Origin of the sequence: Streptomyces agglomeratus (genome assembly GCF_001746415.1) — a bacterium.
Taxonomy (GTDB): domain Bacteria; phylum Actinomycetota; class Actinomycetes; order Streptomycetales; family Streptomycetaceae; genus Streptomyces; species Streptomyces agglomeratus.
The window spans coordinates 5,925,657-5,982,852 of the sequence record NZ_MEHJ01000001.1 but is presented as its reverse complement, the minus strand read 5'-3'; the positions used below and the strand labels follow the sequence as shown (position 1 = coordinate 5,982,852).

At 70.9% G+C, this 57,196-nt stretch carries 48 protein-coding genes and 1 pseudogene (2 of these 49 only partly in view); 19 read left to right on the top strand and 30 right to left on the bottom strand.

What is annotated here, in order from left to right:
* From secG to AS594_RS26010, 11 genes are all read right to left on the bottom strand, one after another.
* Positions 1-175, bottom strand: the 5' portion of a protein-coding gene (gene secG / locus AS594_RS26060; RefSeq protein WP_069929293.1) for a preprotein translocase subunit SecG. Its footprint begins 56 nt before the window's first position; only the first 175 of its 231 coding nucleotides appear in the window; it begins with the start codon at positions 173-175; its stop codon lies beyond the left edge, outside the window.
* A 122-nt stretch (positions 176-297) separates the two neighbouring features.
* Complete coding sequence (gene tpiA / locus AS594_RS26055; protein WP_069929292.1) at positions 298-1,086, bottom strand: triose-phosphate isomerase; 789 nt, start codon at positions 1,084-1,086, stop codon at positions 298-300.
* A gap of 6 nt (positions 1,087-1,092) precedes the next feature.
* Positions 1,093-2,304: a phosphoglycerate kinase gene (locus AS594_RS26050; protein ID WP_069929291.1), complete on the bottom strand. Its 1,212-nt coding sequence runs from the start codon at positions 2,302-2,304 to the stop codon at positions 1,093-1,095.
* A 105-nt stretch (positions 2,305-2,409) separates the two neighbouring features.
* A complete protein-coding gene (gene gap / locus AS594_RS26045) occupies positions 2,410-3,414 on the bottom strand; it encodes a type I glyceraldehyde-3-phosphate dehydrogenase (RefSeq protein ID WP_069929290.1) in 1,005 nt (334 codons plus the stop codon).
* 223 nt (positions 3,415-3,637) lie between these two features.
* Complete coding sequence (locus AS594_RS26040) at positions 3,638-6,598, bottom strand: M14 family metallopeptidase (RefSeq protein WP_069929289.1); 2,961 nt, start codon at positions 6,596-6,598, stop codon at positions 3,638-3,640.
* A 157-nt stretch (positions 6,599-6,755) separates the two neighbouring features.
* On the bottom strand, positions 6,756-7,745 hold the full coding sequence (whiA, locus tag AS594_RS26035; protein WP_028813910.1) for a DNA-binding protein WhiA: 990 nt from the start codon (positions 7,743-7,745) through the stop codon (positions 6,756-6,758).
* The gene (locus tag AS594_RS26030; protein WP_069929288.1) at positions 7,736-8,770 is read right to left on the bottom strand and encodes a gluconeogenesis factor YvcK family protein; all 1,035 of its coding nucleotides are present in this window, start codon (positions 8,768-8,770) and stop codon (positions 7,736-7,738) included. Before AS594_RS26030 ends, whiA begins: the two co-directional genes overlap by 10 nt.
* Positions 8,767-9,747 carry an RNase adapter RapZ gene (rapZ, locus tag AS594_RS26025; protein WP_069929287.1) on the bottom strand — a complete coding sequence of 327 codons (981 nt, stop codon included), beginning with the start codon at positions 9,745-9,747 and terminating at the stop codon, positions 8,767-8,769. The genes AS594_RS26030 and rapZ overlap by 4 nt, the downstream gene beginning before the upstream one ends.
* Positions 9,744-11,804, bottom strand: a complete 2,061-nt coding sequence (gene uvrC / locus AS594_RS26020) for an excinuclease ABC subunit UvrC (protein ID WP_069929286.1) — start codon at positions 11,802-11,804, stop codon at positions 9,744-9,746. Before uvrC ends, rapZ begins: the two co-directional genes overlap by 4 nt.
* 127 nt (positions 11,805-11,931) lie before the next feature.
* Entirely contained in the window at positions 11,932-12,768 is an 837-nt protein-coding gene (locus AS594_RS26015) for a hypothetical protein (RefSeq protein ID WP_069929285.1), read from the bottom strand.
* A 5-nt stretch (positions 12,769-12,773) separates the two neighbouring features.
* Positions 12,774-13,442, bottom strand: coding sequence for a papain-like cysteine protease family protein (locus tag AS594_RS26010; protein WP_069929284.1), 669 nt, complete (start codon positions 13,440-13,442; stop codon positions 12,774-12,776).
* 226 nt (positions 13,443-13,668) lie between these two features.
* Here AS594_RS26010 and AS594_RS26005 point away from each other — a divergent pair, with 226 nt between their 5' ends.
* A complete protein-coding gene (locus AS594_RS26005) occupies positions 13,669-14,724 on the top strand; it encodes a hypothetical protein (protein WP_240509093.1) in 1,056 nt (351 codons plus the stop codon).
* A 24-nt stretch (positions 14,725-14,748) separates the two neighbouring features.
* Here the strand turns inward: AS594_RS26005 and AS594_RS26000 are convergent, their stop codons facing one another.
* Positions 14,749-15,213 (bottom strand): Rieske (2Fe-2S) protein, encoded by a 465-nt coding sequence (locus tag AS594_RS26000; RefSeq protein WP_069929283.1) that lies wholly within the window; start codon positions 15,211-15,213, stop codon positions 14,749-14,751.
* 118 nt (positions 15,214-15,331) lie between these two features.
* On the opposite strand from AS594_RS26000, the gene AS594_RS25995 reads away from it, so the two are divergent.
* The gene (locus AS594_RS25995) at positions 15,332-16,246 is read left to right on the top strand and encodes a carbohydrate kinase family protein (RefSeq protein WP_069929282.1); all 915 of its coding nucleotides are present in this window, start codon (positions 15,332-15,334) and stop codon (positions 16,244-16,246) included.
* 249 nt (positions 16,247-16,495) lie between these two features.
* Here the strand turns inward: AS594_RS25995 and uvrA are convergent, their stop codons facing one another.
* Complete coding sequence (gene uvrA, locus AS594_RS25990; protein WP_069930791.1) at positions 16,496-19,510, bottom strand: excinuclease ABC subunit UvrA; 3,015 nt, start codon at positions 19,508-19,510, stop codon at positions 16,496-16,498.
* 187 nt (positions 19,511-19,697) lie between these two features.
* Here uvrA and AS594_RS25985 point away from each other — a divergent pair, with 187 nt between their 5' ends.
* From AS594_RS25985 to AS594_RS25975, 3 genes and pseudogenes are all read left to right on the top strand, one after another.
* A complete protein-coding gene (locus AS594_RS25985; RefSeq protein WP_069932165.1) occupies positions 19,698-20,384 on the top strand; it encodes a maleylpyruvate isomerase family mycothiol-dependent enzyme in 687 nt (228 codons plus the stop codon).
* A 9-nt stretch (positions 20,385-20,393) separates the two neighbouring features.
* Positions 20,394-21,050, top strand: coding sequence for an MBL fold metallo-hydrolase (locus AS594_RS25980; RefSeq protein WP_069929280.1), 657 nt, complete (start codon positions 20,394-20,396; stop codon positions 21,048-21,050).
* 103 nt (positions 21,051-21,153) lie between these two features.
* Positions 21,154-22,430: pseudogene (locus tag AS594_RS25975) on the top strand (MFS transporter).
* Between the two features lie 78 nt (positions 22,431-22,508).
* On the opposite strand, the gene AS594_RS25970 reads toward AS594_RS25975, so the two are convergent.
* The 5 genes from AS594_RS25970 to AS594_RS25950 all read right to left on the bottom strand — a co-directional run bounded on the left by AS594_RS25970 (position 22,509) and on the right by AS594_RS25950 (position 29,665).
* Positions 22,509-23,516, bottom strand: coding sequence for a TerC family protein (locus AS594_RS25970; RefSeq protein WP_069932166.1), 1,008 nt, complete (start codon positions 23,514-23,516; stop codon positions 22,509-22,511).
* 255 nt (positions 23,517-23,771) lie between these two features.
* The gene (locus AS594_RS25965) at positions 23,772-25,754 is read right to left on the bottom strand and encodes a TerD family protein (protein ID WP_069935426.1); all 1,983 of its coding nucleotides are present in this window, start codon (positions 25,752-25,754) and stop codon (positions 23,772-23,774) included.
* Between the two features lie 155 nt (positions 25,755-25,909).
* A complete protein-coding gene (locus AS594_RS25960; RefSeq protein ID WP_069930790.1) occupies positions 25,910-26,476 on the bottom strand; it encodes a TerD family protein in 567 nt (188 codons plus the stop codon).
* A gap of 208 nt (positions 26,477-26,684) precedes the next feature.
* Positions 26,685-28,814, bottom strand: a complete 2,130-nt coding sequence (gene uvrB, locus AS594_RS25955; RefSeq protein ID WP_069929276.1) for an excinuclease ABC subunit UvrB — start codon at positions 28,812-28,814, stop codon at positions 26,685-26,687.
* Positions 28,815-28,864: 50 nt separating this feature from the next.
* Positions 28,865-29,665 (bottom strand): MHYT domain-containing protein, encoded by an 801-nt coding sequence (locus tag AS594_RS25950; protein ID WP_069929275.1) that lies wholly within the window; start codon positions 29,663-29,665, stop codon positions 28,865-28,867.
* A 253-nt stretch (positions 29,666-29,918) separates the two neighbouring features.
* On the opposite strand from AS594_RS25950, the gene AS594_RS25945 reads away from it, so the two are divergent.
* From AS594_RS25945 to AS594_RS25935, 4 genes are all read left to right on the top strand, one after another.
* Complete coding sequence (locus AS594_RS25945) at positions 29,919-30,824, top strand: glycerophosphodiester phosphodiesterase (protein WP_069929274.1); 906 nt, start codon at positions 29,919-29,921, stop codon at positions 30,822-30,824.
* A gap of 41 nt (positions 30,825-30,865) precedes the next feature.
* Positions 30,866-31,420, top strand: coding sequence for a methylated-DNA--[protein]-cysteine S-methyltransferase (locus tag AS594_RS25940; RefSeq protein ID WP_069929273.1), 555 nt, complete (start codon positions 30,866-30,868; stop codon positions 31,418-31,420).
* 75 nt (positions 31,421-31,495) lie between these two features.
* Entirely contained in the window at positions 31,496-31,690 is a 195-nt protein-coding gene (locus AS594_RS43985) for a hypothetical protein (protein ID WP_141743748.1), read from the top strand.
* A 47-nt stretch (positions 31,691-31,737) separates the two neighbouring features.
* Positions 31,738-33,036 (top strand): MFS transporter, encoded by a 1,299-nt coding sequence (locus tag AS594_RS25935; protein WP_240509284.1) that lies wholly within the window; start codon positions 31,738-31,740, stop codon positions 33,034-33,036.
* Here AS594_RS25935 and AS594_RS25930 read toward each other — a convergent pair.
* Positions 33,026-33,388, bottom strand: a complete 363-nt coding sequence (locus AS594_RS25930; protein WP_069932170.1) for a cupin domain-containing protein — start codon at positions 33,386-33,388, stop codon at positions 33,026-33,028. The two genes, AS594_RS25935 and AS594_RS25930, sit on opposite strands and share 11 nt — an antisense overlap.
* 120 nt (positions 33,389-33,508) lie before the next feature.
* On the opposite strand from AS594_RS25930, the gene AS594_RS25925 reads away from it, so the two are divergent.
* Complete coding sequence (locus tag AS594_RS25925) at positions 33,509-34,978, top strand: WGR domain-containing protein (RefSeq protein ID WP_069929271.1); 1,470 nt, start codon at positions 33,509-33,511, stop codon at positions 34,976-34,978.
* A 118-nt stretch (positions 34,979-35,096) separates the two neighbouring features.
* Here the strand turns inward: AS594_RS25925 and AS594_RS25920 are convergent, their stop codons facing one another.
* Complete coding sequence (locus tag AS594_RS25920) at positions 35,097-35,522, bottom strand: VOC family protein (protein ID WP_069935425.1); 426 nt, start codon at positions 35,520-35,522, stop codon at positions 35,097-35,099.
* An 89-nt stretch (positions 35,523-35,611) separates the two neighbouring features.
* On the opposite strand from AS594_RS25920, the gene AS594_RS25915 reads away from it, so the two are divergent.
* Both AS594_RS25915 and AS594_RS25910 read left to right on the top strand, forming a co-directional pair.
* A complete protein-coding gene (locus AS594_RS25915) occupies positions 35,612-36,526 on the top strand; it encodes a pseudouridine-5'-phosphate glycosidase (RefSeq protein WP_069932172.1) in 915 nt (304 codons plus the stop codon).
* The gene (locus AS594_RS25910; protein ID WP_079148753.1) at positions 36,523-37,476 is read left to right on the top strand and encodes a carbohydrate kinase family protein; all 954 of its coding nucleotides are present in this window, start codon (positions 36,523-36,525) and stop codon (positions 37,474-37,476) included. Before AS594_RS25915 ends, AS594_RS25910 begins: the two co-directional genes overlap by 4 nt.
* A gap of 114 nt (positions 37,477-37,590) precedes the next feature.
* On the opposite strand, the gene AS594_RS25905 is transcribed toward AS594_RS25910, so the two are convergent.
* The 3 genes from AS594_RS25905 to AS594_RS25895 form a co-directional block, all read right to left on the bottom strand.
* Positions 37,591-38,250, bottom strand: a complete 660-nt coding sequence (locus AS594_RS25905) for a nucleoside/nucleotide kinase family protein (protein WP_069930788.1) — start codon at positions 38,248-38,250, stop codon at positions 37,591-37,593.
* Positions 38,251-38,257: 7 nt separating this feature from the next.
* Entirely contained in the window at positions 38,258-38,473 is a 216-nt protein-coding gene (locus tag AS594_RS25900; RefSeq protein WP_069932174.1) for a hypothetical protein, read from the bottom strand.
* Between the two features lie 62 nt (positions 38,474-38,535).
* On the bottom strand, positions 38,536-39,009 hold the full coding sequence (locus tag AS594_RS25895) for a cupin domain-containing protein (RefSeq protein ID WP_069929266.1): 474 nt from the start codon (positions 39,007-39,009) through the stop codon (positions 38,536-38,538).
* Between the two features lie 422 nt (positions 39,010-39,431).
* Between AS594_RS25895 and AS594_RS25890 the strand changes: the two genes are divergently transcribed.
* Positions 39,432-40,043 (top strand): cysteine peptidase family C39 domain-containing protein, encoded by a 612-nt coding sequence (locus tag AS594_RS25890; protein ID WP_069929265.1) that lies wholly within the window; start codon positions 39,432-39,434, stop codon positions 40,041-40,043.
* 331 nt (positions 40,044-40,374) lie between these two features.
* Here the strand turns inward: AS594_RS25890 and AS594_RS25885 are convergent, their stop codons facing one another.
* Positions 40,375-41,106 carry a DUF7873 family protein gene (locus AS594_RS25885; RefSeq protein WP_069935987.1) on the bottom strand — a complete coding sequence of 244 codons (732 nt, stop codon included), beginning with the start codon at positions 41,104-41,106 and terminating at the stop codon, positions 40,375-40,377.
* Between the two features lie 73 nt (positions 41,107-41,179).
* Here AS594_RS25885 and AS594_RS25880 point away from each other — a divergent pair, with 73 nt between their 5' ends.
* The 3 genes from AS594_RS25880 to AS594_RS25870 all read left to right on the top strand — a co-directional run bounded on the left by AS594_RS25880 (position 41,180) and on the right by AS594_RS25870 (position 44,590).
* Positions 41,180-41,638 (top strand): hypothetical protein, encoded by a 459-nt coding sequence (locus AS594_RS25880; RefSeq protein WP_069929264.1) that lies wholly within the window; start codon positions 41,180-41,182, stop codon positions 41,636-41,638.
* Positions 41,639-41,658: 20 nt separating this feature from the next.
* Positions 41,659-42,318 (top strand): DUF2293 domain-containing protein, encoded by a 660-nt coding sequence (locus AS594_RS25875; protein ID WP_069929263.1) that lies wholly within the window; start codon positions 41,659-41,661, stop codon positions 42,316-42,318.
* A 211-nt stretch (positions 42,319-42,529) separates the two neighbouring features.
* Positions 42,530-44,590: a TerD family protein gene (locus tag AS594_RS25870; protein WP_069929262.1), complete on the top strand. Its 2,061-nt coding sequence runs from the start codon at positions 42,530-42,532 to the stop codon at positions 44,588-44,590.
* A 118-nt stretch (positions 44,591-44,708) separates the two neighbouring features.
* Here AS594_RS25870 and AS594_RS25865 read toward each other — a convergent pair whose 3' ends face one another.
* Positions 44,709-45,905 carry an SWIM zinc finger family protein gene (locus AS594_RS25865; RefSeq protein WP_069935423.1) on the bottom strand — a complete coding sequence of 399 codons (1,197 nt, stop codon included), beginning with the start codon at positions 45,903-45,905 and terminating at the stop codon, positions 44,709-44,711.
* Positions 45,902-48,850, bottom strand: coding sequence for an SNF2-related protein (locus tag AS594_RS25860; protein ID WP_069935422.1), 2,949 nt, complete (start codon positions 48,848-48,850; stop codon positions 45,902-45,904). The genes AS594_RS25865 and AS594_RS25860 overlap by 4 nt, the downstream gene beginning before the upstream one ends.
* Positions 48,851-49,219: 369 nt before the next feature.
* Here AS594_RS25860 and AS594_RS25855 point away from each other — a divergent pair, with 369 nt between their 5' ends.
* Positions 49,220-49,477 carry a DUF6343 family protein gene (locus AS594_RS25855; protein ID WP_069935986.1) on the top strand — a complete coding sequence of 86 codons (258 nt, stop codon included), beginning with the start codon at positions 49,220-49,222 and terminating at the stop codon, positions 49,475-49,477.
* 119 nt (positions 49,478-49,596) lie between these two features.
* On the opposite strand, the gene AS594_RS25850 is transcribed toward AS594_RS25855, so the two are convergent.
* From AS594_RS25850 to rpsA, 4 genes are all read right to left on the bottom strand, one after another.
* Complete coding sequence (locus AS594_RS25850) at positions 49,597-49,965, bottom strand: tetratricopeptide repeat protein (protein WP_069935421.1); 369 nt, start codon at positions 49,963-49,965, stop codon at positions 49,597-49,599.
* A gap of 136 nt (positions 49,966-50,101) precedes the next feature.
* Positions 50,102-50,710, bottom strand: a complete 609-nt coding sequence (gene coaE / locus AS594_RS25845; RefSeq protein ID WP_069935420.1) for a dephospho-CoA kinase — start codon at positions 50,708-50,710, stop codon at positions 50,102-50,104.
* 33 nt (positions 50,711-50,743) lie between these two features.
* On the bottom strand, positions 50,744-51,625 hold the full coding sequence (locus AS594_RS25840; protein WP_420877901.1) for a PAC2 family protein: 882 nt from the start codon (positions 51,623-51,625) through the stop codon (positions 50,744-50,746).
* 255 nt (positions 51,626-51,880) lie between these two features.
* Positions 51,881-53,395, bottom strand: coding sequence for a 30S ribosomal protein S1 (gene rpsA, locus AS594_RS25835; protein ID WP_028813944.1), 1,515 nt, complete (start codon positions 53,393-53,395; stop codon positions 51,881-51,883).
* A gap of 361 nt (positions 53,396-53,756) precedes the next feature.
* Here rpsA and AS594_RS25830 point away from each other — a divergent pair, with 361 nt between their 5' ends.
* Positions 53,757-54,641 (top strand): class I SAM-dependent methyltransferase, encoded by an 885-nt coding sequence (locus AS594_RS25830; RefSeq protein WP_069935419.1) that lies wholly within the window; start codon positions 53,757-53,759, stop codon positions 54,639-54,641.
* Between the two features lie 4 nt (positions 54,642-54,645).
* Positions 54,646-57,196, top strand: partial view of an ATP-dependent helicase HrpB gene (gene hrpB, locus AS594_RS25825; RefSeq protein ID WP_069935418.1) — the 5' portion only. Its footprint extends 95 nt past the window's final position; only the first 2,551 of its 2,646 coding nucleotides appear in the window; it begins with the start codon at positions 54,646-54,648; its stop codon lies off the right edge, out of view.

Here is a 57,196-nt window from a genome sequence, read left to right as displayed (position 1 = left end):
GACCGATTACCACCGTGATGCGGTCGAGGTTGCGCTCGGCGACCGAGGACCCACCGACGGAGGACTGCATGCCGCCACCGAACATGTCGGAGAGACCGCCGCCCTTCCCCTTGTGCATCAGAACCAGCAGCATCAGCAGCAGGCTGAAGACGATCAGGGCGATCGAGAACCCCATAACCACGGCTGGACCAACTTCCTCGGACTTCGGACTTCGGAGACGGACAACGGGGGCCGGACAGCTGCTGCGCAGCCACCACGGCCCCCGCCAGGGTACGACGGATCGGCCCTACGGCCTACTCACTGGTCGCGGAACCGGACGATCTTGACGAACTCGTCCGCGTCCAGCGCCGCGCCGCCCACCAGGGCCCCGTCGACGTCCGGCTGCGCCATGATCGCGGCGACGTTCCCGGACTTGACCGAGCCGCCGTACTGGATGCGGACCTTGTCGGCCAGCTCCTGCGAGTACAGCTCCGCGAGACGCCCGCGGATCGCCCCGCAGACCTCCTGCGCGTCCTCGGGCGTGGCGACCTCGCCGGTGCCGATGGCCCACACCGGCTCGTACGCGATCACGATGGACTCGGCCTGCTCGGCCGGGATGTCCTTCAGGCCACCGTCGAGCTGAGCGAGGGTGTAAGCGACCTGGTTGCCCGCCTTGCGGATGTCCAGGCCCTCGCCGACGCACAGGATCGGGGTCAGGCCGTGCTTGTACGCGGCCTTGACCTTGGCGTTGCAGAGCTCGTCGCTCTCATTGTGGTACTGCCGGCGCTCGGAGTGCCCGACGGCGACGTACGTGCACTTGAGCTTGGCGAGCATCGCGCCCGAGATCTCACCGGTGTAGGCACCGGACTCGTGCGCGGAGACGTCCTGGGCGCCGTACTTGATCTTGAGCTTGTCGCCGTCCACCAGCGTCTGCACGGACCGCAGGTCCGTGAAGGGGGGCAGGACCGCGACCTCTACGGCGTCGTAGTCCTTGTCGGCGAGCGCGAAGGCGAGCTTCTGGGTGTGCGCGATGGCCTCGAGGTGGTTGAGGTTCATCTTCCAGTTGCCCGCCATCAGCGGGGTGCGCCCTTGGGTAGGAGCAGTCATTGAGGGTCAGTCCTCCAGTGCGGCGAGGCCGGGAAGCGTCTTGCCCTCGAGGTATTCGAGGCTGGCGCCGCCACCGGTCGAGATGTGGCCGAATGCGTTCTCGTCGAAGCCCAGGATGCGGACCGCGGCGGCGGAGTCGCCACCGCCGACCACGGTGAAGGCCGGGCTGTCGACGAGGGCCTGGGCGACCGCTTTGGTGCCCTCGGCGTAGTCGGGGTGCTCGAAGACGCCCATCGGACCGTTCCAGAAGACGGTGGCCGCGTCGGCGAGCTTCGATGCGTACAGCTTGCGGGTCTCGGGACCGATGTCCAGACCCTCCTGGTCGGCCGGGATGGCGTCCGCGGCGACCGTCGTCGGGTTGGCCGGAGCCTTCGTCTTGAGGTCCGGGAACTCCGCGGAGACCAGGACGTCGACGGGGAGCACGAACTCCACGCCCTTCTCCTTGGCGCGCTTCAGGTACTCCAGGACCGTGGGGACCTGGTCCTCCTGGAGCAGCGAGATGCCGACCTCGTGGCCCTGGGCCTTGAGGAAGGTGTACGCCATGCCGCCGCCGACCAGGATGCGGTCGGCCTTCTCCAGCAGGTGGTCGATCACGCCGAGCTTGTCGGAGACCTTGGCACCGCCGAGGACGACGACGTACGGCCGCTCGACTTCCTCGGTGAGCTTCTTCAGGACGCCGACCTCGGTGGCGATGAGGCCGCCGGCGGCGTGCGGCAGGCGGGCCGGGAGGTCGAAGACCGACGCGTGCTTGCGGTGCACGGCGCCGAAGCCGTCGCCGACGTACACGTCGGCGAGCTGGGCCAGCTGGTCCGCGAAGGCGCCGCGCTCGGCGTCGTCCTTCGAGGTCTCACCGGCGTTGAAGCGCAGGTTCTCGATGACGGCGACCTCGCCGTCGGCCAGGCCGGCGACGACGGCCCTGGCGGACTCGCCGACCGTGTCGGTCGCGAAGGCGACGTCGGTCTTGAGGAGTTCACCGAGGCGCGCGGCGGCGGGGGCCAGCGAGAAGGCCGGGTCCGGGGCACCCTTGGGGCGGCCGAGGTGCGACGCGACGACGACCCGGGCACCCGCGGCGGCGAGCTTCTCGATCGTCGGCTGGACGGCGCGGATACGGCCGTCGTCGGTGATGGTGGTGCCTTCGAGCGGCACATTGAGGTCGGCGCGGACGAATACCCGCTTGCCGGCGACCCCTTCGGCGAGAAGTTCGTCGATCGTCTTCATCTGTTTCCTGGACTCCTTGGGACACAAAACACGTGACAAGGCCCGGGCAGCGCCGCGTTGCGCTGCCCGGACCGTGTGCTCACATCGAGGTGCCTGCCGTACGGGTCAGAGCTGGCTGCCGACGAAGACCGTGAGGTCGACGAGGCGGTTGGAGTAGCCCCACTCGTTGTCGTACCAGCCGATGACCTTGACCTGGTTGCCCTCGGCCATGGTCAGCGACGAGTCGAAGGTGCAGGAAGCGGGCTCGTTGACGATGTCGGAGGACACGATCGGGTCGACCGTGTACTCGACGATGCCCTTGAGCTCGCCCTCGGCGGCCTTCTGGAAGGCCGCGTTGATCTCGTCCTTGGTAACCTCGCGCTCCAGCGTGATGACCAGGTCGGTGACCGAGCCGGTCGGGACCGGGACGCGCATCGCGATGCCGTCGAGCTTGCCCTTGAGCTGCGGCAGGACCAGCGCGGTCGCCTTGGCGGCGCCCGTGGTGGTCGGGATGATGTTCTCGGCGGCGGCGCGGGCACGGCGCAGGTCGGAGTGCGGGAAGTCCAGGATGCGCTGATCGTTGGTGTACGCGTGCACCGTGGTCATCAGGCCCTTGACGATGCCGAAGTTCTCGTCGAGAACCTTGGCCATCGGCGCCACACAGTTCGTGGTGCAGGACGCGTTGGAGATGACGTGGTGGTTGGCCGCGTCGTACTTGTCCTGGTTGACGCCCATCACGATGGTGATGTCCTCGCCCTTGGCCGGAGCCGAGATGAGGACCTTCTTCGCGCCACCGGCGAGGTGCTTCTCGGCATCCGCCTTCTTGGTGAAGATGCCGGTGGACTCGATCACGACGTCGACGCCGAGGTCGCCCCAGGGGATGTCCGCCGGGTTGCGCTCGGAGAGCACCTTGATGGTGTGGTCGTCGACGGTGATGGTGTCCGCCGTGTGCGAGACCTCGGCCTTGAGGCGGCCGAGGATGGTGTCGTACTTCAGAAGGTGTGCCGTGGTCGCAGTGTCACCCAGGTCGTTGACAGCCACGATCTCGATGTCCGCACCCTGCTCCAGCAGCGCCCGGAAGTAGTTGCGCCCGATGCGGCCGAAGCCGTTGATGCCTACGCGGATCGTCACGAAACCGATCTCCTCGTTGGTACGCCGGGTTTCGACGCCGGCGAGATGTATGGGATGTCCCCGACCGCTTCCGACCCTACCTCTACGTGGCCCCGCGGGTGACATCGAGCGGGGCCGGAAACGGCCCGGCGGCCCCTACTCCCCAGTAGGGAATACGGACCGCCGGACCCGCCGGTCCCGGCGCCGGGACCTGCGGTGTCAGTCGTGCGGGACGCCGGGCACGTCAGTCGTGCAGGACACCCAGCACCCTGCCGAGCAGCTCCGCCCGCTCGACCGCGCCGGGTACCTGCTCCAGGCCGAAGCCGAGGAGCACGGTGTCGCCGGTCGTGATCGCGCCGTACGGGACGAAGAGCTCTCCCGTGCGGGTCCAGTCGCCCGCCACGGCGGGGCTGCCCGCCGGTGCGCCGGGCACCGTCCAGGTGCCGAGCGACGTCTCGAAGCCCTCCGTCTCCTTCTCCGCGCCGCCCACGACGAGCCGTGCGTCGTCCGCGAAGACACCGCGGCCGCCGGAGCCCGGGTCGGTGATGCTGCTGAGCGAGAGCTCGACCTTCTTGCCCGCGTAGGCGCTCAGGTCGAAGGAGAGCTGCTTCCAGCCGCCGGAGGAGCCGGTGAAGCTGTTCCACGCCCCGGAGGTGCCGGTGGCCTTGCAGGCGTCGGACTCCTGGGTCAGGTAGTGCCTCAGGAACGGGTGACCGCTGAGCAGGTAGCCCTGCTCGCACTCCGCCGGGACGGTGGCGGTGGTGGCGCCGCCCGCCTCCGGCAGCGTCGTCCAGTCCTCGCCGCCGTCGGTGCGGGCCTCCATGACGGCGTGGTCGTAATCGGCCTCGGTGTTCCAGTTCAGGGCGAGGCGCAGCTCCGGTTTGTCGGCGGCGCTCACCGCGGTGAGGTCGAAGGTCCTGGTGAGCCGCTTCCAGTCGTTGTCCTCGTGGGTCGCGGCCGCCATGCCCTGACCGGCGTACGGGGCGTACGGGTTGACGGCGCCGGTGTAGCGGCCCGCCTGCTCACTGGCGAACTGGGGGAACTGCGCGGCCGGCAGCACCGACGACGTGGAGATGTACGCTCCCGGGGCGTCCAGCGGGTTGCCGGGCGCGCCGGCCAGCGGACCGGCCGTACCGGCCAGCGGGCCGAGGCCGCTGAAAGCGGTGGCTCCGGGCGCGCTGCTCCGTCCGTAGGCACCGAGGTAGTACTGGCTGAAGTCGTTCGTCGAGGCGCGGCCCACCACCGCGTTGCCGCCCGTGAGTTCACCGGCCTCCAGGAGTTTGCCGCCCTCGTTGAGGAAGGCGCGCAGGGCGAGCTGGGTGGGGCCGGTGGGGGCCTTCGCGCCGGTGTAGTGGACGACCGTACGGAAGTGGGAGAGCACGCCGAGGGCGTGCGGGGCGCCCTGGGTGGCGACGTCCCACACGGCGGCCCTGTGTCCGGTGGTCGCGAGCGCGTCGACGTAGGTCCGGGTGTGATGTGCGGGGGCCCCTTCCTCGGCGATCACCAGGACGTCCGCCCTGGGGCGGTCGGCGAGGGTGTACGTGAAGTGCTCGCTGGAGACGCGTTCGCCGGCCTTGGTGCGCCCGGTGAACCAGACCTCGACCTTGTCGCCGACGTCGCCGTCCTGGACCTTGGCGCGGTACTCGTCGAAGTGCAGGTTGTCCTCGCCGCCGAAGGTCTCGCCGCCCTTCCAGGGGCGCAGCTTCTGGTCGTGGACGCGGCCGCCGTTGACGCGGTACCTGAGCTCCTTGTCGCGCACCGACTTACGGGCGGTGACGGAGATTTCCTGGTCGGCCCACCGCGCGTACGACGTCGTGAAGGGGTCGACGGTGAAGTCGGGTGCCTCCATGCCGACGGCCGAGGACGGCCGGTCGGGGTGCGCGGCGGTCTCCGCGACGGAGAGCGCGAAGGGGACGTTCTTGGCGAACTCCGCCTGGATCAGCTTCTCGTCGTCGGGGAAGTTGAACCCGGACTGGCAGTCCTCGGGCTTCCACCGGTCGTCGGGGTCGATGTTCGACGCCGTCTGGCAGGTGGTCATCTCGGGGGTGAACATCATCGTGCCGTTGACGTTGGCCGCGTGTCCGTCGGCCTCGCCGTTGGTGGTGTAGAGCTCGGAGGAGACCTGCGGGTAGTACCCGGGAACGGCCGGCTTTTCGGGCGTTCCCGCGAGCGCCTTGTAGAGCACGTCGTCCGGGGTGGGCGTCGCGACCTGCCAGCCGACTCCGTAGAGGATCAGTTCGGCGGCGGAGTGGTAGTTGATGCCGTACTCGAAACCGATGCGCTTCTGGAGGCGGTCCAGCGCCCGGGTCTCGGGCTCGGACATGGGGGAAGCGCCGCGGTACGTGGAGCTTGCGGGGTTGGGCGACGAACCCTCGTTGTCGTAGCCCCACTTGTAGGCGAAGTTGCGGTTGAGGTCGACGCCGTCGCTCGCGGTGTACTTGCCGTCCGCGTCGGTGTCGCGCATGTTCTTGCGCCAGAGGCGGTCGCCGGCCGGGTCGTGGGTCCAGTCGTATCCGTCCGGGTTGGCGGAGAGCACGAACCAGAGCTCGGTGGAGTCCACGATCTTCGTGATGCGGCGGTCCTTGCCGTACCGGTCCAGGTAGTGGTGCATCAGCCGCCGCGTCATCTCCGGGGTGATCCACTCACGGGCGTGCTGGTTGGACAGGTACAGCACGGAGGGCTTGGCGCCGTCCTTGGTCTTCTTCGCGCCCTTGCTGACCTTGAGGGCGAGGATGTCCTTGCCCTGGACGGTCTTGCCGAGGGAGACGACCTTGGTCAGGTCCGGGTGGGCGTGACCGGTCCTGACGATCTCCTCCTGGAGATTGCCCTTGCCGCTGTACGGGCGGTAGACGTCGTCCCCGGCGGCGGCGATACGGGATTCCGTCTTCGCGGAGACCTTGCGCTCGGCGAGGTTCCTGACGCCCTTGGCGGCCAGTTCCCGGGCCTGTGCGTCGGTGAGGAACAGCTCGACGCGCGCCGTGCCCTTCTCGGGTGCGCGTTCGCCCATCTCGTGGGCGTCCTGGCCGGCCGCCAGGAGCAGGGGTATCTGCTCCTTCGTGACGTCCGCGCTGAACACCTTGACGGCGTCGGTGCCTGCCTCGGCTCCGCCCGCGCGCGGCCCCTCGGCCTGGGCGGCAGGTGCCACCGTCGCGCCGCCGATCAGTAACGCGCCCGCTGCGAGGATCGATCTCGCTCTGCGTCTCATGAGCCCCCCTTGCTGTTGCCTGCCACGTAAGTGAACAGACGACAGGCTCATGACAGTCCATGGTCATGTCAATAGCGCCTACAGGGGTACACGAAATCGCCGTCGGTGCCTCCCGGGAGGCACCGACGGCGGAAACGAGTCGCGCGGGTGAGGCGGATCAGCCGACCAGGCCGTCGGCCATCTCCTCGGTGATCGTGGACTCCGTGCCGGGGATGCCGAGGTCCTGGGCCCGCTTGTCGGCCATGGCGAGCAGGCGGCGGATACGGCCCGCCACGGCGTCCTTCGTGAGCGGCGGGTCGGCCAGCGCGCCCAGCTCCTCCAGGGATGCCTGCTTGTGGTCCATGCGCAGCCGTCCGGCGGCGGCGAGGTGCTCGGGCACCTCCTCGCCGAGGATCTCCAGCGCGCGTCCGACCCGGGCACCCGCGGCGACCGCGGCCCGCGCGGAGCGGCGCAGGTTGGCGTCGTCGAAGTTGGCGAGGCGGTTCGCGGTGGCGCGGACCTCGCGGCGCATCCGCCGCTCCTCCCAGGCCAGCACCGACTCGTGCGCGCCGAGGCGGGTCAGCAGCGCGCCAATGGCGTCTCCGTCCCGTACGACGACACGGTCCACGCCGCGCACCTCGCGCGCCTTGGCGCCGATGGAGAGTCTGCGGGCGGCGCCGACGAGGGCGAGGGCGGCCTCGGGGCCCGGACAGGTGACCTCCAGCGAGGACGAACGGCCGGGCTCGGTGAGCGAGCCGTGCGCGAGGAACGCGCCACGCCAGGCGGCCTCGGCGTCACACGTGGCGCCGGAGACGACCTGCGGGGGCAGACCGCGGATGGGGCGGCCGCGGCCGTCGACCAGCCCGGTCTGGCGTGCCAGCTGGTCGCCGCCCGCGACCACCCGTACGAGGTAACGGGAGCCGCGTCGCAGACCGCTCGGCGCCATCACCACCAGCTCGGAGTGGTGCCCGAAAATCTCCAGGATGTCCTTCTTGAGCCTGCGGGCCGCGAAGCTCACGTCCAGCTCCGCCTCGATCACAATCCGGCCGCTCACCAGGTGCAGCCCGCCCGCGAACCGAAGAATCGCCGAGACCTCCGCCTTCCTGCAGCAGGTCCGGGTGACGGGAAGCCGGGAGATTTCGTCCTTCACCGCTGCCGTCATCGCCATGGGCCGATCCTTCCATGCATCCGAAAAATACGGTCGTACGCGGCGGCCAACAGCTCCGGGTCGTGCTTCGGGGAGCCATCGGGCGCGGCGACCGGCGCCAGCTCGACCGCGGCTCCGAGCCGCTTGGCGGCATCGGCGAGGGACTCGCGATCGGGCACGGCAGCCTCGTCGGCCAACACCACGTCCAGGGCGAGTTTAGGGGCGTGTCGTCCCAAAACCTCCAAATGACGCTGCGGAGAGAACCCATCGGTTTCTCCGGGTTGCGGCGCGAGGTTGAGCGACAGGACCCGGCGGGCCTTCGTCTCGACGAGCGCGTCGAGCAGCTCGGGCACCAGGAGGTGCGGAATCACCGAGGAGAACCAGGAGCCGGGACCGAGCACCACCCAGTCCGCGTCGAGCACGGCGGCGACAGCCTCGGGGACGGCCGGCGGGCCCTGCGGGACGAGGTGTACGGACTGCACCTCACCGGGGGTGAGCGCCACGGTGGCCTGGCCGCGGACCGTGTCCACGTCGTCCGGCCGCAGAGGGTCGTGCCCCCGTACGAGCGCCTGGAGCTCCAGGGGCACGGCGGACATGGGCAGCACCCGGCCGTGCGCTCCGAGGAGCCGGCCGACCAGGTCCAGGGCCTGGACGTGGTCCCCGAGCTGCTCCCACAGGGCGACGATCAGCAGATTGCCGACGGCGTGGTCGTGCAGGTCGCCCCGGCTGGAGAAGCGGTGCTGGATGACGCGTGACCAGGTCTGGCCCCAGTCGTCGTCCCCGCACAGCGCCGCGAGCGCCTTGCGCAGGTCACCCGGGGGCAGAACGCCCAGCTCGTCGCGCAGCCGCCCGCTGGAGCCGCCGTCGTCGGCGACCGTGACCACGGCGGTCAGGTCGCCGGTGATGCGCCGCAGCGCCGTGAGCGACGCGGAAAGCCCCATGCCGCCGCCGAGAGCGACCACCTTGGGCTGGGCGCCGCGCTTGCGCTGCGGCCGCGCGGCGTCATTGCCGCGCAGCCGCCGCAGGCGGAAGTTGCGTCCGGTCACTCGCGCCCCATGTCCCGGTGGACGAGGACGGTCTCCACGCCCGCGGAGGACAGCCGGGCGGCCAGCTTCTCCGACATGGCGACACTGCGGTGCTTGCCGCCCGTACAGCCGACGGCGATGGTGACGTAGCGCTTGCCCTCACGGCGGTAACCGGCCGCGATGAGCTGGAGCAGCTCGGTGTACTGGTCGAGGAACTCCTTGGCGCCCGGCTGGTTGAAGACGTACCCGGAGACCTCTTCGTTGAGGCCGGTGAAGGGGCGCAGCTCCGGGACCCAGTGCGGGTTCGGCAGGAAGCGGCAGTCGACGACGAGGTCGGCGTCGACCGGCAGGCCGTACTTGTAGCCGAACGACATGACCGTGGCGCGCAGCTGCGGCTCGTCGTCGCCCGCGAACTGGGCGTCCATCTTGGCGCGCAGCTCGTGGACGTTGAGGCTGGAGGTGTCGATGACCAGGTCGGCGTCGCCGCGCAGCTCGCGCAGGAGGTCGCGCTCGGCCGCGATGCCGTCGGTGATCCGGCCGTCGCCCTGGAGCGGGTGGGGGCGGCGTACGGATTCGAAACGCCGCACGAGGGCGTCGTCGGAGGACTCCAGGAAGACGATCCGCCGGGTGACCTCCTTGGCGTCCAGGTCGGCCAGGGACTCGCGGAGGTTGTCGAAGAAGCGCCGGCCCCGGACGTCGACCACGACGGCGATACGGGCGACGTTGCCCTGCGAGCGGGCGCCGAGCTCCACCATGGTGGGGATCAGCGCGGGCGGCAGGTTGTCGACGACGAACCAGCCGAGGTCTTCGAGGCACTTCGCGGCGGTGCTGCGGCCCGCTCCCGACATGCCCGAGATGATCACCAGCTCGGGGATGGGCTGCTCGGCCGCGTCGCCGTTGTTGCCGTTGTTCCCGCTGAGGCCGTTCTGGCCGGTATCCCCGTTGTCCCCGGTGGTGCCCGTACTCACGTCTGCTCCGTCTCCGTGGTGCTCAGTCATTCCTGCTGCCCCCGATCCGACGGGGAGACCGCGGGCGAGACCGCCGCGGCTTCCGCGGCGTTCGCGGTGTCCTCGTCGTACTCAATGATCTCTCCTGTCGCCGTGTTCACGGCGGGTGCGGCGGGTGCCGCTTGTGCGAGGAACCCGGCGACCGTCTCGGCCGTCTTCCGGCCTATCCCCGGAACCTCGCAGATCTGGTCGATTGTCGCGGACCGGAGCTTCTTCACCGAACCGAAGTGCTTGATCAGGGCATGCTTGCGCGTCTCACCGAGGCCGGGCACCTCGTCCAGCGGGCCCGCCCTGAAGCGCTTGGCGCGCTTGGTGCGCTGGTAGCGGATGGCGAAGTCGTGAGCCGTGTCACGGACGCGCTGGAGCAGATAGAGGCCCTCGCTGGTGCGGGGCAGGACGACCGGGTCGTCCTCGCCGGGCACCCAGACCTCTTCGAGCCGCTTGGCGAGGCCGCAGACGGCGATGTCGTCGATGCCCAGCTCGTCGAGGGCGCGCTGGGCGGCGGCCACCTGGGGCTGTCCGCCGTCGACGACGACGAGCTGCGGCGGGTACGCGAAACGCTTGGGCCTGCCGTCGTCCTCCCCGTTCGGGTCCGGCTCGGCGGACACCTCCGTGGCCCCGTTCTCCTGGATCCACTCCCCCGTCCTCTCCTTCTCCTGGAGATAGCGTCGGAAGCGGCGGGTGAGCACCTCGTGCATGGACCGGACGTCGTCCTGGCCCTCGAAGGTCTTGATCTGGAAGCGGCGGTACTCGCTCTTGCGCGGCAGCCCGTCCTCGAAGACGACCATGGAGGCCACCACGTCGTCGCCCTGGAGGTGGGAGATGTCGAAGCACTCGATGCGCAGTGGGGCGGAGTCCAGGCCGAGCGCCTCCGCGATCTCCTCCAGGGCGCGGGAACGGGTGGTCAGGTCGGACGCGCGCTTGGTCTTGTGCAGGACGAGGGCCTGCTGGGCGTTGCGCTGGACCGTCGCCATGAGGTCCTTCTTGTCGCCGCGCTGCGGGATGCGCAGCGACACGTTCGCCCCGCGCCGCTCCGCGAGCCACTGGGAGACCGCCGGGGCGTCCTCGGGCATGGCCGGGACGAGGACCTCCTTGGGCACCGCGTCGCCCTGCTCCTCGCCGTACAGCTGCTGGAGGGCGTGCTCGACGAGGCCGGCCGTGTCGACGGCCTCGACCTTGTCGGTGACCCAGCCGCGCTGGCCGCGCACCCGTCCGCCGCGTACGTGGAAGATCTGCACGGCGGCTTCCAGCTCGTCCTCGGCGAGAGCGATCAGGTCGGCGTCGGTGGCGTCGTTGAACACCACCGTGTTCTTCTCCAGGGCGCGGCGCAGCGCCCCTATGTCGTCGCGCAGGCGGGCGGCCCTCTCGTACTCCATGTCCTCGGCGGCCTCGTGCATCTGCTGCTCGATGCGCTTGAGGTACTGGCCCGTGCGGCCGGCCATGAAGTCGCAGAACTCCTCGGCCAGTTCCCGGTGCTCGCCGGGCGTGACGCGGCCCACACAGGGGGCGGAGCACTTGCCGATGTAGCCGAGGAGGCAGGGCCGGCCGGTCCTGGCGGCGTTCTTGAAGACGCCGGCCGAGCAGGTGCGTACGGGGAAGACGCGGAGCATCAGGTCGACGGTCTCGCGGATGGCCCAGGCGTGACCGTACGGACCGAAGTAGCGCACGCCCTTCTTCTTGGGGCCGCGCATGACCTGGACCCTCGGGAACTCCTCGTTGAGCGTCACGGCGAGAGACGGATAGCTCTTGTCGTCCCGGTACTTGACGTTGAAGCGGGGGTCGAACTCCTTGATCCAGGAGTACTCCAGCTGGAGCGCCTCCACCTCGGTGGAGACCACCGTCCACTCGACGGACGCGGCCGTGGTGACCATGGTGCGGGTACGCGGGTGGAGATTGGCCAGGTCCTGGAAGTACGAGGACAGGCGCGGGCGCAGGCTCTTCGCCTTCCCGACGTAGATCACCCGGCGGTGCTCGTCGCGGAATTTGTAGACCCCCGGCGAGTCGGGGATCTGTCCCGGCTTGGGGCGGTAGCTGGAGGGGTCTGCCATGCCACACACCCTACTTGCGGGCGGTGACAACGCGGGTGCGGCCGGGGCCCGGACGCGCGGGTGCCGGGACGCCCGGCAGGGGCCCGGTGCGGGGGCGGGGGGCACTCGGCCTCCCGCCCCCGCTTCGCTAGCCGCCCGGAGCCGTGCGGCGGCGCATCCGCAGTGCCGTCGCGGCCAGGGCCAGGGCGGCGAGTCCCCCGGCGCCCGCGGCCACAGGGGCGACGGGCGACGGTTCGGCGGAAGACGCGGCGGCGCCGGAACCGGTGGCTGCCGGCGCCGGCGCACCGTAACCGCCGGCGCCGCCCTTCTTCGCGTACGCCGAGCCGGGGAGCTTGTCGCCGTACGCCTTCCGGACGCGGTCCCGGTAGGCGGCGAGCGTGGTGCCGCCGGCGCCCACCGCGCGTACGGCGTCCTCGTCCAGGGGCAGCACGCGCGCGTGGCGCTGCACGTACCAGGCGTCGATCTGCGGCTCGCGGAAAACGGTGCCTCCCGGGAGCGTGCGGGCGCCCTTCGCGGCGAAGCGCGCCTCGTCGTCGCCTGTGGCGATGTTCACCACCTGCCAGGAGCCGTCCGGGCCGTTCCCGGGAACGGTCCACAGCGACGCCTTCTGCCCGTCCGCGGAGACGGCTGTTCCCGCCAGGTACTCCAGTTCCGCCACCGGAGCGCCCTCGCGGCCCGCCACGAAGTCGGGGGCGAGCGTGTGGACGGGCACGGTGGCGTCGCCGACACGGGGGGCGGCCGCCGCCTCGGTGACGGCTGCCTCACGGGCGAAGAAGCGCGCGAGGGTGGCGCGGACGGCGGGTGCGGCGGCCGCCTTGTGAGCGGCGGCCAGGTGCTCGGCGGAGGGCGCCGCCGGGGCAGGAGGCACCGGGTTCACGTCGGCGCGGGCGAGCGGGGCGAGGCCCAGGAGGAGGGTCGCGGCCGCCGCGGCGACGGCGGCCCTGGTGACATGTGCGGCGGTCATCGCTGTCACGCCCCTGTCCGGTAGAGCGAGTGGGTCCAGGAGAAGGAGTTGTTGTTGACGTACCAGCTGTGGGACGCCCAGTTGTAGCGGTCGCCGGTGGCCCAGGGGTCGCCCCAGTAGACCCAGCTGTTCGCGGTGTCGTAGCCGTAGACGACGTGCATGTGACCGCCACCGCTCTGCCACTGGATGCGGGTCTCTATGGGGCGGTCGGCGTTGATCTCGGTCTGTACGGTCGGGTAGCGGAGCCAGCCGCTCACGTACGTACCGGGGTTGACGCCCGCCCATGCGAGGCCGTTCTGGACGTTCCCGAGAGTGGCCTGGCTGTTGGGGCATTCGGTGCCCTGCTGGCGGCCGAAGGCTGCGTTGCAGAACTGGTTCTGGGTGTGGTTCCTGCCGAACCAGGCGGCGATGGTGTTGCCGCCGGCCGCCCAGCACCAGTTCGTCTTCTGCTGGGCCTGCATCGTGATGTCGAGGCGCTTGGCGGCGAGCACGGCCGACGGCTCGGCGGTGTCGGTGGCAGTGACGGCCGTGGCGGTGGCGGCCGTGGTGGCGTTGCCGGTGGCCGTGGCGGTGGCCGTGGTGGCTGCCATGGCGCTGGTCGTAGTGGCGGGGACGCAGAGCAGGACTGCGGCGGTCACGACGGCCGGGGAGAGCCGTCTCTTTCGGTTGCGCATCGCGTTCCTCCCGAGGCGGGGGGGGGGGTGGAGGAGCGCGTCCGGACGCTGTTGAGGAGCATCAGGGTGTTGTCGCGGGCAGGTCAACACGCTTCAATGCGGGTGACACAGCGCTGTGAACGGTGCGACCCATGAGTGAACATTCCTCGCTCCGCCGACCTGGCCCACCGGCCCCGTCTGCGCGCGCCGCACCGGTCACGCCGTGAACGTTCACTGGAGGTTCCCCATGCCGCAGATCACGCAGCAGGCGGCAGGAGGCCGCTTCCCGACGGGCAGCCGGACGCCAGGAGGCCGGGCGCCAGGCGGCCGGGCGCCGGGAGGCCGGGCCGCGGAAGGCCGGGCGCCCGGCGAACCGGACCCCGGCGCGGCGGCCGATCTGGAGCAGGCTCTGCGCACCGGCCCGTTCCACCTGGCGCTGCGTGCCGCCCTCGCCGCGCGCGGGCTGCCCTTGCAGCGCGTACAGCATCATCTGGCGGGCCGCGGCATCAAGGTCGGTGTCACAAGCCTCAGTTACTGGCAGCAGGGCGCGCGGCGCCCGCAGCGCCCCGAGTCGCTGCGCGCCGTACGCGCGCTGGAAGAGCTGTTGCGGCTGCCCGGTGACGCGCTGATCCGGCTGCTGGGCCCCGGGAGCACGCACATTGAAACCGAGCGCCCCGCCTCGCGCTCGTACCGCGCCCTCGTAGAGCCCTCGGACGCCCTGGAAGCGCTGCTCTCCGAGCTGGAGTTCCCGGCGGACGGGGGGCTGCACACCGTGGGCCATCACGAGCGGGTACGGATCGGAGCGGGCCGGGAACTGATCGGCCGCGATTCGCAGCATGTCGTACGGGCCCACCGCGACGGCATCGACCGGTACCTGGCCATCCACCACGGGGACCCCGGCTGCGACCCCTCCCGGGTGGTGGTGCGGGCGCGGGAGAACTGCCGAACGGGCCGTGTGCGGTGGGACGAGGAATCGGGGGTCCTCGTGGCCGAGCTGCTCTTCGACGCGCGGCTGCGGGCGGGAGAGACGTACCTCTTCGGTTACTCGGTCGAGGACGGCACAGCCGGCCCCAGCAGTGAGTACGTGCGTGGCTTCCGCTTCACCGGCGGCCAGTACGTCCTCCAGGTGCACTTCGACGAACAAGCGCTTCCGGTACGGTGCCGGCGCTTCACACAGACCTCGGCGGGCGCGGCGCGCGGCGCCCGCGGGGACCTCACGCTGAGCGGCCGGCACGGGACGGTGCACCTGGTGGAGCAGGGGGTGCGGGCCGGGATCCTCGGGATCGACTGGGACTGGGAGTGATCCGCGCGGTCGGATCCGCCCGGGTCAGGCGTTCGGGCCCTCGGAAGCCGCGCCGGCGTCCTTGCCTGTGCCCGTACCGGTGATGAGTTCGCCGCCCTCGGCCCTGACCGGGATGGCGGGCAGCGGCACGGTCGCCGGGCCCTGGAGGACCTCACCTGTCGTGACGTCGAAGCGGCTGCCGTGACAGGGGCAGTTGCCTTCGCCCTCCACGATCTTGTCCAGGACACAGCCCGCGTGCGTGCACTGCGCGCTGAAGGCCGTGTACTTCCCCTCGGCCGGGCAGCTCACGATGATCCGCTGCTCCCGGTAGAGCTTGGCGCTCCCGACCGGGACCGCGTCGGCCGTCCCGAGGTTCACGGGCGTGGACGGCAGCGGCTTGGCGTGGCCGAGCTTCGACTCGGTGGAGCAGGCCGCCACCCCCAGTCCGGCCGCGCCGGCGAGGACTGCGCCCTTCAGCACGGTGCGGCGGGGGGCTGACTGGCCGGACATGCGTTCTCCACTGGTCAGGGGATGTGATGTACGTATGACAGACCCGACGATACCGGCGGACATCGGCGGCTCTCGCGGGGGCTGTCCCGGCGGGCGGTGATGGGTTACGTTCGGGCCCGTGATCGTCGTCGCCGGAGAGTCCCTCATCGACCTGGTGCCGCAAGGGACGGGCGCGCTGGCGCCCCTGTCTCCGCGGCCCGGCGGGGGCCCGTACAACACCGCTGTGGCCCTGGGGCGGCTCGGCTCCCGTACGTCGTTCTGTTCCCGGATCTCGGCGGACGGCTTCGGCGAGGCACTGCTCGACGGCTTGCGGACAGCCGGGGTGGACACCTCGCTGGTGCAGCGCGGTACGGAGCCCACGACGCTGGCGGTGGCGACGGTCGGCACCGACGGATCGGCCGGATACGGCTTCTACGCGCAGGGCACGGCGGACCGGCTCTTCGAGCTCCCCGCCTCGGCTCTCCCGGACGGTGTACGGGCCCTGGCGCTCGGGACCTGTTCCCTGGTGCTGGAGCCGGGCGCGAGCGCGTACGAGGCGCTGCTGCGACGTGAGGCGGGGCGCGGGGTCTTCACCCTGCTCGACCCGAACATCCGGGCCGGCCTGATCCCGGATCGGGACGGCTACCGGGCCCGCTTCAGGAGCTGGCTGCCGTACGTCACGCTGCTCAAGGTGTCGCAGGAGGACGCGGCGTGGCTCGGCGGGTCGGTGGAGGAATGGCTGGCGGCCGGTCCCGCGGCGGTGGTGCTGACGCGGGGCGAGGAGGGGATGACCGTACGGACACGGGGCTCCGGGGCCGATGTGGGCGTTCCGGCGGTTCGGGTGGGGGTGGCCGACACGATCGGTGCGGGCGACACGGTGAACGCGGCGCTGCTGCACCGGCTTTCGGAGCACGACGCGCTGTCCGCGCCGGCCGTGGGGGCGCTCGACCCGGCCGCGTGGACAGACATCCTCACCTTCGCGGCCCGTGCGGCCGCGGTCACGTGTTCGCGCCCCGGCGCGGACCCGCCGTACGCGACGGAGCTCGCAGGGTAAAGCGGGCGTGGCCGTATCCGCGTCCGGGCGGTGTCCGCGCCCGGCCCGGATCCGTATCCGCGCCCTGTCCGCATACGTGCCCGGTCCGAATACGTGCCCGGTCCGTCTCTGGTCCGTGGCTGTCTTGGTCCGTGGCCGTGCCTGGTCCGTGGTCGTGCCCGACGGGTGGGGCCCGCCCCGGGCGAGCGGCTCACGCGAGCGGCCCCCCACCCGGAACACGGGTAAGGGGCCGCAGAGCGCACCCACATGTCAGGCCTTGCGGGAGCGCGCCGCCTTCGCCGGAGCGGTCGAGCCCGGAGCCTTCTTCGCCGCCGTGGCCCTGGCGGTCGCGGTCTTCCGCGCCGGGGTGGACTTCGCCGCCGCCACCGCCTTCTTGGCCGGCGCCTTCTTGGCGGCCTTCTTCACCGGCGTCGCGTCGCTCACCCGGTCGCCCAGGATGTCCCGGAGGAACTTGCCCGTGTGGCTCGCCGGGACGGCGGCCACCTGCTCGGGCGTGCCCTCGGCGACGACCAGGCCACCGCCGTTGCCGCCCTCGGGACCCATGTCGATGACCCAGTCGGCCGTCTTGATGACGTCCATGTTGTGCTCGATGACGATCACCGAGTTGCCCTTGTCGACCAGTCCGGACAGCACCTTGATGAGCTTCGAGATGTCCTCGAAGTGCAGGCCCGTGGTCGGCTCGTCCAGGACGTACACCGTGCGCCCCGTGGACCGCTTCTGGAGCTCGGAGGCGAGCTTCACGCGCTGCGCCTCACCACCCGACAGCGTCGGCGCGGACTGACCGAGCCTGACGTACCCGAGGCCCACCTCGGTGAGCGTCCGCAGGTGACGGGCGATCGTCGGGACGGCCTCGAAGAAGTCGAGGGCCTCCTCGATGGGCATGTCCAGCACCTCGGCGATGGACTTGCCCTTGTAGTGCACCTCCAGGGTCTCCCGGTTGTAGCGCGCGCCGTGGCAGACCTCGCACGGGACGTACACGTCCGGCAGGAAGTTCATCTCGATCTTGATGGTGCCGTCGCCCGAGCAGTTCTCGCAGCGGCCGCCCTTGACGTTGAAGGAGAAGCGGCCCGGCAGGTAGCCGCGCACCTTCGCCTCCATCGTCTCCGCGAACAGCTTGCGCACGTTGTCGAAGACACCGGTGTACGTCGCCGGGTTGGACCGGGGTGTACGGCCGATGGGCGACTGGTCGACGTGGACCACCTTGTCGACGAGGTCGTCGCCCTCCACGCGCGTGTGGCGCCCCGGCACCGTACGGGCGCCGTTCAGTTCGCGCGCCAGGTGCGTGTAGAGGATGTCGTTGACCAGCGTCGACTTGCCCGATCCGGAGACGCCGGTGACGGCCGTCAGCACACCGAGCGGGAAGGACACGTCGACGTCGCGCAGGTTGTTCTCGCGGGCGCCGTGGACGGTGAGCTGCCGCGTCGGGTGCGCGGGGCGGCGGATGTCCGGCATCGCGATGGACCGCTTGCCGGCCAGGTACTGGCCGGTGACGGACGCCTTGTTGTCCAGCAGCTCCTTCAGCGAGCCGCTGTGGACGACCTTGCCGCCGTGCTCACCGGCGCCCGGGCCGATGTCGACGATCCAGTCGGCCACCTTGATGGTGTCCTCGTCGTGCTCGACGACGATCAGGGTGTTGCCCATGTCGCGCAGGCGGACCAGGGTCTCGATCAGGCGGTGGTTGTCGCGCTGGTGCAGGCCGATGGACGGCTCGTCCAGGACATACAGCACCCCGACGAGGCCGGAGCCGATCTGGGTGGCGAGCCGAATGCGCTGCGCCTCACCGCCGGACAGCGTGCCGGCCGCCCGGTTGAGCGACAGGTAGTCGAGACCGACGTCGACCAGGAACCTCAGCCGCTCGTTGACCTCCTTGAGCACCCGTTCGGCGATCTTCTTGTCACGGGCGTTCAGCGTCAGCCGGCCCAGGAACTCCGCGCAGTCGCTGATGGACATCGCGGCGACCTCGGCGATGGACTTCTCCATGACCGTGACCGCGAGGACCAGCGGCTTCAGGCGGGTGCCCTCGCAGGTCGGGCAGTGCACCTCGCGCATGTAGCCCTCGAAGCGCTCGCGGCTGGAGTCGCTCTCCGCCTCGGAGTGCCGCCGCTTGACGAACGGCACCGCGCCCTCGAAAGAGGTGGTGTAAGCCCGCTCACGTCCGTACCTGTTCCGGTAGCGGACCTCGATCTGCGTCTTGTGGCCGTGCAGCAGCGCCTTCTTGGCGCGCTGCGGCAGCCCCGCCCAGGGGATGTCCGTACGGAAGCCGAGGGCGTCGGAGAGCGCGCCGACCAGGCGTGCGAAGTAGTCCTTGGTGTGGCCGTGCGACCAGGGGTTGATCGCGCCCTCGTCGAGGGACTTGTCCTCGTCCGGGACGATCAGCTCCGGGTCGACCTCCATGCGCGTGCCGATGCCGGTGCAGTCCGGGCAGGCACCGAAGGGCGAGTTGAAGGAGAAGGACCGGGGCTCCAGCTCCTCGAACGACAGGTCGTCGTACGTGCAGTAGAGGTGCTCGGAGTACATCCGCTCACGGTCGGGGTCGTCCGCGGGCAGGTCGACGAAGTCGAGGATGACCATGCCGCCGGACAGCCCGAGGGCGGTCTCCACCGAGTCGGTGAGCCGGCGCTTGGCGCTGTCCTTCACCGTCAGGCGGTCGATGACCACCTCGATGGTGTGCTTCTCCTGCTTCTTGAGCTTGGGCGGCTCGCTCAGCTGGATGGTCTCGCCGTCCACCCGGGCACGGCTGTAGCCCTTGGTCTGGAGGTCGGCGAAGAGGTCCACGAACTCGCCCTTGCGCTCGCGCACGAGCGGGGACAGGACCTGGAAGCGGCTGCCCTCGGGCAGCTCCAGCACCTTGTCGACGATGGCCTGCGGCGACTGCCGCGCGATCGGCCGGCCGCACTCGGGACAGTGCGGCTTGCCGATGCGGGCGAACAGCAGGCGGAGGTAGTCGTAGACCTCGGTGATCGTGCCGACCGTCGAGCGCGGGTTGCGCGAGGTCGACTTCTGGTCGATGGACACCGCGGGCGACAGGCCCTCGATGAAGTCCACATCGGGCTTGTCCATCTGGCCCAGGAACTGACGGGCGTAGGAGGAGAGCGACTCGACGTACCGGCGCTGCCCCTCGGCGAAGATCGTGTCGAACGCGAGGGAGGACTTGCCCGACCCCGACAGCCCGGTGAACACGATGAGGGAGTCACGCGGGAGGTCGAGCGAGACGTTCTTGAGGTTGTGCTCGCGAGCGCCACGAACGATGAGACGGTCGGCCACGCCGGTCCGCACCTTTCTTGAGAGAGGCAGAGAGGACTGAGCCCCCCGGTTCTCAGACTATGGGGGTAACCACAGCGATGTTGTAAGGATTCCTGATGCCTCTGACGAGCGTATAGCACGTGCATTCGAATTACGGCCTCGCCCGATCGGCTTCACCCGATCGTGTGACAGGACTATCGTCGGCGCCATGAACGATCACGTGCGCGACCTGGCCTCTGTACGCGAAGCGACCGACCGGCTCCTCGCCGCGACCGGCAAACTGGACAACGCCGACGTGACGCAACCGTCACGGCTGCCCGGCTGGACCCGGGGCCACGTACTGGCCCACGTGGCCCGTAACGCGGACGCTCTGGTGAACGTCCTGGCCGGCCGGCCCATGTACGCCAGTGCCGAGGTCCGGGACGCCGACATCGAGCGCGACGCCCCGCGCCCGCTCGCCGTACAGCTGGAGGACGTGCGCGACAGTGCGGCCCGCTTCGACGAAACGGCCGCCGCCCCCGCCGACTGGTCCCGTACGGTCGCCCTGCGCAACGGCGTCACGGACTCCGCGTCCCGCATCCCCTTCCGCCGCCTCGTCGAGGTCGAGCTGCACCACGTCGACCTGGGCATCGGCTACGAGCTGGAGGACCTGCCGGAGGAGTTCACCGGACGCGAGATCGAGTTCCTCGCGGACCGCTTCGCGGGGCACCCCGGCGTACCCGCGATCGCGCTGACGGCCACCGGCGGAGGCCAGTGGCGTACGGGAAGCGCCGAAGGCGTTCCCGTGAACGTCACCGGGACCGCTCCCGACCTTCTGGGGTGGCTCGCGGGGCGGCGTGACGGCGCCGCTCTCGACACCGCCGGCGCCCCGCTGCCCGCACTGCCGCCGCTATAGGCTGACCCCATGACGTACAGCGGAGCGGTCAAGGTCGGCGGTCCTGCGAACGTGCACGAGCTCGCGGACCTGATGATCTCCAAGGTCGCGGTCGGGTCCATGAACAACAACGCGTACCTGCTGCGCTGCCGGGCCACCGGAGAGCAGCTGCTGATCGACGCGGCCGCCGAGCCGCGGACCCTCCTGAGGCTGATCGGTGACGACGGCATCGCGTCCGTCGTCACCACCCACCGCCACGGCGACCACTGGCAGGCCCTCGCCGAGGTCGTCGAGGCGACCGGGGCCCGTACGTACGCGGGCCGGTACGACGCGGAGGGCATCCCGGTCCCGACCGACGTCCTGCTGGACGACGGCGACACGGTCCGCGTCGGGCGCGTCGAGCTCACCGCACGTCACCTGGTGGGTCACACCCCGGGCTCCATCGCCCTCGTCTACGACGACCCGCACGGGCACCCGCACGTCTTCACCGGGGACTGCCTCTTCCCGGGAGGGGTGGGCAACACGTGGGAGGACCCGGAGGCGTTCGCGAGCCTCATCCGTGACGTCGAGGACAAGCTCTTCGGACAACTCCCCGACGAGACCTGGGTCTACCCCGGGCACGGCAACGACACCACCCTGGGGAACGAGCGCCCGCACCTGCCGGAGTGGCGCGAGCGCGGCTGGTAGAGCACGGGGCCCGCGGCAGCCGGTACGACTGCTTCCGCGCGCCCCGTAACCATGGTTCGTGCCGGGTAGTTGTGGCCGCATGCACCAGGAACGACCTCCCTCCATGGCCCGCCTCGCCACCGCGTCGCTCGCCGGAACAGCCATCGAGTTCTACGACTTCTTTGTCTATGGAACGGCCGCCGCGCTCGTTCTCGGGCCTCTCTTCTTCCCGACCTTCTCACCGCTCGCGGGAACGCTCGCGGCGTTCGGCACCTTCGCAGTCGGTTTCATTTCACGACCGCTCGGATCTGTCGTCTTCGGGCACATCGGCGACCGTTACGGACGCCGTCCTGTCCTGTTCGCCTCACTGTTGCTCACGGGAATCGCGACCGTCGCGGTCGGCTGCGTACCGACGTACGGGTCGATCGGAGTGGCCGCGCCCGCACTCCTCCTGGTGCTGCGCTTTCTCCAGGGTCTGGGGCTCGGCGGCGAGTGGGGCGGCGCGGTACTGCTGACCGCCGAGCACGCCCCCGCGAACCGCCGCGGACTGTGGGCGAGTTTCCCCAGATCGGTCCCGCCGTCGGTTTCCTCCTGGCCAACGGCGTCATGCTGGCCCTGTCGGCCTCGCTGACCGACGCGCAGTTCGCGGCCTGGGGGTGGCGTGTGCCGTTCTGGGCGGCCGGGCTGCTGGCAGCGGCCGGACTCCTGCTGCGTACGTCCCTGTCCGAGACCCCGCAGTTCAAGGAGCTCGCCGAGACGGGCGAGCGCGCGGGCGTCCCGCTCGCCGAGGTCGTACGCGACCACTGGCGGCTCGTCCTGCTCACGGCCGGCGCGCTCGCCGTCGGATACGCCGTGTTCTACGCCGTGACGACCTGGTCCCTGTCGTACGCGACCGAGCACCTGGGTGTGAGCCGCACGGTGATGCTCACCTGCATCATGGCCGCCGTGGCGATCAAGGGAGCGGCCACTCCGTTCGCCGCGATGCTCAGTGACCGGTACGGGCGCAAGCCGCTGTGCCTGGCGGGCTGCGCGGCGACAGCGCTGTGGATGTTCCCGATGGTCGCGCTGCTGCACACCGCGGAACCGCTGCTGATGTTCCTGGGCTTCCTCGGGGCGCAGCTGGCCTTCATCACCATGTTCGCGGTGGTCGCCGCGTATCTGCCGGAGCTGTACGAGCCCAGGGTGCGGTGCACGGGCGCGGCCGTCGGCTACAACCTCGCGGGGGTGCTCGGCGGCGCGCTGACCCCCCTCGTCGCGACGGCGGTGGCGGACGGCGAAGGGCCGCCGTGGGGTGTCGGCCTGTATCTCACCGCCATCGCGCTGCTGAGCCTGGGCTGCTTCGCGCTGCTGCCGGAGACCAGGCCGGTGGCCGATCCGGTGGCGGAACCCGCCACTGCCTGACCCCGGGCCGTACACACGGAACCGGCCGGTGCGGGCGGTATCGCTCCGCTCGCACCGGCCGGTGAGTCCGTGACGCGGTCAGGACTCGACGCTCTCCTTGTCGTCGGCCCGGGCAGCGTCTGCCGCCTCGGCCGCCGCGCGCTGTTCCGTCTTCTTGTTCGCGATGAGGCTGGTGATCGTGGTGACGATCAGCACGCCGCAGATGACGGTCAGCGAGAACGGGATGGAGATCTCGGGCACGTGCACCCCGGACTCGTGCAGGGCGTGCAGCACCAGCTTGACGCCGATGAAGCCCAGGATGACCGACAGGCCGTAACTCAGGTGGACCAGCTTCTTGAGCAGTCCGCCGATGAGGAAGTACAGCTGCCGCAGACCCATGAGGGCGAAGGCGTTGGCGGTGAAGACGATGTACGGGTCCTGGGTGAGGCCGAAGATCGCCGGGATCGAGTCGAGCGCGAACAGCACATCGGTGGTGCCGATGGCGAGCATGACGACCATGAGCGGCGTCAGGACGCGCTTGCCGTTGTTCCGGATGAAAAGCTTGGTGCCGTGGTACCTGTCGGCGACACCGAAGCGGCTCTCGATCGACTTGAGGAGACGGTTCTCCTCGAACGCCTCTTCCTCCTCGTCGGCCCGCGCCTCCTGGATGAGCTTCCAGGCGGTGTAGATCAGGAACGCGCCGAAGATGTAGAAGACCCAGGAGAAGTTGGCGATGACCGCGGCACCGGCCGCGATGAAGATCGCACGCAGCACCAGGGCTATGAGCACCCCGACGAGCAGCACGCGCTGCTGGAGGTGGCTCGGTACCGAGAACTTCGCCATGATCAGGACGAAGACGAAGAGGTTGTCGACGCTCAGCGATTTCTCGGTGATGAAGCCGGCGAAGAACTCGCCCGATGCCTGTGCGGTACCGAAGGTCAGCAGTCCCAGGCCGAACAGCACGGCCAGGACGATCCAGACGACCGTCCAGATTCCGGCTTCCTTGATCGACACGTCATGCGGCTTGCGGCCGATGAGGAAGTCGACTGCGATCAGGGCGATCAGACCAAGAATGGTCAGCGCCCAAAGGGTCATTGATACGTCCACTGCGCCTCCGGCAGATAGCTACGGCATCTCACTCAGCGTCGTCGCTGCCGGAGGTCTCTTCCACCCGAGTGCGTATCCGCGCGACTCGGGCCGACGCCCCGGGACCGATGGCGGTCCGTATTGACGGGTACGTCGCAGCCGGGAGTACTCCCCTCCGCTCCTCGAAGGGTACAGGAACACCCAAGAGAAGGTAAAGGGATGGGTAAAGCACTACCAAAAGCACCGGTCAGCGCGTCAGGGACTGACCGCAGTGGCTCAGCGGGGCAGTGCCCGCCGCGCCGCGGCCACCTGCGCGAGCACCTGCCGTACGACCTGGCTGCCCGGCGGCGGCAGCAGCGGCTCGAACGTCCACGTGTGACCGACCCACGGGTCGATCAGGTGGTTGTCGGGCACCGGGGTGACGCGCAGCAGCGACCGCCACAGTGGGTCGAGGACGGGCCCGTACGCGGTCGCGCCCTCGCGGTCCGCGACCATCATCAGGTGGACGCCGACCGACGGGCCCTCGTCCGCCAGGTACCGGAGCTGGGTGACGCCGCGGTCGTCGAAGCCGTGCGGGAAGTCGTTGACGATCAGGAGCTGCTCGGCCGTGTCCAGGTCCGGCGGGAGCGAGTCCACGGCCCCGCCGCGGACGGCCATCTGCACCAGCTCCACCCGCTGGGTGAGCTTGGCCAGCACCGCCGTCACCCCCTGCGCGCCGGCTGCGGCCGGCTCGTCGAGCACTCCGGACTCGGTCAGCGGCGCGAGCGCGGTCGCGCCCGTGCCGGCCGGATCGATGACATGGACGGTGAACTCGCCCGCGGGGTAGACCGCCAGCAGGCGTGCGGCGTGCGCTGCGGCGGTCTCCACGGCGGCCCTGCGGAGCTGGTCGGACTCCATCATCAGCGCGGCGTCGGAGCCGGAACGGCCGCTGTCGATCCACAGACCGCGCTCCAGCGGAAGCCGTATCAGCATGGGGATACGCAGGTCCGGGCGTTCGGGCAGATGCAGGTCGCCGACGCGCAGGGCCATCGGGATCTCCATGGGCACCCGGTAGCCGTGCCAGACCAGGTTGCCCCAGGAGGCGAAGGCGGGTGGCAGGGCGGGCTCGACCACGTCGGCCTCGGCGGCGAGCTGCGTCAGGTCGCGCTCCAGCACCTCGCGGGCCCGGCCGACGAGCTCGTCGTGCTTGGCCTGGGCCGTCGCACGGGCCGTGTCGCCCGCGGTGCCGATCCGGCTGCGCGGGTCGGAGAGGGCCTTGTCGAGCTCCTGGTCCATCCGGGACTCGGCGAAGTCGACCGCGCTGCGGTACGCCGCGACCGTACGGGCCAGGTCCTCGAACATGCCCCACACCTGGTTGTACAGGCGCTCCTCCATGGACCAGCCGGTCGCGTCACCGGCGACGGGCTGCGGGAACCCGCCCGGCGGTGCGGGCGGCGCGGTGGGCGGCGGGGGCGGCGGCGCGGTGGTCCGGCGGCGCGGGTGGGCGTAGTCGATGGGGCCGCCCTGTGCGGCGGGCCCGGTCGCGCCGCTGTCCGGGCCGCCCGGCGCCTGCGGCACGGGCGGAACGGGTGGTGCCGCCGGCGCCGGCGAGGGAGGCGGCGGCGCGTCGCTCTGCGCGTCGCGTCCGCCGTTGGCGGCGTGGGACGTCGTACGCCGCATCCGGTCGTCGTCCCGGCCGCGGGCCGGGGGCGGCGCGACGGAGCGGGCCATTCCGCTGCTGACGGCCGCGTGGATGGCGGCGGCGAGTTCGTGGGCCTCGGCAAGTCCCTGGTCGGCGAGCATGTCCGCGAGGCCGCCCGCGTAGCCCTGCCCGACCGCGCGGACCTTCCAGATGCCCTGCCTGCGGTAGAGCTCCAGGGCGACGACGGCGGACTCGCTGTCCAGGCCGGTCACGGTGTAGTTGGCGACCTCCGAACCGTCGAGTCCGGTGACGGAGACGAAAGGCGCGGCGACAGCGCCGAAGCGGAGTGGACCGCCCACGCCCACGGGCAGGGCGAGCAGGACGCTCACGCGGTGCACGGTTTCGGGCAGCGCCTCGAGGTCCACCGCGAGCCGGTGGTCGGCGGCGGCCTGCTTGGACACTTCGAGGCCGGGGAGCTGGGGCGAACCGGGATGCGCGACCCACTCCGTGCCGCGTACGGTGCCCTGCTCGTCGCCGAGGGTGGCCCCGGCCACGACCGGCTTCCCGGCCGAGACCCGGATCTCCAAACGGGCCTGGGGCAACGGGTGGTTCTGTCCCCGGACCAGCTCGGCCGTCATCGCCTGTCTCCCCCGCGTCGCGTCGTCGACGGCCACAGCGGTGGCCGGTGGTGGCATGTGCGGCATGCCTCGTGGTGTGTGTTGTGGAGTGTGTGCGGCGCAGCTCCCGGCGGCGTGATGCCTCCGGGAGCTGCGCGTACAGCGGCGGTCGCCTGCTAGAGGTGCGGCAGGATCGACGGCATCAGGTCCTGGAAGGTACGGCCGTTGGCAGGGGTGCCGATGGCCGTCATCTGCCAGCCGGCGCCGGCGCGGTGCACCTTGGCCATGATCTGGGCCGTGTACTGGCCGCCGCCGTCGAGCGTGTAACGGGCCATCTCCTGGCCGTTGGTCTCGTCGACGATGCGGCAGAACGCGTTCTGCACTTCCTGGAACGTCTGGCCGGTGAAGGAGTTCACCGTGAAGACGATCTGGTCGATGTGCACCGGGACGCGCTGGAGGTCGACGAGGATCGCCTCGTCGTCCCCGCCCTGACCGGCGCCGCCGACCAGGTTGTCGCCGGTGTGCTTCACCGAGCCGTCGTCGCTGACGAGGTGACGGAAGAAGACGACGTCGACCGGCTGCTTGTCGGCGAACAGGACCGCCGAGGCGTCGAGGTCGACCTCCCGCGTGCGCGAGCCGAACAGACCGCGCCGCGGCGCCGCCTGCCAGCCGAGCCCCATCCGGACGGCGGTCAGCGTGCCGCCGCCCTTCTTCTCCAGGCTGATGGCCTGACCCTTGGTCAGATTGACGCCAGGTCCCCCGGGCGCGCTGCCCTTGGATACATCCACCACGCGCTGTCCCCTCTCTTGCTTACCCCGCGGCCCGCCCATGTGCGTGCGGCTGCCCAGAACCCTACGCAGTCGCGCCCGGGCCGCCACAGTCGCGGCGCACTTTGTGTCGGTCTTGCAACACACCAGGTACCGGGGCGGGTGCCGGGCACCGCACCGGCCGTCAGGCCTGCCCCGCCTCCCTCATCTGCCTCAGTTCCTTCTTCAGCTCACCCACCTCGTCGCGCAGCCGCGCGGCGACCTCGAACTGGAGCTCGGCGGCCGCTCCGCGCATCTGCTCCGTCATCTCCTCGATGAGGGCGGCCAGTTCGGCGGCGGGGCGGTCCGTGAGGACATCGCCCTTCTTGCCCGCCCTGGCGCCCTTGCCCGCCTTGCTGCCGAGTACGGGCACCGGGGCCTTGGCGCCCTTGCCCTCCTTCGCCTGCCTGAAGCCGGTGCCGAGGAGCTCGTCGGTGTCGACCTGCTCGCGCGCGATCGAGGCGACGATGTCGTTGATCTTCTTGCGCAGCGGCTGCGGATCGACACCGTGCGCCGTGTTGTACGCGATCTGCTTCTCCCGGCGCCGGTTGGTCTCGTCGATGGCCTTCTCCATCGCCGGGGTGATCTTGTCGGCGTACATATGGACCTGGCCGGAGACGTTGCGTGCCGCGCGACCGATGGTCTGGATCAGGGAGGTGCCCGAGCGCAGGAAGCCCTGCTTGTCCGCGTCGAGGATGGCCACCAGTGACACCTCGGGCAGGTCGAGGCCCTCGCGCAGCAGGTTGATGCCGACCAGGACGTCGTACTCGCCGGACCGCAGCTCGCGCAGCAGCTCGACACGGCGCAGCGTGTCGACGTCGCTGTGCAGATAGCGGACCTGGATGCCCAGTTCGAGGAAGTACTCGGTCAGGTCCTCGGACATCTTCTTCGTGAGCGTGGTGACCAGGACGCGCTCGTCCCGCTCGGTGCGCTTCCTGATCTCGTGCACCAGGTCGTCGATCTGGCCCTCGGTGGGCTTGACGACGACCTCGGGGTCGATGAGGCCGGTGGGGCGGATGATCTGCTCCACGAAGCCGTCGGAGCGGGAGAGTTCGTACGCACCGGGGGTCGCGGAGAGGTAGACCGCCTGGCCGACGCGCTGCTGGAACTCCTCCCACTTCAGGGGGCGGTTGTCGAGGGCGGACGGCAGCCTGAAGCCGTGGTCGACGAGCGTCCGCTTGCGGGACGCGTCACCCTCGTACATCGCGCCAATCTGCGGGACGGTGACGTGCGACTCGTCGATGACCAGCAGGAAGTCCTCGGGGAAGTAGTCGAGGAGGGTGTGCGGCGCGGTGCCGGGTGCACGGTCGTCCATGTGCATCGAGTAGTTCTCGATGCCGGAGCAGCTGCCGATCTGGCGCATCATCTCCAGGTCGTAGGTGGTACGCATGCGCAGCCGCTGGGCCTCCAGCAGCTTGCCCTGCTTCTCCATCTCCGCGAGCCGGTCCTCCAGCTCCTTCTCGATCCCCCTGACCGCCTTCTCCATGCGCTCGGGTCCGGCGACGTAATGGCTGGCGGGGAAGACGTACAGCTGCTGGTCCTCGCTGATGATCTCGCCGGTGAGCGGGTGCAGCGTGGAGAGCGCCTCGATCTCGTCGCCGAACATCTCGATGCGGACGGCCAGCTCCTCGTAGACCGGGAAGATCTCGATGGTGTCGCCGCGGACCCGGAAGGTGCCGCGCGCGAAGGCCACGTCGTTGCGCGTGTACTGGATGTCGACGAAGCGGCGCAGCAGCTGATCGCGGTCGATCTCCTCGCCGACCTTCAGCGGCACCATGCGGTCCACGTACTCCTGCGGCGTACCGAGGCCGTAGATGCACGAGACGGACGCGACCACGACGACGTCGCGCCGGGTGAGCAGCGAGTTCGTCGCGGAGTGGCGCAGCCGCTCGACCTCCTCGTTGATGGAGGAGTCCTTCTCGATGTACGTGTCCGACTGCGGTACGTACGCCTCGGGCTGGTAGTAGTCGTAGTACGAGACGAAGTACTCGACGGCGTTGTTGGGCAAGAGCTCGCGGAACTCGTTCGCCAGCTGGGCCGCGAGGGTCTTGTTCGGCGCCATGACGAGCGTGGGGCGCTGGAGCTTCTCGATCATCCAGGCGGTGGTCGCCGACTTGCCGGTGCCGGTCGCGCCGAGCAGGACGACATCCTTCTCACCTGCGCGAATGCGCCGCTCCAGCTCGGCGATGGCCGCCGGCTGGTCACCGCTGGGCTGGTAGGAACTGACGACCTCGAAGGGCGCCACCGTACGTTCGATGCTTGAAACGGGCCGCATGCATCAACCGTACGACCCGGCACTGACACTCAGGTGGTGATCGCGCCGGGTCAGCCGCGCCGGGAGGTTTCCGCTGCTTGGCGCGGGATGCCGGCTCCGCCCGCCCGCTGCCACTCCCGGCGGCCCATGACCAGCTGCGGATCGAACATCACGACCACGCCGGCCAGGACCAGGAACATCAACGGCCCGGCCATCATGGGGGCGAGGTCCAGGACGGACGTCTCGCCGCCGCCGGCCGTCGCGGGTCCGTGAAGATGGACGCTGAGCGCCGCCATACCCGTGTAGTGCATGCCGCTCACGGCCACACCCATGACAAGGCCCGCGCCGAGGCTCGGCAGGAATCCGCGGACCGACACCGCCGCCCAGAGCGCCGTGGTCGCGGCCACCACGGCGATCACCACGGACAGGGCGACCGTGAGCGTGTCGTACTGGAGCTGGCCGCGCAGTCGCATTCCGGCCATGCCGAGGTAGTGCATGGACGCGACCCCCAGGCCGGTTATCGTTCCGCCGGTGACCAGGGCCATCGGCGTCACGCCGTGGTGCCCCACGATGAAGAGGCCGATGCCGACCATGACGACGGCGACGCCGAGGCTGGCGTACATCAGGGCCGCGTCGTAACGGACAGGCGTCTCCTTCACCGCGAAGCCCATCATGGCGATGAAGTGCATGCTCCAGATTCCCGAGCCGATGGCGATCGCGCCCAGTGCGAGCCAGCCGGCTTTCCAGCCGTTCCCGCGCGTGAGTGATCTGGCGGTGCAGCGCAGTCCGAGAGCGCCGCCGAGGCAGGCCATGAGGTACGCCGCGACCGGGGTGACGAGGCCGTAGCTGAATCCGTCGACAGTGCCCTGCATACTCTTTTGCGCCCTTCGGCTTCCGTCGCTGTGCGGGTGGGCCCCACTCGTGGTATGGCGGCCCGTTTCGGGCGACAGTAGGCGGATCCAGGTGATCAGTACACGCTTTCCCGGCAATTCAGCGGCAGGGAAATTGACACGTGACGTCGGCCGGTCGATTTCGTTCACTTCGTGGCCATCCTTCACCTGTCCACCGTTGACCATGTGCTGTCACTCTCGGACCATCCGTGATCACTCCACGCGAGGAGTCCTTGTGTCAGCACGCACCGCCCCGGCCACGGCCACAGCGCTCCTGAGCGCAGCCGCCCTGCTGCTGCCCGCGACGGCCGCGCACGCGTCCGCCCCCTCCGGCGCCCATGCGTCGGTCCGCCTCGGCGCCGATGACGAACCCGCCGTCATCGCTCACCGCGGCGCGTCCGCCTACGCTCCCGAGAACACCCTGGCGGCGATCGACCTGGCCGACCGGATGGGCTTCGACTGGGTGGAGAACGACGTACAGCGCACCAAGGACGGCGAACTCGTCGTCGTCCACGACGACAGCCTCGCCAGGACCACGAACGTGGAGCAGGTCTTCCCCGGCCGGGCGCCGTGGAAGATCAAGGACTTCACCGCGGCGGAGATCGCCACCCTCGACGCGGGAAGCTGGTTCGGCCCGGAGTTCGCGGGCGCGCGCGTGCCGACCCTGAAGCAGTACGTGAACCGGGTCGAGCGCAACCGTCAGAAGCTGCTCCTGGAGATCAAGAAGCCGGAGCTCTACCCGGGCATCGAGAGGGACACCCTGCGCGTGTTGCGCAAGGCGGGGTGGCTGAACCGCCACCACGTCAAGCACAGGCTCGTCATCCAGAGCTTCGGCGTGGACAGCGTGAAGGCCGTGCACGCGCAGCGCCCCGACCTCACGACCGGCTTCCTCGGGACGCCGGCGGTCGCCGACCTGCCGGAGTACGCGCGGTTCACGGACCAGATCAATCCCACGCACACCTCGATCACGGCCGACTATGTCGCGGCGGTGCACAAGCTCAAGGGCGCGCACGGCAGGCGTCTCCAGGTCAACACCTGGACGGTGAACACGGCCGCGGCGGCGACGCGGGTCGACGAGTTCGGCGTGGACGGGATCATCACCAACAACCCCGACATCGTCCGGGACGCCGTCGGCGAGTAGCCCGCGGACCATTGTCAGTGCCCGGTCGTACCGTGGTGCGCATGGACAGCGACGGGCAGGTCGTGGAGTGGGCGGTCATCGGCAGTGGCGACAGCGGCATCGGGCCGCTGCTCGTCGCCGCCACCGGCGCGGGCCTGGTGTGCGTGGCCTTCCACGCCGGTCCCGAAGTGCGCGAGAGGACACTCGCCCGGCTGGGGGCGCGGCTGGGGGCCGAGGTGGTGGAAGCGCCCGGCTCCGCGCGGCTGGCCGAGCCCGTACGGCAGTTCGCGGCGTACTTCGCGGGCGAGCTGCGCGACTTCGCGCTGCCGCTTGACTGGTCGCTCAGCTCCGGGTTCAACCGGCAGGTCCTGCGCGAGCTGGCGACGGGGGTTCCGTACGGCACGGTCGTCGGGTACGGCGACCTCGCCGGGCGGGTCGGGCAGCCGGGAGCGGCGCAGGCGGTCGGCGCGGCCATGGGGTCGAATCCGCTGCCCGTCGTGGTGCCCTGCCACCGGGTGGTGGAGAGCGACGGCGGACTCGGCGGGTTCGGCGGCGGCCTGGAGACGAAGCGGGCGCTGCTGGCGCTCGAAGGGGTGCTGCCCCAGCCGCTGTTCTGAGCGCGGGAGCCGGACGGAGGGACCGGCCGGGCATACCCGGTTCCGCCCGCCGGTAAGGGCTGGCACACTGCGGCGGTGACTACCACCCCTGCCGCACACGTGCCCGTACCCGCCTCCGTCGCCGGGTGTTCGCCGGACGACGAGAACGCGGCGACACCCAGTGATGTCCTAGCGGCCCGGGGCCCCTTCCCGCCCGGAGGGCAGGTGCGGTTCGAGGCGCCCCAGGCGTCCGCCCTCCCCCGCTACGCGGGAAGGGTGTGCGCGCCTTGACGACGACCGGCAGGGCGACGGACAGGGCGACCGAGGCAGCGGCCGCCCTGACGCCCGACGCGCTGCGCGCCCTCCAGCGGCGTACGTCCGTCGTGCTCGTCATCACCCAGATCCTGGGCGGGCTCGGCGTGCCCATCGGCATCGCGCTCGCGCCCGTCCTGGCGGTGGAAGTCAGCGGCACCGAAGCCGTTTCGGGACTCGCCCCCACCGCCTCGGTCGCCGGCACGGCCCTGCTGTCGATCCCGCTGGCCTCGCTGATGACCTCGCGCGGCCGGCGTCCCGGCCTCGTCCTCGCCTACCTGATCGGCGCGCTGGGCGCGACACTCGTGGTCGCCGCCGCCGTCCTCGGCAACTTCCCGCTCCTGCTGCTCGGCATGGCCGCGTTCGGCGCAGCGTCCTCGGCCAACCTTCAGGCACGTTTCGCCGCGGCCGATCTGGCCGAACCGGACCGGCGGGCCCGGGCGATCTCCACCGTCGTCTGGGCCACGACGATCGGCGCGGTGTTCGGCCCGAACATCGCGGCGCCGGCGGGCCGCGCCTTCACCGGCACCTCCATACCCGAGACGGCGGGCCCGTTCCTGTGGGCCGCCGGAATATTCCTCGTCACCGGCCTGGTGGTCGCCGTACTGCTGCGCCCCGACCCGCTCCTCACCGCCCGCGCCCTGGCCCCGCAGGAATCGCAGTCCGCCCAGGGCCGCTCGCTGCGCGCCGGAGTGGCGGCGGTGGCCGCGTCTCCGCGTGCCAGGCTCGCCCTGGTGACCGTGGCCGTCTGCCACACCGTCATGGTCTCGATCATGGTGATGACCCCGGTCGACCTCGGCCACCACGGAGCCGATCTCGAACTCGTGGGTCTTGTCATCAGCGGTCACATCGCCGGCATGTACGCCTTCTCGCCGGTCATGGGCTGGCTGGCCGACCGCGTCGGCCGGCTCGCGGTCATCGGTCTGGCCGCCGGACTGCTCAGCCTCGCCGCCCTGCTGGCCGGTACGGCGGGCGCCGGCCACGCCCAGACCGCCGCCGGCCTCTTCGTGCTCGGCCTCGGCTGGTCCGCGGGGCTCGTATCGGGATCGGCCCTGCTCACCGACTCGGTGCCGCAGGCCGCCCGCGCCGCGGTCCAGGGCCTGTCGGACCTGACCATGAACTCGGCGGCGGGCATCGGCGGCGCGGCCGCCGGGCTGATCGTCGCCGGGGCGGGCTACGGCTGGCTCAACGCGGTCGGCGCCTGCCTGCTGCTGCCGATGGCCGCCCTCGCGCTGCTGGCCGGCCGGAGCCGCTCCACCGAACCGGCTGCCGCACCGGCCCCCGCCAACCCCGCCGACGCGACGGAACCGGCCGCTAAAGGCTGATGTGGTACGCCTTGCGCAGGGTCTCGTGCACCGTCCAGGTCGTACGGTCCCCCTCGCGCAGCACACACGCGTCACCGGGACCGATCTCCAGGGTGTCGCCGCCCTCCACCTCGACCGTGGCGCGGCCGCTGACCACCACGAAGAGCTCGTTGGCCTCGGTGTCGGTGACCACGCCGGGCGTGATCTGCCAGATGCCGCGCACCTGCTTGCCGTCGGGGGACTCCCACAGCACCTTGCCCGTCACCACCGGCTCGCCGGACACGATCTGCTCCGGGTCGAGCGGCTCCGGTTCCAGGCCGGCGTCCGGGATGTGCACGGAGAAGGAGGGGGGAACCTGATCGATTGTCGTCATGGCGCGTCACCTTAGCGGGGGCGCCCGCAGTGCCTCACCGAGGGGCGTTGTCAGTGGTGACCTCTACTTTGGGATCAGTCGAACCGGCCGCCACGGCCGGTCCCTGGGGAGGGGTGTGCCATGTCTGCTGCCGGTGTGCGGGGAACGCGGGGAAATCAGGAAACGACGTACCTGGAGCTGTCCCAGGACGACGGCAGTGCGCACAAGTTCTACGAGGTGACCGTCGACGGGACGGCCGTTCTTGTGCGGTACGGGCGGATCGGCGCCGACGGCCAGCGGCAGACCTCGGCGTTCCCGACCGAGGAGAAGGCGAAGGCAGCGGCGGCGAAGAAGATCGGTGAGAAGGTCCGCAAGGGGTACGCGCCGGCCGTCCGTGGACAGCGGGCCGCACGGTCGGTGACCCGGCGCCAGGTGACCTCGGCGCCCTCGACGGCCCGTGCGACGGCTCCGGTGCTGTGGCGCTTCCGTACCGGCGCGACGGCCCTCGGCATCCACATCGAGGAGGACCGGTGCTGGGTGGGCAACCAGAACGGCGACGTCTACACCCTGGGTCACGACGGTGAGGTGCTCGCCAGGTACCGGCTGCCGGAGGGCGTGAAGTGCTTGGTCGCCGACGACTTCTGGATCTACGCGGGCTGTGACGACGGCCGGGTGTACGACCTGTCCTCCAAGATGCCGTTCGCCGCGTACGAGATCGCCGAGGACGTCGACATCTTCTGGCTGGACATCCACGAGGGCGTGCTGAACGTCGCGGACCGCAACGGCGGGCTGACCGTCATCGACCACGAGGACGAGTTCCAGTGGTCCCGCCGCTCGACCGGCGGCAGCGCCTGGATGGTGCGGTCGGACGAGGAGGCGGTCTACCACGGCCACACGCGCGGCGTGACGGCCTACGCGAGCGACGGGAGCGGGGAGTTGTGGCACACCGCGACCACGGGGAACGTCCTGTTCGGCTGGCAGGAGGACACGGCGGTGTACGCGGGCACTGGCCGGCACGTCGTCCAGCGGATGTCCAAGGCGACCGGCCGGATCGAGGCGACGTACCGGTGTGACGGAGCGGTGTACTCCTGCGCCACCTCCCCCGGCGGCCGCTACGTCTTCGCGGGCGACTCGTCCTCGTCCGTCTACTGCTTCGACGCGGACGGCACCCGGCTGTGGAAGCTCCGCACGGGCAGCGGCTCGGCGCTGTCCATGCAGTACCGGGACGAGAAGCTGTACATCGTCACCACGGACGGCTCACTGGCCTGCATCGACGCGAGCGAGACGGCGATCGCGGCGGCGCAGTCGGGTTCGGTGCCGGTCGCCGTCGACGTCAAGCAGGCTGCCGCGCTGCCCACTTATGAGCCGACGGCGACCGTCGCGACGGTCAGCTCACAGCCCGCCCCCGGATCGGGAGTCGTCGTCGAATGCGTCCAGGGCGCAGGCGGGCGCCTTCGGGTCCATGTGGTGTCCGACGGTTACGAGCCGTCCTGGAACGTCCAGTTCCCGCGCTCCATACGGCAGGTGGGCGCACGCTATGTCGTGGACGCGCTGCACAGCTCGCAGGGCGGCTTCTACCGGGTACGGGGCGAGATAAAGCGCCTGGTGTAGGCACTGGTCACCCGCCGTGCGCCGGCCACCGTTCCCGCCCGCCGTCCCTCGCATTCCGGCCCCCGCACCCCGTCTCTCGCCCGCCGTGCGTCAGCCACCATCCGCCATGCGGCATCGGTCATTCGTCGTAGTGGCGAGCCTCGATGATGTTGCCGTCGGGATCGCGGAAGTAGAAGGAGCGGGGGGCGGCGCCGCGGGCACCGAAGCTGTTGTGGGAGTACGGCGAGACGGGGACGCCGCTCTCCCGCAGCCGGCCGTGCAGAGCTTCGAACGCCGCCCTGTCCATGGCGAGGCACACATGGTTGACCGGATGGCCGGCCGTGCCCTCGGCTCCCGGGATGGCGTTCATGGACCCTGCCATGGTGAGCGGGGCGAGGTCGAACAGGGACCGGGCGGAGACCCGCACGGAGGGGAAGGGCACTTTGCCCTCGGCGAACTCGGCGACGCGTTCACCGGTCAGGCCGACGGTCTTCTCGTAGAACTCCACCGAGGCGAGGGGGTCGTTCACCCACAGAACGACGTGATCGAGATGCGTTTCTTTCATCCCCACAGCCTCCGGCGTGATCGTCGCCGGACACAAGGGGCGCGCCGCGTGACGTTTGAGGGCCCGGCCTGCGCGCCAGGAATGGGGACATGCCTGACACCGCACTTCAGATGTCCGGGGAGGTCCGGGAGGCGCTGGAGCAACGCCGTCCCGTCGTAGCTCTCGAGTCGACGATCATCGCGCACGGTCTGCCGCGTCCACGCAATCTGCGGGTCGCGGAGGAGCTGGAGGAGGTGGTACGCACTACGGGCGCCGTTCCCGCCACCATCGCCGTCCTCGACGGCAGAGCCCATGTCGGGCTGGACAAGGCTCAGTTGGAGAGGGTCGCCAACGACGACTCGGTACGCAAGCTGGGTCACCGCGATCTCGCACCGGCACTGGCGGCGGGCGCGAGCGGGGCGACGACCGTGTCGGCGACGGCGTTCCTTGCCGCCCGGGCCGGCCTGCGTGTCTTCGCCACCGGCGGGCTCGGCGGGGTACACCGGGAGTGGACCGAGACGCAGGACGAGTCGGCGGATCTGGGACTGCTGGCACGGACGCGGATCACTGTGGTGTGCGCCGGGGTCAAGTCGATCCTCGACGTTCCGGCGACGCTGCAACGGCTGGAGACGCTCGGCGTGGGTGTCCTCGGTTACGGCACCGATCACTTCCCGGGGTTCTACCTGAGCAGTTCGGGCCGGCCGGTCGACTGGACCGCGCGGACGCCCGGCGAAGTGGCGGCGGTGATGCGTGCGCAGGACGCGCTGGGCGGGGAGGCGGCGCTGCTCGTCGCCAATCCCGTACCGGAGGCCGAGCAGCTCGACCCCAAGCTGCACGACCGGGTACTGACCGAGGCGCTGGCGGAGTGCGGGAAGCGGGGGATCACGGGGCAGGGCGTCACTCCGTTCCTGCTGGACTATCTGGCGCGGGAGACGGGAGGGGCTTCGCTGGAGGCCAACCTGGCGGCCGTGCGCGGCAACGTACGACTGGCGGCGCGGGTCGCGGCCGCGTGGACGCGGGCATGAGTGAGGACACGGGAGGGGGAGTGGAAGGGGGCGCCCATGAGCGTGGGAACGGCGGCTCGGCGGGCGCACTGCTGGTGGTCGGCGATGTGGTCACCGATGTCGTGGCCCGCCATCGCACGCCGCTGGTGCGGGCGACCGATACGGCGGCGGAGATCAGGACACTGCCGGGCGGGGCGGGTGCCAACGTGGCCTGCTGGGCGGCGTACTCGGGACTGGCGGACGTACGGATCCTGGCGCGCGTGGGGACGGACGCGGGTGGCTGGCACGAAGAGCAGTTGCGGGCTGCGGGCGTGCGTCCGCAGGTGGTGCTCGACGGGGAGGCGGCGGCGGCGACCGTGATCTCCCTGGTCGACGCCACCGCCGAGCGCACGTTCCTCACCGACAGCGGCGCCGCGCTGCGCCTCTCCACCGCCGACTGGTCCGCGTCCCTCCTGGAGGGCGTAGCCCATCTCCACATCTCCGGCTATCTCTTCTTCGCCGGTACGAGCCGGGAGGCGGCCCGTCTGGCGCTGCGGGAAGCCCGGGAGCGGGCGGTGCCGGTGAGCGTGGACCCGGCGTCGGCGGGGTTCATCGCGGAGCTCGGGGTGGACCGTTTCCTGGAGGCGGTGACGGGGGCGGACGTGCTGCTGCCCAATGAGGACGAGGCCCGGCTGCTCACCGGGTTGCCGGATCCGGCGGACGCCGCCGCCAAGTTGAGCCGCCACTTTCCGGTGGTGGCCGTCACTCTCGGCGCGGGGGGTGCGCTGCTCGCCGCCGGTGGCGCCGTGCACGAGCGCGTTCCGGCCGTCGCGGCGAAGGCGGTGGACACGACGGGTGCGGGCGACGCGTTCGCGGGGGCGTTCCTGGCGGCGCGCCTCGCCGGTGCGGACGACGCGGGAGCGGCGGCGGCGGGATGCCGGGCAGGGGCACGTGCGGTGGCATCGGTGGGCGGAAGACCGCCGATGCCGTGACGGGATCGGCGATGCCGCATTGAAGGGGACGCCAGGGTCTGTGGGCCGGTGAGGGGGCGGGTGAGAGGTGGGCCGGTGAGGGTGGGCCGGTGAGGGGGCGGCTGGGAGCGCACCTCAGCGCCGCAGGCCCGTCCAGGCCGGATGCCGCGGGTCGTCCGCCCGTACGAGTACGTCGGCGGCCTCCGCCGGGCCCACCTCCCGTTCGTAACGGGCAAGGGCAGGCAGCGTCCACTTCGCCCCCGCCGCCGTCCTGCGCTCCAGCGCGCCGGGTGACAGCCGCACATGCACGGTCAGGTCGAACGGAAACCAGTGCCGCAGGAGCATCGGCCCGTGCAGCAGCAGCACACCGCCGGGTGGGAGTTCTACGTACGGACTGCGTGTCGCCCGGTCGGTGGCCGGGTCCCACAGGTCGGGCAGTACGCGCCCGCTGCCGCCCGGCTCCAGGGGCCCGAAGACCTCGCGCCAGAGGGCGCCGGTGTCGAACCATCCGTCGTAGTACGAGTCGGGGTCCTTCTTGCCGAACTCGTAGCGCAGCGATGCGGGCCGCAGGAAGCCCTCCTCCGTACCGACGACCAGGACCGTCCGGCCGCGCAGCCTCAGCGCTCCGGCCAGCCGCTCCGCGATCTCACCGGTACGGGCGGCAGACGCGCCGTCGACCGCCACCCTGTGCCACCGCGGCGGCGAGGGCTGCTCACTGCCCTCCGCCTTCCGGCCGCAGAGATGGTCGGCGAGGGCGTCGGCGAGCCGCTCCCAGGTGATCGCCTCGAACCGCATCGTCACCTCACGAGGTCAGGCCGGGCGAACCCGGTTCCGCCCCGCCCGCGAGCACCGCACCGCGTTCCGCGATCAGGTCCTGGCAGGCACGCAGGCCGGGCCTCGGCGTGACGCCCGAGGAACGGACGGCGAAGACCGCCTGGACCGAGCGCTCCTGGACGATCAATTCGTCCACTTTGTCGCGTACGGCGGCGGGCAGTGCGGCCCAGAGTTCGGAAGTCATGGCACCGACCCTAGTCGCACTCCCTCCGCGGCCCGCCCGACCCGGTCCCCGGCCGCCCCTCTCTACTCCCCCGCCGCACACGCCGGCGGTTCGGCGTCCACGGACAGCGGACTGCCCGCGGGCAGCATGTAGGTCACGTACAGCACGACCGGCTCCGTCCCGAGGTTGCGTCCTATGTGCCGGTGCTTGGGGCCGGACGATTCGATGAAGGACTGACCGGCGGTCGTCGTCTCCACCGAGCAGTCGTCGAACGTCCGCGACAGCGTGCCCTTCTGTACGACGGCGATGAGCTGCCCCGGGTGGTGGTGCCAGCCGGTCGAGCCGCCCGGGGCAATGGTGATGGTGCGTACGACCACATCGGTGACCCCCCTGGCCTTCACCTTCATGGTCCCGGCGGAGGTTCCGGTGGCGAGCACCGTGCCACTCACTCCACTGCCGGGCGTCGCGAGCGCGGCGGACGGCACCATGCCGAGCGCGGCCACGCACCCGCCGAGCACCATGCCCTTGCGCCGGCACGTCAGCTCACGGGTCCGCATGAACCGCAACAACCCCAAGAATCCCATCGAGACCCTCCAACTCTCGTGCATGGCAAGAGGATTCGAGCGGAGTCCCCGTCGCCTGAGCCGCCGAAACGGCCTCACCGTATCCGAGACACCACCCCAGGCCACAGGGGTTGGGCACGACGGTTGTCCGGGAGATCGGAAGGCCGTTCGGCTCCCACGGTCGCCGCCGCCACTCCCGTACGCTGATGATCTGGATGCGGTGATCAGCCGTATCGGCCGCTTCCGGAGTGGAACCCCCAGTGACCAGCCCAGCCGACTCCCCCATCTCCCCCATCTCCCCCGCCTCACCCATCCCACCCAGCCCTCACATCTCGCCCAGCCCTCACGCCCCACCCAGCCCTCACACCTCACCCATCACACAGACCGCCCCCAGCACCACATGCACCACCTGCCACATGCCCCTCCACACCCAGTTCGCTTCCCCGGACCTGATCGAGCAGATCGTGTACGGGGGCCTCGACCCGGCGGCGGACCCGGCATGGGAGTCCTCGGGTGCGGCGACGGTGGAGGAGTACGCCCGGTGGTGCGGCCACCTCTGCGGCATCACGTGCCTGCGCATGGTGCTCGGTCCGGACGCGCCCTCCCTCTTCGCCCTCCGTGACGGGGCGCTGAAGTATGGCGCGTACACGCAGGACGAACGGGGCTCGATCCGGGGTCTGATCTACGCCCCGCTGGCGGCGTACGCCGAAGGGGAGCACGGCCTGTCCGCCACGGTCCACCGCCATCTGACCGCGCCGGAGATCCTCGGCCTCCTCGACCGGGGCCGGACCGTGATGGCGTCGGTCCACTACGAGATCCGCAACCCGGACCAGGAACCGCCGGGCAAGGGAGGCCACTTGGTGCTGATCACGGCCCGTACGCCCGACGGCGAAGGCATCCACTTCCACAACCCGTCCGGCACGACCGCCGGCACGCGAGCGGCGGATCTGCCGCTCACCACGTTCGTACGCTTCTTCGCGGGCCGCGGGGTCTCGTTCCAGAACGCGGAAGCGGGCCCGGGGGCGTAGCCGGCCCCCGAGCCCTGTTCAATGCCGCCCGTCTGGCACGCCGTCCAGTAACGGGACCAGGTCAGTCTTCATGTCGCCGTGTCATGCCTTTAGACCACCGCGGACCGAGCTCCACGGGCCGGAATTGAACCGGCATCTCGACGTGCGGGGCCTGGGCCCGGTTGGAACGGCGATCGGCAGCGAATGCTGAGTCTGGAGCAAGAGTCTGAGATTGATCGCGGCGCACGTCCGGCATCCGGTCGCACACCACGGCAGTCACGACGAACTTCAGTTTCAGCTTGCGCTCCTCGCGCACCCCGGGCGCACGATGGCGCCCGGGGAGTCAATGAGGCTACCCGAACAGGTAGCCGAAGACGGCGTCTCCCACCCGCTGGTCGACGACCTCGGCGCCATTCGCCTCTTCCCGCGCGAACTTCACGGCCTGCTGGAGCTTCTCCACCCGGTCGAGCAGCTCGTTCACGCGGCGGGCGGTGAGGGCCCCGGAGAACTTCACGGTCGTCCAGTACCCGACCGGAATGTCCTCGTAGTACACCTCCACCTGAGCCGGGTGCTTGTCGGTCGCCTCCGCCTTCACGTGGTTGCGCGGGACCTTCTTCGTACGGAGGGTCCGGACCGCGTCCGTCTTCCAGTCGTCGGTCGACGGGTCCAGCGTCCATGCCTCGGACGCATCGAGCACCGGCAGCTTGCGCACGAAGGCGTTGATGTCCGCCAACTGCTTCTCCAGGAAGAGCAGATAGGGAACCGGCGCCTGGCTCACCAGCACCCGCCCGTCGACGGTCACATCGGCGCGGGCGGTGCAGTTGGCCCAGTCCTTGGTGGCGGTCACGTCGAACAGCCGCGTCAGCGTCTTCGCGGTCTCCCGGAGCACGTCCTCGGCCCTGACCTGGACACGCGTGGACTCGGGCGGCAGCTGCTCGCCCTCTTCGTCCTTGGCCTGGTACGTACGCGAGATGCCCGCGAGCAGGGCGGGCTTCTGGAGGCTGCGCTGGGCTGCCGTCAGGTCCTGCTGCGCCTTGGACTTGACGCCCTTCTCGACTGCGATGATCTGATTGAGTTTCGCCACGTCCATGACGCTAGCAACATCAACTGCCTGAACTCGAACGATTATTCACCAGGCCCGGGGAGAACACACCGCCATGGGGACAGCCCTCATCGCCGTCATAGGCACCTTGCTCGGCTCGGTCGCCACGCACCTCTTTCAGCGTCAGGCGGCCGACCGGACCGCCGCCCTGGCGCGCGCCGAGCAACTGCGCCAGGAGCGGATTTCCGCGTACAGCGCTTTCGCCGGCGCGCTCGTGGACTACCGCCGTGCGCAGAACGACCGCTGGCACCGCAAGGCGGAGGCGCCGGACAGCGCCGATGCCAAGAACTCGCGGCTCGACTCGTACCCGCTGCGCTCGTCCGCCCGGCAGGCGCTGATCCGCGTGCAGCTGGTCTGCGCGGACCGGGAAGCGGTACGACTGGCCCAGGACGCGCTGGAGTTCACGCACAGCATGCACGGGGCGGCGGACGAGCCGGAACGCGCCCGCCGCTCCGAGCAGGCGAAGGAAGCCCTGGACGGATTCATCGACGCCGCGGCGCCGAGCGTGCGCTGACAGCTGGGTACGCTCCCCGTATGGACCTGGTGGCGATCGAACCAGAACCACACAAGCGGAGACACTGCGCCGAGTGCCGCCAAGGCCCTCTGCGCTTCCACACCCTTGAGTTCAACGCGGTGATCTGCCTCGACTGCGCCGACCTGGCCCACCTCGTGTACCTCCCGCGGGGCAACGCGGCCCTGACGCGCAGAGCCCGCGAGGCGAGCTCGCTCTGGGCGGTCGTGATCCGCCACAGCCGGCGCCGCAGACGTTACGAACGCCAGGGCCTCCTGGTCGAGGCTCCGGCCCTGGCCCGGGCCGAGAGCGCCTGCCTGGCGGACGCCGAAGTCCGCGCCCGCCGCCGCGCCCGCGACGCGGCCCGCCGCGCGGCCGAGGACGTACGCTTCACCGCCGCCCTGACCACCGAGATCCTCCGCCTCTTCCCCTCCTGCCCACTCCCCCGGGCCGAGGCCGTCGCGGCCCACACCTCGCAACGCGGCAGCGGCCGCGTGGGCCGCACCGCCGCGGGCCGCGCACTGGACGAGGGCGCGGTAACGGCGGCGGTACGGGCCGCCGTCCGCCACGAGGACACCCCGTACGACAACCTGCTGATGAGCGGCGTCCCGAGGAACAAGGCGCGGGCGCGGGTGGCACCGGCGATAGAGGCGGTCCTCACGGCCTGGCGGTCAAGGCCGTGACCCGGACACGTCCGAAGCCGAACGTCCCGGAACGTGTGTGCCCCCGGCACCTCCTGGTCGAGACAGTTCGTGCAGACATATGCTATAGGAACACGGTTGGCCGATACGCTCTCATTCCGCTTCCGTGGGCATCCCCGGAAGCGTTGAGGGAGGGCTGCCCAGGCTCCGCCGTGCAGCCCTTGCACCGCCTGGGGGGCTGCACGTGCACGAGATGACCAAGGGTGCCAACGTCGCTCTGGCAACGCTCAGCGAGAACACCGGATCCGTCACCATCAGCCTGGAATGGAGCAGCCCCAACGGGGACGGGGACGCCGACGTCTCCGTACTGCTGCTGGGTGCGGACGGAAAGGTGCGCAGCAATGCCGACTTCTTCTTCTACAACAACCCCGCCGCGGCCAACGGCAGCGTGCAGCTCCTCGGTCAGACGCCGACCGGCAACGGTAACGAGGACCGCATCCAGCTGGACCTCACCGCCTTACCCTCCGACGTCGAGCGGGCCGTGGTCGCGGCCAGTCGCCATCAGCGCGCCGCCTTCGGCCAGTTGGAGAACCTCCGCATCACGCTGACCGACGCCGGCGGCGAGCGGCTCCTCGGCTTCTCGATCTCCGGGGCGAGCGTGGAGAGCGCGTTCGTGTTCGGGGAGATGTACCGGCGCAACGACGAGTGGAAATTCCGGGCCGTCGGACAGGGTTACGAGACAGGGCTGGCCGGGCTGGCCACCGACTACGGCATCGAGATCGACGATGACGACGAGCAGGACGCGGAGGCCCCGCAGGCGGAGCCGGAGGGCAAGAAGGAGCGGGAAGACGTCTCCGGTGCGGCGCCGCCGGCCTCGGCCGGTGTCCCGGCGCCGAGGCCGGCAGGGCCCGTCGTGGACGCTCCGGCCGCCGACGTTCCGGTGATCGCCACGGCTGAAGCCGGCCCTGCCACCGCTGCGGCCGGGCGCCGGCTGCGTACCGCCAGGAAGAAGGTGACGCTCCCCAAGGCGCCCCGGAAGTCACTGGCGGAGAACGACTCCTGGCGAAGCGCGCGGCTGTTCCCCGCTTCCTCCCTCAAGAACGACAGGGAGCGTGAGATCCGGGCGACCTCCATCCTGCTGTCCGTCATGGCTCATGTGCCGGAGTTCGGCCGGCGCCTCACCGCCGGTTTCGGGGCGCCGTCCGGCCACATCGAGACGTTCACGGAAGTCACGCTGCCGAACGGCGACAGCCCCAGGCGACCGGACGGCATCATCCGCATCGAGCGCGCGGGCAAGCTCTGGACGGCACTGGTGGAGACCAAGACCAACGGGAATCCGCTCAAGGCCCAGCAGGTCCAGGACTACATGGACATCGCTGCCCGACGCGGGTACGAAGCCGTGATCACCCTCTCCAACGATGTGGCACTCGAAGGCAGCCCTCTCGTCCTCGTCAAGGTCGACGGCCGGCGAAAGCACAAGGTGGCCCTGTGGCACCTGTCCTGGGCCGAGGTAACCCATCAGGCTCAGATGCTGATCCGCCACGAAGGCGTACGGAACGAGATCCGTGCCTGGATGCTCCAGGAACTGCTCCAGTACCTCCAGCACGAGAACTCCGGTTGCCACGGCTTCCAGAACATGGGGCCTGCCTGGGTACCGGTACGCAACGGCATCGACCAGGAGACCCTCTGCCCGGGCGACCAGCGCGCCGTGCTCGTCGTCGAGAGCTGGGAACGGCTCATCCGGCAGGTCTGCCTGAGGCTGGGAGGTGAGCTCGGTGAGAAGGTCATGCCGGTCCAGCGCGCCAGGCGGGGAACGGATCCGCAGTCCCGGCGCACCGCGCTCGCGGAGCGCTTCTGCGAGGACGGGCGGCTGCACGCCGAAATCCGCATCGACGGAGCGGCCGGAGTGCTGGCTGTCACCGCGGACCTCCGGCTCGGCAAGCTGCGCACCTCCATCGACGTCGCGGCTCCCGATCAGGTCTATCCGCTCAGCAGAGTCAAGCGTCTGCTGAAGCAGCTCGTGGAAGCACCGGCCGACCTGCACGTGCAAACCCTGCTTGACGGTCAGGGGGCAGGCCCGCGCGGCACACTGGAGAAGCTGCGGCCGGAACCCGGGGATCTCGTCCCGAGGAATGCCGGACAGATTTCCGGTTTCCGGCTGTCCCTCTCCAAGAGCGTGGGCAGCACGCGGGGCAACGCCGAGTCCGGATTCATCCGCAGTGTCGACGACGCGGTGGACCGCTTCTACTCCAGTGTGATCGTGCACTTGGAGGCATGGGCCGGCCGCCGGTCGCCGGAGGGGGCACCGGCCTGAGTGGCCCGCACGGTCATGACGGCCGAAGACTGGCGCCGGGACCGCGCGCACGGGCCACGGCACGACGGTCCGCGGACGAGGGTCGCGGGCGGGCTGGATCACCTCGCGGGCGCGGGCGTCAGGTGTCGAGCAGTTCGGTCAGTGCGCCCACCGGGTCCGGGTCCGGGGCGCCCGTGGGCCACCAGTCGTCCGTGCCGGGGTCGGATTCGTAGGGGTACCAGCGGTCGTCCCGGCCGAGGCGGAGCTGGATGCCGCGTTCCGCGTCGCTGAGGCGGTTGCGGTGGGGCCGCAGGCGGGGGAGGTCGGCGGCGGCCAGGGCCGGGCGGGCACGGTCGAAGGGGCCTGCTGGTGGGTCCCACGGGGTTTCGAGTACGGACAGGCCGGTCAGGCCCCCCTGCTGCCAGGCGGCCACCGCGCGGGCGAGATCGGTGGGGCTGCGGTCGTGGGCCGCGGCCAGGGTGGCGTACAGCTTGCGGGTCGAGGCGGTCAGGCCGGAGCCGGGCTGGGCGGCGGCCAGCCGGACCGCGTCCTGCCAGGGGGTGAGCGCCGCTGTCGGGTCGGTGCCGGTGGTGAGGAGCGTGTGGGCGCGGGCCGCCGCGTCCGTGACGAGGAGATCCAGGGACAGGGGGTCCGGAGCGCCCCGCGTGCCGGGGTACGCGCCGGACGCGTGGCCCGGGTGCGGGGGTACGGGCAGCGGGCCCGGGAGCGGTGGCAGCGTACGCGGGGTCAGGGCCGCTGCTGCCGGTACGCCCGGGAAGGGCGGGGGTGCGGGCTTCTCGCGGGCGGAGTGGGCCGCGTTGCGGCGGGCCAGCTCGTCGAGGAGCTCACGCTCGGCCCGCCCGCGCATGAGGAGCAGGACGAAGGGGTCCGCGTCCAGGAGGCGTGCGGTCTCGTAGCAGACCGCCGCCGCGTGCTTGCACGGGTGGCCGCGGTCCGGGCATGAGCAGGACGGGACCAGGTCGCCGGGGGCCGGCAGCAGGTCCACGCCCACCTCGGCCGCCGAATCCACCAGGGAGTGCGGCATGTCCTTGTCGAGCAGGGCCGCCATGTGCGCCGGATCGGCCGCGGCCATGGCGAGGAAACGGTCCCAGTCGTCGTCGGAGAGCGTGCGCAGGCGGATCTCCGTACGGTACGGGCGGGGGCGGCTGCCCCGTACGTACGTGATGATCCGCCCCGGCGTCACACTGATCGCGCCGACGTTGCCCTCGCCGGCGTACGCATGGCCGCGGGCCAGGCGGGCGGGGTCGAGCGAGAGGGCTTCCAGGGCCTCGACCCAGGCGTTGCCCCACCAGCTGCCGGCGCTGTTCGCACTCATGACGGCCTCCGCAGCGAGACCAGATCGGCCAGTTCACGGTCGGTCAGTTCCGTCAGAGCCGCTTCTCCGCCGCCGAGGACGGCGTCCGCCAACGCCCTTTTGGACGCGATCAGTTCGGCGATACGGTCCTCGACTGTGCCCTCCGCGACGAGCCGGTGCACCTGCACCGGCTGCGTCTGGCCGATGCGGTACGCCCGGTCGGTCGCCTGGTCCTCGACCGCCGGGTTCCACCAGCGGTCGTAGTGGATGACGTGGGCGGCCCGGGTGAGGTTCAGGCCGGTGCCGGCCGCCTTCAGGGAGAGCAGGAAGACGGGGACCTCTCCGGACTGGAAGCGGTCCACCATCTCCTCGCGCCGGGCCACGGGCGTTCCCCCGTGCAGGAGCTGGGAGGGGACCGCGCGGGCCGTGAGGTGGTCGGCGAGCAGGCGGGCCATGGTCACGTACTGCGTGAAGATCAGGACCGAGCCGCCCTCGGACAGGATCGTGTCGAGAAGCTCGTCGAGGAGCTCCAGCTTGCCGGAACGGCCCCTGAGCCGGCGCGTGTCCTCCTTCAGATACTGCGCCGGGTGGTTGCAGATCTGCTTGAGGGAGGAGAGGAGCTTCATGACGAGACCTCGGCGCGCGATGCCCTCCGACACCTCGATGGCCGCCATCGATTCCCGTACCGACGCCTCGTAGAGGGATGCCTGTTCGCGGGTGAGCGAGACGGGGTGGTCGGTCTCCGTCTTGGGCGGCAGCTCCGGCACGATGCCCGGGTCGGACTTCTTGCGGCGCAGGAGGAAGGGGCGTACGAGCCGAGCGAGGCGCTCGGACGCCTCGTCGTCCTCGCCGCTCTCGACCAGGCGGGCGTGGCGGGCGCGGAAGGACTTGAGCGGACCGAGCAGGCCCGGCGTCGTCCAGTCGAGCAGGGCCCACAGTTCGGAGAGGTTGTTCTCCACCGGGGTGCCGGTCAGGGCGATGCGCGCGGGGGCGGGGATGGTGCGCAGCGCCTTGGCCGTGGAGGAGTACGGGTTCTTGACGTGCTGTGCCTCGTCGGCGACGACCATCCCCCAGGTGTGGGCGGCCAGTTCGGGCGCGCTCGTACGCATCGTGCCGTACGTCGTCAGGACGAAGCCGCCGTCGGGTTCCCCGGCGGTTTCGAGCGTGCGGGCCGTGCGGTGGAAGCGTCGTACGGGGACGCCCGGCGCGAAGCGCTTGATCTCCCGCTGCCAGTTGCCGAGGAGGGACGCGGGACAGACGACGAGCGTGGGCGCTCTCCGGGCGCGGCGGAGGTGGAGGGCGATGACGGTGATCGTCTTGCCGAGGCCCATGTCGTCGGCCAGGCAGCCGCCGAGGCCGAGGGAGGTCATCTGGTCCAGCCAGGCGAGCCCGCGCAACTGGTAGTCGCGCAGGGTGGCGTCGAGACCGGGCGGCTGGGCGACCGCCGTCGACGTGCCGGGGCCGTTCGTGAGCCGGTCGCGCAGGGCGGCCAGGGCGCCTACGGGGACCGCCTCGACCTGCTCGCCGTCGACCTCCGCGCTGCCCGTGAGAGCTGCCGCCAGTGCGTCCACCGGCTGCAACAGTCCCAGCTCACGCTTGCGTGCCTTGCGCACGAGCGCCGGGTCGACCACGACCCACTGGTCCCGGAGCCGGACGATCGGGCGGTGCGCCTCGGCGAGGGCGTCCATGTCCGCCTCGCTGAGCGGCTCGCCCCCGACCGCCAGCTGCCAGCTGAAGGCGAACAGCTCCTGGGCGTCGAAGAAGGATGTGCCGTCGGTCGCCGATCCGGGCGCGGGGCGGACGACCGCGGTCGCCGTGAGGGTACGGGCCAGCTCCCTGGGCCAGTGGACCGCTACGCCCGCCGCGCCGAGCCTGGCCGACGCCGGGCCCAGCAGCTCGTACAACTCGTCCTCCGACAGAGCCAGTACGTCAGGAACCGGGCGCTCGAGGAGGCGGCCGAGCGGCGCCCACACACGGGCCGCGCGACGCAGCGCCAGCACCGCGTCGATGCGGGCGCGCGGACCGAAGCCCTCCCTGCCGCCGCCCGACCACAGGGCGGCCGCGTCGATGACGTGCGTCGGGTCGGCCAGGCTGTGGACCTGGACCAGGGCGGTGCCCGCCCGGCGTTCGGCTCCGGCGTTCTCGCTGTCGCCGCTCACGCTGTCTTCGTACCGGCTGCCGCCGTACTCGCTTCCGTCGTGCCCGCTGCCGTCCTTCCCTTCGACGTGTGCTTCTTCGTGCGGCGTCTCGTTCGCCGCGCTGTCGAAGAGCTCGAACTGGGACAGGTCGAGGCGCAGCGATACGCGCACCCCCGCGTCCATTCCCGCCGCTACCTCCGCCGCCCACTCCCGCAGGCCGGGGAGGTGCTGCGCGGCGCGTGCCGCGAAGGGCGCGCCGACGGCGTAGGCCGCCGAAGGCGTCCGGGGCAGGGTGTCCACGACCGCGTCGAGGAACGCCTTCACCAGGGCCTCGGGGGCGGGGAGCTGGAGGGGCGTACGGCCGGGCAGCGGGACGGCGTGGGCCTCGGGGGGCATGGCCGCGGCGATGGCCCGTACCTGCGCGATGTCGTCGGCGTCGAGCGGCCCGGCCCGCCAGGCGTCGTGGTCCCCGGTGGTGAGTCCGGGCAGCAGCCGGCCCCGCGCGGCGAGGTGCAGGGCGTGCAGCGCGGCCGCGCCCCAGCAGCGGGTGGCTGGGTGCGCGGCGGGGTCGTGACGGGCTCGGGCCAGCAGGGGCAGCGCGTCGGAGAGAGAAAGGAGGACGGCGGGCACCGTGTGAAGGGGTACGGGGCTGTCGCTGGTGCTGTGGCCGCGTACGGGGGCGCCATCGGTGCCGTGCCGGCGTACGACCGTGATCTCGGTGGTGGCGTCGGGCGGCGTCCCGCCGTCCGGGTCCCAGAGGGCGATCCTGCCTTCGCGCGGCAGCTCGGCGGGCAGAAAAACCGCGGCGCGACGTCCCGTATACGTCATCACTCCCCCCGTCCCCGCTCGTCGTCCGTGGCGTACTCGTGGCACACGTGGCGTTCGTGGCCTTGTGTTCCTGTCCACGTGCGAGTCTACGGTCGGGGTCTGACACCGGTCCTGGATCATGGCCCGGCGCAGGGGAGGCGGCGGCCTACGCATGAACCATGTCTCCGAAGCCGGTCTTGTCGAAGCTCTCCGACGCCGACGCGTGGCCGACCAGCTTGGGCTACGCACTCGCTACGGCCCGGGAAGCCGTGGGCCTTGTGCTTGCACGGACAAGAACGCGCCGCGCCTCGGAACTCATGGCCGGATCATGAGCGACTTCCTGCCCGGGCGGGTACACGTCCTACGGGAAGAGGGCGATTCATCATGATCATGCGTACGGGGAGTGAACCCAGGACCGCGCGCAGTCCCCTGCGGCTGCGGCTGTGGCTGAGCCTTTGGGGCCTGCTCTGGACCGTCGGCGGAGCGTTCGCCTTCGCCTCCACCGGCCGCACCGGCTGGGCCATCGCCTGCGGCTGCCTCGCCCTCGTCGTCACCGCCGACCTGGTGATGGTCGTACGGCACATGCGTCAGGGCCCGCACTACCAGCCCGGCCGCGACGTCCCGCCGTACGATCCGCCGCGTCCGTAGACCTGTGTCCGTGGACCTCTGCGGACCTCCGTGGACCTGTGTCTGTGGACCGGTGTCCGCAGATCTGGGCCTGTGTCCGCAGACCTGTCCGGCCGTCCCTCCGGGGTGTCGCCCCCGGGTCACTCGTCCGCGTCGAATTGCGCCGCCGCCAGATACTCGGGCTTCGGGTCGAGCGCCGCCGCCAGCCTGAAGTGCCGTTTCGCCCGGTCAGCGCGCAAGGCACGCTCGTACGTCCGGGCCAGGGCGAAATGAGCGAACGCGTTGTCCGGCTCCCGCTCCAGAACGAGCTGGAATTCGAGCTCCGCCGAGCGCAGTTGGGCGGACGCGAAGAAGGCGCGCGCCCTCAGCAGACGGGCCGCCGTGTTCTCCGGATGGGCCGCGATGACCGAGTCCAAGAGCTTCACGGCTCCGCGTGGATTGCGTGCGGCCAGCAGGTGCTCCGCCGCGCGGTAGTCGATGATGTGGGTCTCCGGGCTGCTTTCGGGCACACCGGCTTCCTTCCGCTCGCCTCATTCTTTCCAACAGCCCCGGCACCATGCCGTATTCCGGGGAAACCTTGGGCGACGCCCGGAGCGCCGGACGTCGCCCACGGCCCCTGGACCGCCGCGACCGCCCGCCGGTTCGCTACCGCCCGGACCTGCCGGCCCGCTCCGTGAGTTCCGCCCAGACCTTGCGCACCTGCGGCTCAAGGGCCTCCAGCGGGCCGTCGTTGTCGATCACCAGATCCGCGATCGCCAGCCGCTGCTCCCGGCTCGCCTGCGCGGCCATCCTGGCGCGCGCCTCGTCCTCGGTCATGCCGCGCAGCCGCACCAGCCGGTCCAGCTGGGTGCCCGGTGACGCGTCCACCACGACCACCAGGTCGTACAGGGGCGCGAGTCCGTTCTCGGCGAGCAGGGGTACGTCGTGGATGACGACGGCGTCCGTTCCGGCCCCGCCCTCCAGCTCCGCCGACCGCGCGCCCACCAGCGGGTGGACGATCGCGTTCAGCACCGCGAGACGGGAGGCGTCCGCGAAGACGATCGAGCCGAGCTTCGGGCGGTCAAGGGTCCCGTCCGCCGTGAGGATGTCGTCCCCGAACGCCTCGACGACGGCCGCGAGCCCCGGAGTTCCGGGCTCGACGACCTCCCTCGCGATCTTGTCGGCGTCGATCAGTACGGCTCCGTACGAGACGAGCAGCCGCGACACTTCGCTCTTGCCGGCACCGATTCCGCCGGTCAGGCCCACTTTCAGCATGCGCGGAAGCCTAGACGAGGGGCCTGGAGGGGCCTAGACGTCGCCCTCCCGCTCCGCGAGAAAGCGTTCGAATTCGAGGCCGATCTCGTCGGCCGACGGCAGATCGACGGGTTCGGCGACCAGGTTGCCCCGCGTCACCGCTCCCGCCACCGCGTCGTACTGGTGCTCCAGGCCCTGTACGAGCGAGACGAGCTCCTCGTCGCCCTCCCCCACCTGCCGGTCGATCTCGTCCTGGGTGCGCCTGGCCTCCGTACGCAGCGAATGCGCGACGGCCGGCAGCACCAGTCCGGTCGCCGCCGTGATCGCCTCCAGGGCCGTCAGCGCGGCGTCGGGGTACGACGAACGCGCGACGTAGTGCGGCACGTGCGCCGCGACGCCGAGGACGTCGTGCCCCGATTCCTCCAGGCGGAACTCGATGAGCGACTCCGCGCTGCCGGGCACCTGCGCCTCGTCGAACGGGCTGCGGTGACCGGGCATGAGGTCGGTGCGGTTGCCGTGCGGGGTGAGGCCGACGGGGCGGGTGTGCGGGACGCCCATCGGGATGCCGTGGAAGTTCACCGAGAGGCGCACACCGAGCCGCTCGACGATCTGCTGTACGGCGAGGGCGAACCGTTCCCACTCCACGTCCGGCTCGGGTCCCGAGAGCAGCAGGAAGGGCGCTCCGGTCGCGTCCTGGACGAGCCGGACGTCGATCTCGGGTGCCTCGTACTCGGCCCACCTGTCGCGCCGGAACGTCAGGAGGGGGCGGCGGGCGCGGTAGTCCACCAGCCTGTCGTGGTCGAAACGGGCCACGACCTGGTGGGGCAGTGTGTCCAGCAGCTTCCCGACGATCTGCTCGCCGGCCTCACCCGCGTCGATGTACCCGTCGAAGTGATAGAGCATGACCAGTCCGGCCGATTCCTGCGCAAGCGCCATGTCGACGACGGCGAGGCCCTTCGGCTCCCACTCATACAAATCCTGCGGATCAAGCACGATTACCGCTCCTCCTCGTGTTCGTACGGAAGAACGTGTCGTGGTGCGTGGGCATTCCCGCGCCGCGCCCCTTCTCGGGCGGCCTTCGCGGCCGTTCCCCGGAAGCGTTCCGGAGCGGACATGAGTAAGGCCCGCTCCCCCATGGGGAGCGGGCCTTACTTTCAGGCTTTCAGCCAGTTACCGACCAGGACCGGAGCGTCAGCTCTGGCCGCCCGCCAGCTTCTCGCGGAGCGCCGCCAGGGCCTCGTCCGACGCCAGGGCGCCGGAGTTGTCCGCCGACTCCGAGGAGTAGGAGCCGCCACCGCTGCCGCCGGAGGCAGCCGGGGCGCCGGCGGCCGGGGCAGCAGCACCCTCGGCAGCGGCGGCCTCGTCGGCCTCGCGGGACTTGATGACCTGGGCCTGGTGCTGCTCGAAGCGCTGCTGCGCCTCGGCGTACTGCGTCTCCCAGGCCTCACGCTGCGTCTCGAAGCCCTCGAGCCAGTCGTTGGTCTCGGGGTCGAAGCCCTCGGGGTAGATGTAGTTGCCCTGGTCGTCGTACGACGCGGCCATGCCGTAGAGGGTCGGGTCGAACTCGACCGAGGCCGGGTCGGAGCCGAACGACTCGTTGGCCTGCTTCAGCGAGAGGCTGATGCGGCGACGCTCGAGGTCGATGTCGATGACCTTGACGAAGATCTCGTCGTTGACCTGGACGACCTGCTCCGGGATCTCCACGTGGCGCTCGGCCAGCTCGGAGATGTGGACCAGACCCTCGATGCCCTCGTCGACGCGCACGAACGCACCGAACGGAACGAGCTTCGTGACCTTACCGGGAACAACCTGCCCGATCTGGTGCGTACGGGCGAACTGCTGCCACGGGTCTTCCTGCGTCGCCTTGAGCGACAGCGAGACGCGCTCGCGGTCCATGTCGACGTCGAGGACCTCGACGGTGACTTCCTGGCCGACCTCGACAACCTCGGAGGGGTGGTCGATGTGCTTCCAGGAGAGCTCAGAGACGTGCACGAGACCGTCGACGCCACCCAGGTCCACGAACGCACCGAAGTTGACGATCGAGGAAACGACGCCGGAGCGGACCTGGCCCTTCTGGAGGGTCGTGAGGAAGGTCTGACGGACCTCGCTCTGGGTCTGCTCGAGCCAGGCACGGCGGGACAGGACCACGTTGTTGCGGTTCTTGTCCAGCTCGATGATCTTGGCCTCGAGCTCCTTGCCCACGTAGGGCTGGAGGTCGCGGACACGCCGCATCTCGACGAGGGAGGCCGGCAGGAAGCCACGGAGGCCGATGTCGAGGATGAGACCACCCTTGACGACCTCGATGACGGTGCCGGTGACGATCCCGTCCTCTTCCTTGATCTTCTCGATCGTGCCCCAGGCGCGCTCGTACTGTGCGCGCTTCTTGGACAGGATGAGGCGACCTTCCTTGTCCTCCTTCTGGAGAACAAGGGCTTCGATCTCGTCGCCGACCTTGACGACCTCATTGGGGTCGACGTCGTGCTTGATCGAAAGCTCGCGGGAGGGGATGACGCCTTCGGTCTTGTAACCGATGTCGAGCAGGACCTCGTCCCGGTCGACCTTCACGATGACGCCGTCGACGATGTCGCCGTCGTTGAAGTACTTGATCGTCTCGTCGATCGCGGCGAGGAAGGCTTCCTCGTTACCGATGTCGTTGACCGCTACCTGCGGGGTGGTGGAAGCGGTGGTCTCGGTGCTGCTCGTCATGTGGGTAAGGGCTCCGGTACGGACAGTAAGTCGTAGGTACTGCTACGCCGGGAGCCCGTATCGGCACCTGCTGACGCCGGGCAGCCTAGGAGGCGCGATTCCGGACAACGGAAACGCCTCGACAACCGAGGGGACATACAACCGGTGCAAGCGCAGCCTGCTCTGTCTGAGGTGCGCAGGCTCGCAGCGCAACTTGTAGCATACGGGGGCAGCCGGGCAGGGTCAATGCGCGAAGGCGCACACCCGGGGCGGAACGCCCCATACCCGGCACAATCAATGTTTGGCGAGGCCACAACGGCCGCACCGCACTCCGCAGCTACAGGTTCGAGCGGAGCCTATGCAGACGAGACAGACGGGCGCAATGAGCCAGAGCGAATACACCAGCGGCCCCGAAGACGCCTTCGAGGCACTCGACACCTACGTCCCGGAGGACGGGTCCGGCGGGGACGAGGGCGAGGCGACCCGGCGCGAGGCCGGCGAGGCGGAGAGCAGCCGGGCGAGCCGGGGCTGGTGGGACCGGAACGCGGATGAGTACCAGAGCGAGCACGGAGCGTTCCTGGGTGACGACCGTTTCGTGTGGGGCCCGGAGGGGCTCGACGAGGCGGAGGCCCGCCTGCTCGGTCCGGCGGAGTCCCTGAAGGGACTCGACGTTCTGGAGATCGGCGCGGGCGCCGCGCAGTGCTCACGCTGGCTCGCCGCACAGGGCGCCCGCCCGGTGGCCCTGGACCTCTCCCACCGACAGCTCCAGCACGCCCTGCGGATCGGCGGCGGTGATCCGGGCGTGGCCCTGGTGCAGGCGGACGCCGGAACGCTGCCGTTCCGGGACGCGTCCTTCAACCTCGCGTGCTCGGCGTACGGGGCCGTCCCCTTCGTCGCCGATCCGGTGGAGGTCTTCCGCGAGGTACGGCGTGTCCTGCGGCCCGGCGGGCGGTGGGTCTTCTCCGTCACGCATCCCGTCCGGTGGGCCTTCCCCGACGAGCCCGGCCCCGAGGGCCTGTCCGTCGCCGCCTCCTACTTCGACCGCACCCCGTACGTCGAGCAGGACGAGCGCGGGAACGCGGTCTACGTGGAGCACCACAGAACGATCGGCGACCGGGTACGCGACGTGGTGGCGGGCGGCTTTCGTCTGGTCGACCTCGTCGAGCCGGAATGGCCCTCCTGGAACACGCAGGAGTGGGGCGGCTGGTCCCCGTTGCGCGGGAATCTGATCCCGGGAACGGCGATTTTCGTCTGCGTACGAGACTAGGGGCGTGATCCGCACCGACGCCCTCGGGCAGCTTCCCGTACGCACCGCAGTGCCCGCCCTGGAACGTGCCCTGGACGCGCACGGGACAGCGGTGCTGTGCGCGCCGCCGGGGACGGGCAAGACGACGCTCGTTCCGCTGGTGCTGGCCGGGCTGCTCGACACGGGGCGGCCCGTACGGAGGGTCGTCGTGGCGGAGCCGCGCCGGATCGCCGCCCGCGCCGCCGCACGGCGCATGGCGTGGCTCCTGGGCGAGAGCACCGGGGGGCGCGTGGGCTTCACCGTGCGCGGGGAGCGCGTGGTGGGGCGCGACACGGTGGTGGAGGTCGTGACCACCGGTGTGCTCCTCCAGCGCCTCCAGCGGGACCAGGAGCTCGGCGGGGTCGATGTGGTCGTCCTGGACGAGTGTCATGAGCGGCATCTGGACGCGGACACCGTCGCCGCCTTCCTCCTCGACGTACGGGCCACCCTGCGCCCGGAGCTGCGGCTCCTCGCCGCGTCGGCCACGACGGACGCGCAGGGCTGGGCGCGGCTGCTGGGCGGTGCGCCCGTGGTGGAGGCCGAGGGTGTCTCATACCCCGTCGAGGCCGTCTGGGCGCCGCCGGCCCGTCCGGTGCGGCCACCGCACGGCATGCGGGTCGATCCGGCGCTGCTGACGCATGTGGCGGCGGTGGTGCGCAGAGCTCTCGCCGAGCGGGAGGGAGATGTGCTGTGCTTCCTGCCCGGCGTGGGCGAGATCGCTCGGGTGGCGGGACAGCTGTCGGGGGTGGGCGCCGAGGTGCTCCAGGTGCACGGCCGGGCACCGGCCGCCGTGCAGGACGCGGTACTGGCCGGCTCCGCCGGCACGCGCAGGGTCGTGCTGGCGACCTCGGTGGCCGAGTCGAGTCTGACCGTGCCTGGTGTACGGGTCGTGGTGGACGCCGGGCTGGCGCGTGAGCCCCGTACGGACCACGCGCGGGGACTGAGCGCGCTCACGACCGTGCGGGCCTCGCAGGCGGCTTCACGGCAGCGCGCGGGGCGGGCCGGCCGGGAGGCTCCCGGCACCGTGTACCGGTGCTGGGACCAGGCCGACGACGTACGGCTGCCGCGTTTCCCCTCACCCGAGATCAAGGTCGCGGACCTGACGGCGTTCGCCCTCCAGGCGGCGTGCTGGGGCGACCCCGACGCGAGCGGTCTGGCGCTGCTGGATCCGCCGCCCGGCGGCGCGATGGCGGCGGCCCGTACGGTCCTGGCCGCGATCGGGGCCGTCGACGATGCGGGCCGGGCCACCAACAGGGGCGTACGGATGGCCCGGCTCGGCCTGCATCCCCGGCTCGCGCGGGCGCTTGTGGACGGCGCGCGGGAGGTCGGCGTACGGCGTGCGGCGGAGGTCGTCGCGCTGCTCAGCGAGGAACCCCCGAGGGAGTACGGCGACGACCTGGCCGGGGCCTGGCGGGCGGCCCGGCGCGGGAACGACGGGTACGGGGCCCGCTGGCGCCAGGAGGCGAGGCGGCTGGCTTCGGCTGCGGGCGGCCCGGTCACGGAGCCGCGGGGCGGCCGGACCGCCGTCCGCGCCGCCGGGACCGCCCACGAGGCAGCCGTGCACGCGCCGGTCGCACACGCGGGTACCGCCGCGGTCAGGAGCGAGGGACCGGCCGCGAACGGCGCCGGCGGCGGTGAAGCCGGTGCGGCAGGCGGCGACGACGCCGTCGCCGGCCTCGTGGCCGCCCTGGCGTTTCCCGAGCGGGTCGCCAGGGCGCGGGGCGAAGGGGCCTTCCTCATGGCGTCCGGGACCGGGGCCGAGCTCGGCGACGGGTCGCGGCTGCGCAGTGCGCCGTGGCTGGCGGTCGCCGTCGCCGACCGCCCCGTGCACGCCGCCTCCGCGCGGGTGCGCCTCGCGGCCGTCATCGACGAGGACACCGCGAAGCTGGCCGCCGAGCACCTGCTGGTGTCCTGCGAGGAGGTGCGCTGGGAGGACGGGGACGTCGTGGCGCGGCACGTGCGGCGCCTCGGTGCGGTGGAGCTGACCGTACGGGCGCTCAAGAAGCCGGACATGGAACGTGTACGGGAAGCGCTGCTCGACGGACTGCGGCGCGAGGGTCTCGGGCTGCTGCGCTGGACGCGCGACGCCCAGGCCCTGCGGGAGCGCCTCGCGTTCCTGCACAGGGTGCTCGGTGCGCCGTGGCCGGACGTGTCCGACGCGGCGCTGACGGAGCGCGCCAACGAGTGGCTGGAGCCGGAGCTGTCCCGGGCGCGCCGCAGGGCCGACCTCGGCCGGATCGAGGCGGGCCAGGCGCTGAACCGGCTGCTGCCGTGGGCGACCGGCGACGCCGCGCGCCTGGACGAGCTGGCTCCGGAGCGGATCGCGGTGCCGAGCGGGTCGCGTGTGCGGGTGGAGTACGGCGGGGAGCAGCCCGTACTGGCGGTGAAGCTCCAGGAGATGTTCGGGCTGGCCGAGACGCCGCGCGTGGCCGGAGTGCCGGTGCTGGTGCACCTGCTGTCCCCGGCGGGGCGTCCCGCGGCGGTCACCGCCGATCTGGCGTCCTTCTGGCGGGACGGGTACCGCGCGGTGCGGACGG

Bases quoted from the DNA above. Each gene is read 5' to 3' on its own strand.
- tpiA (WP_069929292.1), bottom strand. From the start codon at position 1,086: ATGACTGCTCCTACCCAAGGGCGCACCCCGCTGATGGCGGGCAACTGG.
- AS594_RS26050 (WP_069929291.1), bottom strand. From the start codon at position 2,304: ATGAAGACGATCGACGAACTTCTCGCCGAAGGGGTCGCCGGCAAGCGG.
- AS594_RS26040 (WP_069929289.1), bottom strand. From the start codon at position 6,598: ATGAGACGCAGAGCGAGATCGATCCTCGCAGCGGGCGCGTTACTGATC.
- whiA (WP_028813910.1), bottom strand. From the start codon at position 7,745: ATGGCGATGACGGCAGCGGTGAAGGACGAAATCTCCCGGCTTCCCGTC.
- rapZ (WP_069929287.1), bottom strand. From the start codon at position 9,747: ATGACTGAGCACCACGGAGACGGAGCAGACGTGAGTACGGGCACCACC.
- uvrC (WP_069929286.1), bottom strand. From the start codon at position 11,804: ATGGCAGACCCCTCCAGCTACCGCCCCAAGCCGGGACAGATCCCCGAC.
- AS594_RS26015 (WP_069929285.1), bottom strand. From the start codon at position 12,768: ATGACCGCCGCACATGTCACCAGGGCCGCCGTCGCCGCGGCGGCCGCG.
- AS594_RS26010 (WP_069929284.1), bottom strand. From the start codon at position 13,442: ATGCGCAACCGAAAGAGACGGCTCTCCCCGGCCGTCGTGACCGCCGCA.
- AS594_RS26005 (WP_240509093.1), top strand. From the start codon at position 13,669: ATGCCGCAGATCACGCAGCAGGCGGCAGGAGGCCGCTTCCCGACGGGC.
- AS594_RS26000 (WP_069929283.1), bottom strand. From the start codon at position 15,213: ATGTCCGGCCAGTCAGCCCCCCGCCGCACCGTGCTGAAGGGCGCAGTC.
- AS594_RS25985 (WP_069932165.1), top strand. From the start codon at position 19,698: ATGAACGATCACGTGCGCGACCTGGCCTCTGTACGCGAAGCGACCGAC.
- AS594_RS25980 (WP_069929280.1), top strand. From the start codon at position 20,394: ATGACGTACAGCGGAGCGGTCAAGGTCGGCGGTCCTGCGAACGTGCAC.
- AS594_RS25965 (WP_069935426.1), bottom strand. From the start codon at position 25,754: ATGACGGCCGAGCTGGTCCGGGGACAGAACCACCCGTTGCCCCAGGCC.
- uvrB (WP_069929276.1), bottom strand. From the start codon at position 28,814: ATGCGGCCCGTTTCAAGCATCGAACGTACGGTGGCGCCCTTCGAGGTC.
- AS594_RS25950 (WP_069929275.1), bottom strand. From the start codon at position 29,665: ATGCAGGGCACTGTCGACGGATTCAGCTACGGCCTCGTCACCCCGGTC.
- AS594_RS25940 (WP_069929273.1), top strand. From the start codon at position 30,866: ATGGACAGCGACGGGCAGGTCGTGGAGTGGGCGGTCATCGGCAGTGGC.
- AS594_RS25930 (WP_069932170.1), bottom strand. From the start codon at position 33,388: ATGACGACAATCGATCAGGTTCCCCCCTCCTTCTCCGTGCACATCCCG.
- AS594_RS25925 (WP_069929271.1), top strand. From the start codon at position 33,509: ATGTCTGCTGCCGGTGTGCGGGGAACGCGGGGAAATCAGGAAACGACG.
- AS594_RS25920 (WP_069935425.1), bottom strand. From the start codon at position 35,522: ATGAAAGAAACGCATCTCGATCACGTCGTTCTGTGGGTGAACGACCCC.
- AS594_RS25915 (WP_069932172.1), top strand. From the start codon at position 35,612: ATGCCTGACACCGCACTTCAGATGTCCGGGGAGGTCCGGGAGGCGCTG.
- AS594_RS25910 (WP_079148753.1), top strand. From the start codon at position 36,523: ATGAGTGAGGACACGGGAGGGGGAGTGGAAGGGGGCGCCCATGAGCGT.
- AS594_RS25905 (WP_069930788.1), bottom strand. From the start codon at position 38,250: ATGCGGTTCGAGGCGATCACCTGGGAGCGGCTCGCCGACGCCCTCGCC.
- AS594_RS25900 (WP_069932174.1), bottom strand. From the start codon at position 38,473: ATGACTTCCGAACTCTGGGCCGCACTGCCCGCCGCCGTACGCGACAAA.
- AS594_RS25895 (WP_069929266.1), bottom strand. From the start codon at position 39,009: ATGCGGACCCGTGAGCTGACGTGCCGGCGCAAGGGCATGGTGCTCGGC.
- AS594_RS25890 (WP_069929265.1), top strand. From the start codon at position 39,432: ATGCCCCTCCACACCCAGTTCGCTTCCCCGGACCTGATCGAGCAGATC.
- AS594_RS25880 (WP_069929264.1), top strand. From the start codon at position 41,180: ATGGGGACAGCCCTCATCGCCGTCATAGGCACCTTGCTCGGCTCGGTC.
- AS594_RS25875 (WP_069929263.1), top strand. From the start codon at position 41,659: ATGGACCTGGTGGCGATCGAACCAGAACCACACAAGCGGAGACACTGC.
- AS594_RS25870 (WP_069929262.1), top strand. From the start codon at position 42,530: ATGACCAAGGGTGCCAACGTCGCTCTGGCAACGCTCAGCGAGAACACC.
- AS594_RS25865 (WP_069935423.1), bottom strand. From the start codon at position 45,905: ATGAGTGCGAACAGCGCCGGCAGCTGGTGGGGCAACGCCTGGGTCGAG.
- AS594_RS25860 (WP_069935422.1), bottom strand. From the start codon at position 48,850: ATGACGTATACGGGACGTCGCGCCGCGGTTTTTCTGCCCGCCGAGCTG.
- AS594_RS25855 (WP_069935986.1), top strand. From the start codon at position 49,220: ATGCGTACGGGGAGTGAACCCAGGACCGCGCGCAGTCCCCTGCGGCTG.
- coaE (WP_069935420.1), bottom strand. From the start codon at position 50,710: ATGCTGAAAGTGGGCCTGACCGGCGGAATCGGTGCCGGCAAGAGCGAA.
- AS594_RS25840 (WP_420877901.1), bottom strand. From the start codon at position 51,625: ATGGCGCTTGCGCAGGAATCGGCCGGACTGGTCATGCTCTATCACTTC.
- rpsA (WP_028813944.1), bottom strand. From the start codon at position 53,395: ATGACGAGCAGCACCGAGACCACCGCTTCCACCACCCCGCAGGTAGCG.
- AS594_RS25830 (WP_069935419.1), top strand. From the start codon at position 53,757: ATGAGCCAGAGCGAATACACCAGCGGCCCCGAAGACGCCTTCGAGGCA.